Origin of the sequence: Gemmobacter lutimaris, assembly GCF_003570715.1 — a bacterium.
GTDB classification, from domain to species: Bacteria; Pseudomonadota; Alphaproteobacteria; order Rhodobacterales; family Rhodobacteraceae; genus Gemmobacter; species Gemmobacter lutimaris.
In genome coordinates this window covers 1-40,819 of sequence record NZ_QXXQ01000023.1, presented here as the reverse complement: position 1 = coordinate 40,819, position 40,819 = coordinate 1, and the positions used below count along the sequence as shown (strand labels likewise).

The window sequence follows — 40,819 nt, the reverse complement described above, 5'->3', positions numbered from 1 at the left end:
GCAGGCTCAAGGACTGGCGCCGCGTCGCCACCCGCTATGACAGATGCCCCAAGGTCTTCCTGTCAGCAGTCGCCCTCGCTGCAACCGTCATCTTCTGGCTTTGACGATCAATGGGTCCTGACCCTAGGCATTAAGAACTACAGATTGAAATGCTATTTATGTCCTTCGAAACGTATGGGTTATTATCGTGAACAAGAAGTTAACCCATCGGATTGAATTACCCACAAAATGTGGGGCGCAGTCCCGGGTGCTTTCGATCTGAAACGGGAACAGACCGACGCCGCAGTTTCGGCGTGAGACAGGGCGGCTGGTGTTCACCAGCAGCCGGAGGCTGCGGGGTATCCGGACATAGGGTTGCGCTGGAGGCTGTGCCAAGCAAGTGCGCCGCATGGGTTCTGCTTGTTGGCATCATTCTTGGGTCTGGATTTCCGGCCTCTTTCGGCGTGGGAAGGCCTCTGGCGCGCAAGAAGTGAGGGGCCCTGCATCCCCTGCATCCCCGGCATCACGCCATCCGCGCCATCATCTCCTCCACGCGATGGCAGGCGACGCGGCTGCCATCGGGCATCGTCGTCATTTCCGGCCGTTCAGCGGAACAGCGGCTGTCGGACTGTGGGCAGCGCGGATGGAAGGTGCAGCCCGAGGGTGGCTTCAGCGGGCTGGGCACCTCGCCTGCCTGCGGCTCGCGATCCCGGCGCGGGGCGGTGACATTGGGGATCGTTTCCAGCAGCAGCTGTGTATAGGGATGGCGCGGATGGGCGAACAGCACCTCGGTCGGCGCCTGTTCGACGATGCGGCCCAGATACATCACTGCAATCTGGTCAGACATGTGGCGCACCACGCTCATGTCATGGCTGATGAACAGATAGGTCAGGCCCATCTCGTCCTGAAGGCGGCGCATCAGGTTGAGGATCTGGGCCTGCACCGACACGTCCAGCGCCGAAGTCGGCTCGTCGCAGACGAGGAAGTCCGGCTCGGAGGCGAGGGCGCGGGCGATGGAAATGCGCTGCCGCTGCCCGCCGGAAAATTCATGCGGGAACTTGCGGCCGTCGCTGGCGGTCAGCCCCACGGTTTTCAGAAGTTCCGCCACACGGTCGGCGATTTCGACCTCGGTTTCGCGCAGTTTCAGCTCGCGCAGGGGTTCGGCGATGATGTCGAACACCCGCCAGCGCGGGTTGAGGCTGGCGTAGGGGTCCTGAAAGATCATCTGCACCGACAGCGGGCGGCCATCGGGACCGGGGGCGAAGGCGATGCTGCCTTCGGACGGGGCGTAAAGCCCGGTGACCAGCCGCGCTACGGTGGATTTGCCACAGCCGGATTCGCCCACAAGGCTGAGGCAGCCGCCCTTAGGCACCTCGAAGCTGACATCGTCGACGGCGCGGACGAAGAGGCGGGGCTTGCGTTCGATGACGCGGTTCAGCCAAGGGGCGGAGACGTCGAACCGCCGGGTCATGGCGCTGACGGTCAGGGCGGAGGGGGCGGTGTGGGGGATCATGCGGCGGTCTCCGTGGCGGCAGCGGCGGGGTCTATCCAGCAGGCGGCGAGGCCCGCGCCCATCGGGCGCAGGTCGGGGCGGTCGCGGCGGCAGCGGTCCTGCACCAGCGGGCAGCGCGGGTTGAAGGCGCAGCCGGTCGGGATGGCATCGAGGCGCGGCATGGCGCCGTCGATCTGCGCCAGACGCGGCACACGGGCGCCCAGCGTGGGGATCGAGCCCATCAGCCCGCGCGTGTAGGGATGTGAGGGGCGGGCCACGACCTCGGCCACCGGGCCGATCTCGACCAGACGGCCCGCATACATCACCGCCACCCGGTCCGCGGTTTCGGCGATGACGCCCATGTCATGTGTCACCAGCATCACCGCCGTGCCGTGATCCTTGCAGAGCTTGCGCAAGAGCGCGGTGATCTGCGCCTGGATCGAGACATCAAGTGCGGTGGTCGGTTCATCCGCGATGACCAGCCTGGGCCGCGCGGCGAGGGCGAGGGCGATGACCACCCGCTGCCGCATACCGCCGGAGAACTGGTGCGGGAAATGATCCACCCGTTCGGCAGGGGCGGGGATGCCGACCTCGGCCAGCAGGTCCACTGCACGGGCGCGGGCAGCGGGCTTTGACAGGTCGCTGTGCAGGCGGATGGTTTCGACCAGCTGCCGCCCGACCGAAAACAGCGGGTTGAGCGAGGTCAGCGGGTCCTGAAAGATCGCGCCGATCTCGCGGCCCCTGATCTTTTCCATCTGCGGTTCGGGCAACTGGTCGATGCGGCGGCCGTTCAGCCAGACCTCACCCCCCGCGATATGGCCCGGCGGCTCCAGCAGGCGCTGCACGGCGAGGCCGGTCATCGACTTGCCCGCACCGGATTCGCCCACGACCCCCAGAATCTCACCCGGACGGATGGTAAGGCTCACATCGTCCAGCGCGGTGACCGTGCCATGACGGCCCGGAAATTCCACCCGCAGATTGCGGACATCAAGCGTCGGCTGCTCGGTCATGGGATGGCTTCCTCGCGGATGGGGTAGCTGGGGGGGAAAAGGTCGGAGACGGGCGGATGCTGCCAGCTCCGTTCGGGGTATTTGGCGACCAGCCCGTCGAACTGGGCCTGCGCGCGGGATTGTGCGGCGGCAAGGTCGATGCCGGCCACGCGGCCCTCGCACATCGACAGCCGCCCGTCGACGAAGGTGGCCTGCGTGACGCGGCCGGTGCCGCCCGCGACCAGCGTAGTGATCGGGTCGATGGCCGGGGTCATCACCGCATCATCCAGCCGGAAGACTGCCATATCTGCGCACGCACCGGGGGCAAGCCGCCCCAGATCGTCGCGGTTCAGCGCGCGGGCACCGCCCAGCGTGGCCGCATCCCAGAAATCGGCGCTGGACTGGTGCGGCGCCCCCGGATCGGCTAGGCGCGCGGCCAGAAGGCCCGCCATCAGGTTCATCAGCATGTCGGCGGGGACGGTATCGGTCCCCATGCACAGGTTGATCCCCGCCGCCTTCAGCCGCCCGAAGCTGCGCAAGGCAGACCCGAAACGGGCCGAGACCAGCGGGCAATGCACGACGCTGACCCCATGGGCGGCGTAATGCGCAAGATCGGTTTCGGTGGCATTGGTGGCATGGGGCGCGATCAGCCGGTCGCTGAGCAGCCCGGCCCGCGCCAGCCAGTCGGGCGCGGTGGTGCCGTGCAGGCGGCGGACGGTCTGCACCTCCATCTCGCCCTGCGCCATATGCAGGCGCACCTTGCATCCCAGATCGGCGGCGGCGTCCATGGTTCGGCGCAGCAGCGGCAGGGTGCAGGTTTCCACCCGGTCGGGTGCCAGCATGCCGCGCACCAGACCGCCATGGCGGCCCTCCTGTGCGGTGATGAAGGCGATGGCGGCCTCCAGCCCTTCCATGCCGCGCGGCTCGTCAAACACCGGCTCCATCTGGCCGGGGCCTTCCAGAACCATGCCGCCCGAGCGATAGGCGGGCGACAGATAGACCCGCAGACCCATCTCGCCCGCCGCATCGGCGGCGGCGGTAAATTCGGCGGCCGTCTCGCCCCATTCGCGGTAGAACAGCGAGGCAATGGGCGCGGCGGTGGTGATGCCGTTCAGCAGCAGTTGCGCGAAGGCAAAGCGCTTCTGGAAGGCCAGTTCCTCGGGCGCATACATCTCGTAGGGGCCACGGTCGACATAGCTGCGCGGCCAGACCCGGCCCTTGGCCCAGCCGGGCTGGTGGTCGATGGCCAGCACGGTGGTGTCGAGGTCGGACAGCGCGTCAAGGTCGATCAGCCCCGGCGAGATCAGCGCGCGGCCCAGGTCGATGCGCCGTGCGACCTCACCCGGAAAGCGCGGCCCGACATGCAGGATGCGGCCCGCCTCGAACACCACCTCGCCACCGGGGATCAGGCAATGCTGCCCCCCGGCATGGCCCAGCACCCATTGCGCGGTCAGAGCGGTGCGGCCGGGCAGGGTGGTGCCAAGCGGCAGATCCGTCAGCCGGGTCATGGCATCACCACGCCGGGCAGGGCAATCCGGCCCGCCCGCGCCACGACCCGCCCGCGTTTCACCACCAGCGGGCGGGGCGCTTCCTCGACAACGGCATGGGCCAGCGTTTCGCCTGCGACCAGTGTCAGGTCGCCGGGGGCGCCGGGCACCAGCCCCGGAGCCTCCAGCCCCATCGCCTCGACTCCGCCGCGCGAGGCGGCGTCCAACAGCAGTTCCAGTTCATCATCGCGGCGCATGCGGTTCTTCATGCCGACGATGCGGGCGCGGTGCAGCATGTCGGGCTGGCCCCACGGCCCCCAGGTGTCACGGATACCGTCGCAGCCAAGCCCGACCTTGATCCCCGCCGCGCGCATGTCTTGCAGGCTGGGCACCTCTGCCGAAGGGTGGCCGGTGGTGAAGATGCGGATGTCGGCTTTTGCCACCTCCTCCATCAACGGGCCGACGCGCAGCGGATCGGGCATGCCCAGACAAAAGCAATGCGAGACGCCGACCAGACCCTGCATCCCGAGGGCATGGGTGCGGGCGATGATTTCCTCCAGCGTGAAGGCGCCCAGTTCGCCATATTCGTGCAGGTGGATGTCGATGGGCTTGCCGTGTTTTTCGGCCAGCCGGAAGATGGCATCCAGCGAGCCTTTCGGGTCGCGGTCCATCGAGGACGGGTCCAGCCCGCCGACCACATCCGCCCCCATGGCCAGCGCCTCGTCCATCAGCTCGTAGGTGCCGGGGCGTTTCATAAGGCCCGATTGTGGGAAGGCGACGATCTGCATGTCGACCGCGTCCGCCAGTGCCGTGCGGGTGGCGAGCTTGCCTTCCAGCAGGCTCAGCCCGTGATCAGTGTCGATGTCGACATGGCTGCGAATATGGCCGGTGCCGTTTTCGACAAGCTGGATGGCGTGACGCATCGACTGGCGGTGGACATCCAGGCCCAGCGGAATGCGGCTGTTCCTTTCGTTGTCGATCAGATCCTGAAGGCTGCCGCCCTTGCGGCCCGGATACCAGGGCATGCCCCAGGTGGTCTTGTCGAGATGGGTATGGGTGTCGGCCAGCGTCGGGATGGCGATGGCGCCCGCGCCATCCTCGATCGTCGCGCCTTCGGCGGCGAGGCCCTTGCCGATGGCGGCGATGCGGCCCGCGCGGATCAGGATGTCCTGTGCTTCGGCCCCCATCGGGCGGATGTTGCGGATCAGCAGATCTTGCATGGCTTACCTCAGTTTCGGGTTCAGGGCGTCCCGCAGCCAATCCCCGAGGATGTTGACGGCGACGACCAGCAGGCAGAGTTGCAGCACGGGGAAGACGGTGATCCACCACATGCCGGAGAACAGGAACTGATTGCCCAGCCGGATCAGCGTGCCGAGGCTGGGCTGGCTGGCGGGCATCCCGATGCCGAGGAAGGACAGTGTGGCCTCGGTCAGGATCGCCATTCCGAAGTTCAGCGTGGCGGCAACCAGGATCGGGGTCAGCGTATTGGGCAGGATGTGGCGGAACATGATGCGCCGCGCGGGCACCCTGAGCAGTTGCGCCGCCTGCACATATTCCTTGCTGCGTTCTACGGCTGTCTGCGCCCGTACGGTGCGGGCATATTGCACCCAGCCTGACAGCACGATGGCCAGCACCAGTACGCCGCCCGCGCCTACCTCGCGCAGCGAGGGCGGCAGCAGTTCGCGCACGATGGCGCTGACCAGAATGGCGATCAGGATGGTGGGGATCGACAGCAGGATGTCGCCAAAGCGCATCAGCAGGTTTTCGATCAGCCCGCCGTAATAGCCCGCCACCAGCCCGGTGCCGATGCCCACCACCAGGGCGAAGAACACCGAGGCGAGGCCGATCAGGATGGAAATGCGCGAACCGTAAAGGATGGCCGAAAGGATGTCGCGGCCTTGGGTATCGGTGCCCAGAAGGTAGGGCCATTGCCCGCCCTCTGTCCAGATCGGCGGGTATTCGGCATTCAGCAGGTCAAGCTGCGCGGGGTCGAACGGGTTCTGCGGCACATAAAGCGGCGCGGTGAAGGCGCTGAAGATCAGCACGAACAGCAGGGCGGCCGCGATCATGGCGCCGCGATGATGGGTGAAGGACCACCACAGGTCGCTCTGGCGCAGGCGGGACAGCCGCGAGGGGGGGAGGGGACGCGCGGTCATGGGCTCAGCCTCTTGCCATGCGCAGGCGCGGGTCGATCAGCGCATAGGTGATGTCGACCAGCGTGTTCAGCGCCACGAAGATGAAGGAAACGATGCAGAGATAGGCCGCCATGACCGGGATATCGACGAAGGTGACCGCCTGGATGAACAGCATCCCCATGCCCGGCCACTGGAACACCGTTTCCGTGATCAGGGCGAAGGCGATCAGCGAGCCGATGTTCATGGCGGTCATCGTCACCACCGGCATCAGGCAGTTGCGCAGGGCATGGACATAGTGGATGCGCCAGCGCGGGACGCCGCGGGCCCGCGCGAATTTCACGAAATCCGAGCGCAGAACCTCCATCATCTCGGCGCGGACCAGACGCATCACCAGCGTGATCTGGTACAGCGACAGTGCGACCGAGGGCAGGATCAGCGCGGCCCGGCCCGAAGGGGTCAGAAGACCCGTGGTCCACCAGCCGATGCTGACCACCTCGCCCCGCCCGAAGGCCGGTGCGATGTTGAGCATGACCGAAAAGACGAGGATCAGCAGGATGCCGATGACGAAACTTGGCAGCGAGACGCCGATGATCGACAGGAACTGCAAGCCCTCGCTGGCCCAGCTGCCGCGATGGATGGCGGTATAGACGCCGAGCGGCACGCCGACGACCAGCGAGATGATGGTGGCCAGCAGAACAAGCTCGATCGTGGCGGGGAAACGTTCGGCGATGAGGCTCATCACCTCTTGCTGGTTGCGGTAGGAGACACCGAAATCCCCCTGCACCGCATTGCCGACAAAGCGCAGGAACTGCACTGCGACGGGATCATTCAGGCCGAGGTTTTCGCGCAGCGCGTCCTTTTCGGCCTGCGTGGTCTGTTCGTTGACCATCAGCTGTACGGGATCGCCGACGAAGCGGAAGATCAGGAAGGCCATGAGCGCCACGGCCAGCATGACCAGCGCCGCATTGGCCAGACGTTTTATGAGAAATACGATCAAGGCGAGGCCCCCTTGTTGCGGATGCGCGTCACGGCACGGCCCCGCAGCGGGGGCCGTGCCGCAAGGGTCATTCCGCCATACGGGTCATCCAGTGACGGCCCTTGTTGTCGGAAAGCTGCACGACGCTTTCCACCTTGTCCGACGTGGCCCATGCCATCGGCTGCTGGTGGAAGGGCAGCATGATCAGCTCGTCCTTCACGATCTTCAGCGCCTCGGACTGCATGGCGAGGCGTTTGGCGCGGTCCAGTTCGGTCGAGGCGGCATCGACCAGCTTGTCGAGGTCAGGATAGACCCAGCCGCCCCAGTTGAACACGCCCGCATTGTCGGATTTCGAGTGGAACACCTGAAGCAGGATCGAATAGCTGTCGAGCATCGGCTCGTTGGCCCAGCCGAAGCTGAACATATCGGCTTCGCCATTGGTCTGCTTGATCTGCTGCACCGCATTCGGACCGATCGACAGCGTGGGCTTCAGCCCGGCGCGGGTCAGCATGGACACCAGCGCGTTGCAGATTTCCTCTTCGTTCAGCCAGACATCATTGGCGCAGACGATCTCGAATTCATAACCTTCGGCACCCAGTTCCTTGATCAGCGCGGCGGCCTTTTCGGGATCATAGGCATTGGGCGTATCCAGCGCCGCGTCATAGCCGGGGATCGCCGGGGCGACCACGGTGCCCGCGTTGCGCGACTTGCCGCGCATCACCTTCTTCTGGATCAGGTCAAGGTCGATGGCGGCGGCGACGGCCTCGCGCATCTTCTTGTCCTTGAACAGGTTGGGCTGGCCGTTGTGCAGCTTGTCGGCAAAGGTGAAGCCGAACATGATGGTGCGCAGCTCGCTGCCTTCCAGCACCTTGACGGTGGGTGTGGATTCGAGGCGGGGCAGATCCTGGATCGGGGCCTTTTCGGTAAAGTCGATCTCGCCCGACAGCAGTGCGGCGACGCGGGTGGCATCCGAGGCGATGGGGGTGAACTCGATGCGCTTGAGGTTGTGCTGCGGCGTATCCCACCAGCCTTCGTTCACGACGAGAACGGTCTTGCTGTCGGGCACGCGGCTTTCGACGCTGAACGGGCCGGTGCCATTGGCGTTGAAGGTCGGGTAACCCTCGACCTTCTTGGCGACGTCGGTCGGGACTTCGGCATTGTGGTCCTTCAGCCAGCCCGCATCGAACATATGGATGTTGGTCAGGTCGTTCAGCAGCAGCGGGTAGGTGCCGTTCACCGTGATGTCGACGGTATAATCATCGACCTTGGCGGAGGAGACATAGGCGGGCAGGTTGCCGCGCAGGGGCGAATCCGGGTGGCTGACGCGGGTCAGCGAGGCGACCACATCATCGGCGGTGAACTCGGCGCCATCATGGAATTTGACGCCCTGCCGCAGCTTGAAGCGCCAGACATTGCCGGGCAGCACTTCCCATTCGGTGGCCAGCGCCGGCTCGATTTCCAGCTTGTCGTTGTAGCGCACAAGCCCTTCGTAGACGTGGTTCAGGAAGCTGATGGTGAAGGTCGATCCGTAGGAATAGGGATCAAGCGAGTTGATATCGCGCGCCGCACCCCAGCGGAGCGTCTGGGCCGAGGCGTCGCCCGCGAAACAGGCAAGCGCGACGCAGGAAAGAAGCGAGGCTTTGAGGCTGGTCATGGTCTATCCCTGTCAAGGTGCCGGCCCGTCCGTCTGATGCGGGCTTCTCCGGCGGTTGCAAAGGTCTTCCGTCCGATTCCGGCGGTGGACCAGTCCAGAGTGCGGGGTGACGACTTTTCTGTCAATAATTTTGTCGACAATTTTGTCTGGTATATTTTCACGCCAGGTTTCACGGCGGAAATGCCCGAAATTCAGGCCCGGCGAAAATCATCGCTGCCCGCCGGGGCGGGGCAGTGCCTCGGAAAAGGCAGGGGAGGTCAGACCAGCGCGTCGCGCAAATCGCGCAGCACCGGGACATCCTCGGTCAGGTCAAGCTCGTCCTCGACATGGCGCAGGTGATCCTCCATCAACCTCAGCGCGCCGGGCAGGTCGCGGGCGCGGATGCGGGCAATCAGCCCGGCATGTTCGTCCGGCCCGCAGTTGTGATGCGAATGGCGGCGATACATGGTTGTGATCAGCGTCGAGCGCGAGATGAGGTCGCGCAGGGTGGAGGTGAGGAAGCCGGAGCCCGAAAGCTCTGCCAGCAGCAGGTGAAAGCCGCCCGACAGGCGGATGGTGGCGGTGGTATCGCCGCGGGCATCGGCCTCGCGCTCCAGCGCCAGATGCGCCTCAAGCTGCGGGATTGCCGTATCGGCGATATTGGCCATCAGCCGCTCCAGCACGCGCGCCTCGACCTGGCGGCGGAAGTGAAAGACATCGCGTGCCTCGTCGACGCCGGGTTCCGAGACGAAGGCCCCCCGATTCGGCAGGATCGTCACCAGCCCGTCGCTTTCCAGCATGGCCAGCGCCTGACGGACTCGTGCGCGGCTGACCTCGAACACCTCGGCCAGCTGTTCTTCCTTGAGGCGGGTGCCGGGGCGCAGCTTGCGTTCGGCGATGGAAAGCCAGATCCTTTCGCAGATTTCCGCTGCCGGGCCGGGCGTGGCTTCTTTGTTCTGATACATCAGAACCCCCTTTCACTACGGCATTCTTGCCGCCTTCAACCGAATGTCAATCGGCGGCAGGTTTTTATTGACAACAAAAATGTCGACAATCATGTTGAAGATAATAGCGGGTTCCCGGCCCGTAATCCAGAGGGACAGGACGACAATGCCACAGACCATGGAATTCGATTTCACGCGCCTGGACCCGCAGGACCGTTACCGTCTTCTGACCAACTTCATCGGGCCGCGCCCCATCGCGCTGGTATCCACCCGGTCGGAAGGCGGGCAGGACAATGCGGCGCCCATGAGCTTTTTCAACGTATTCTCGCATGACCCCGCGCTTGTGGTGCTGGGCATCCAGACCCGCCCTGACGGGCAGGAGAAAGACACCGTGCGCAATATCCGCCGTGAGGGGGAGTTTGTGGTGAACATGGTCGACATGGCGCTGTCGCAGGCCATGCTGGTCTGCGGGCTGGGCGTGGCCGAGGATGTGGACGAGGTGGCGCTGGCCGGGCTGACCTCGGCGCCCTGCGCCCATATCCGCGCGCGGCGCATCGTCGAAAGCCCCTGCGCCATGGAATGCCGGGTGGACCGGCTGCTGGAATACGGGCGGCGCCTTCTGGTCATCGGCGAGGTGGTGCAGATGCATGTACGGCGCGACTGTCTGGACGCGGCGGGGCGCTATGTGAACCCCGAGGTCTATCAGCCCATCGCGCGGCTTCATGCCGACAACTACATAACCTCTGACCGGCAATTCGTGATGCCGACGCCGTCGATGCCTGTAGATGCCCGCGTGGGCGCCGGGGCCAAATGATGCGCATTCTGGTCATCAACCCCAATTCCACCGTCACGATGACGGCGCAGATTGGCGAAAGCGCCCGACGCGCCGCCTTTCCCGGCACGGTAATCGAAACCGTGAATCCCAAAGGCACTCCGGCGAGCATCGAAGGTCATGCCGACGAGGCTCTGGCGGTGCCCGCGATGCTGGAACTGATCCGCGCGGGCGAGGCGCGGGGCTTTGACGCCCATGTCATCGCCTGTTTCGACGATCCGGGGCTGGCTGCGGCGCGCGAGGTGGCGCGCGGGCCGGTCATTGGCATCTGTCAGGCCGGGGTGCAGGTGGCCTCGACCATAGCAAGCCGCTTTTCCATCGTGACGACGCTGCCGCGTTCGGTGCCGATCATCGAGGATCTGGTGGCGGGTTACGGGGCGACGGGGCGCTGCCGAAACGTGCGGGCGGTGAACATGCCGGTTTTGGCGCTGGAGCAGGAGCCGGAAACCTGCGAACTGCGCCTGCTGCACGAGATCCGCGCCGCACGCGAACAGGACGGGGCAGAGGCGGTGCTGCTGGGCTGCGCCGGAATGTCTGACATGTGCGACCGGTTGCAGGCGCAGACCGGAATGCCGGTGATTGACGGGGTCAGCGCAGCGGTGAAGCTGGCCGAAGGTCTGGTGGGTGGGCGTTACCTGACCTCGAAGGTCGGGGCGTATGACTTTCCTCGCGTCAAGTTTCCGCAGGCGGCAGGCTGACCTTCGACGGCTCTGACGCGGACATTCCGGTTCACCTGTCGGGTGAACCGCACGGGGTTTGCCGGAGGCTGATTTTCGTTAGTTGCGCGGCCATGGGCTCAGTTTCCAGAGTTGCGCAGAAGTTGGCTCGGCGTCTGCGGGCGGGATGTTCCCGATGGGTTCAGGCAGGCGTCGGTTGTTGAACCAGTCGACCCATTCCTGCGCGGCGTATTAGACAACCTCGAAGCCGCGCCTGGGGCCACGGCGGTGGATGATCTCGGCCTTGAATAGGCCGTTGATCGTCTCGGCCAGTGCGCTGTCATAACTGTCACCGACGATACCGGCTGAAGGCTCGATGCCCGCTTAGGCAAGACGTTCATTGTAGCGGATGGACAAGTATTTGAGAGCCCCTGTCGCTGTGGTGGACCAGCCCCATGCCCTTGGCCGGACGGCGTTCATGAACTGCCTGTTCCAGAGCATCCAGAACCAAGCCAGCATGTGCTGAAGCGCCAGCCGACGATGCGGTGGGCATATCTCCCCTTTGCCCAATCCGGCGGGCAGCTCCTGTTCCACCTGATCAGCAAGTTCTACGAACAGACCTCGGCCATCGTCACCAGAAACCTTGTCTTCGGCGAATGGCCGACAGTGTTCGGCGACGCCAAGATGACCACCGCGCTGCTCAATCGCCTCACCCACCGCTGTTCCATCTTGGAAATCGCAAACAATAGCTTACGCTTCAACGCAAGTTCAGCCGCAGAATACCGAAAAAGAATAAGGTAAACAATGCCGTGACTCCAATATCACACAAAATCCATAGTCACAGGTGGCTTACTTCTCGATGGGAAATCCGCCTCAGTTCTGGGCGGAAATCAACACTCGGAAACCAGATGGAAATCAGCCGACGTGCCATGCCAGTTCAAGAGCCAGTTTCCTTTTGATCCCTTTTTGTTCTTGCTGAGGGTCCAGTGATGCAGAGTCGAGTCCGGCGCCGGGCTGGCCGTGGGCGCGCAGTGCCAGCGGGTTTCAGTGGCATTGCTGCCCGCGCCTTCGCGGATCAGCAGAAGCCCGGTGCTGCGCCCGGCCTCTGCCGCCAGTTGCAACCTGCGGCCTGCGGTCAGGGACAGTGGCTTTTCCGGCTCGGCAATCACCAGCCCGACCGGGGCAGTGCGCAGGGCCTCTTCGACACACCATAGAACATCGGCCCCGCCCACAGGCCGTAGCAGATGCAGCCTTTCGCCTACCCCCAGCGGCAAGCCGCGCAACATGGGCAGTTCCGGGGCATGGGCGGGGGTGATCCAGATCAGTGGGCCGGGGTGGCGCAGTGCCTGGAACAGCGCAAAGGCGCGGCGGCCACGGCCTGCGGCCTCATGCACGCGGGCAGGGCGCAAGCCGAAGGGATCGGTGGACGCTGTTTCAGGCCGCATCTTCCGGCGCCCCCTCTGCCACGATCTGCAATTCGCCATCCGGCAGCGGCCGCTGCAGATGGCGGGCACGGTCGAAGGGCGTCGTCAGCCACTGCCGCCATTCCTCCGGACGGGTCAGGATCACCGGCATTGCCTTGGGGTGAATGCTGGCCACCTCGCGGTTCGGATCGCAGGTCAGGAAGGCAAAGGCATCCACTGTCACCTCACCTTCTTTCAGTTTGCGGATTGAGGTCCATTCCGTGCAGATGCCTGCGAAGAAGGCCAACGGTCGGTCGGGGCCAAGCGCGAACCAGATGGGTTTGCCTTTCATCGGGCCGGAGCGGCTGTCGGGTTCGGCAAAGCTGGTGAAGGGCACGAGGCAGCGGTGCGGCACCCCAAACCAGCGCTGCCAGTGCGGCGAGGCCAGATTGCGGATATTGGTCACCCCAGGATCAGTGCGCCTGCCCGCCAGAAACTGCGGGGGCGTCGGCATCCCCCAGCGGGCCAGCGACAGCCGGAAGCCGGATGCCCCATTCCCTCCCGCAAGGTGCCGGATGATGGGCGCCGGATGATCCGGCCAGATGCCGGGCGTGGCGGGCAGGTTGCCGCTGGTGTCAATCAGCTCTTCGTCATCTTCCAGCACGTCATCAAAGACATGGCGCATCGCATCTTGGCTCTTGGTCTGCGAGTAGAGGTTGCACATAAGAAGGCCCTCGCCCTAAGTTGCAATGGAACATTACAGGAACACATGCTTGCTGGGTAGAGTGTCAGAGGTCTTGGTGGTGCGGTGCGCACCGACTGTCCGGGTGTGCTGGCATGGGCGTAGGCGGGGGCCTGCCGGGTTGACACGCGTGTCGCCTCTGGTTTGAAGCCGATTGAACTATAATGACGCGATCCCAGATGCCGCATCTGCGCTTGCATAGGGCGGGTGCGATACGGATGGCTGGCCGATGAACTTTCCTGTTTAGGATAGTTCATGTGATATTGAGGTTGGATTGAACGACACTTCCCTCCAGAGCGGGGCTGCGCGGCATAACCGGCGCCAGCAACAATGAGCCTCGCCTGACCAGCCCCAAAGGTGGAATGGGCGGGCTTCCTCGCTACACGGCCCCCTCGGCTATCAGACCCTGCCGGTCTCGCTCTGCCCCTGCTTGCTGGCGGGCGAAGGGGTTATCCGAGAAAGGTCTTTGCCACCTGGACTTCCTGCAACTGCATCAGGCGTGCCGCGGCCTCCATGTGGGTGCGCATCCGTTCGGCGGCCAATGCCGGATCGCCTGATTCAAGTGCATCCAGCAGAAGCGCATGGTGGCGGTGACCCTGTTCCCACAGGGCATGGTTATGCGGCGCATAAAGCCGACGGATCACGGTCAGATCCGACAGGATCTTGGCGATGAACCCCACGATGAACGACAGCAGCGGGTTGGGGCACAGCTCGGCCAGCTCGCGGTGAAAAGCCAGCGAGGCGACGTGCTGCGCCTGCTCCTCGACCAGATCGCGGGGCGGATGATCAAAGCGCGAGGTCTCGGCGCGAAAGCGGGCCAGCGTCTCGGCGGGGATCCTGCCGGCAACCATCGCCGCCACCTCCGGCTCCAGCCGGATGCGCAGCTGATAGAGATCCGCCAGAGAGAGGTCGCGGAAATAAAAGAAATTCGAAAGCATTGTCATCGCATGATCGCGCGACACGTCATCGACAAAGGCCCCACCCCCCGGCCCGGTGCGGGTGCGGATCAGGCCCTGCGCCGCAAGCATGCGCATCGCTTCGCGCACGGTGCCCTTGGATTTGCCAAGGGCGGCCATCAGATCGGCCTCGGACGGCAGCCGGTCGCCGGGACGCAGCCCCTGCGCGACGATATAGGCCTTCAGATGCTCGGCCACCTGTTCGGTGCGGGCACCATTACGTCTGGTCCGGGTGGTGGCAGGCGGCACGCTGGGTCTCTCCGGTTTCCTGCAATTGCGGCACTTTTGTCCGGCAAAGCTGCGATACCTTTGGACAACGCTGGGCAAAAGCGCAACCCGGAGGCGGGTTCAGCGGGTCGGGAAGCTCGGCCCCCGCTGTGTCCTGTGGCGCCAGAGGACGGCCGACGACCGGGGCGGAGCGGGCCAGAAGCCGGGTATAGGGGTGGCTTGGGCGGGCAAAGATCCGGTCGGCGGCACCGATCTCGACCAGCGTGCCGAAATACAATACGGCGATCCGGTCGGATACCGCCTCGATCACCGCAAGGTCATGGCTGATGAACAGATAGGTCAGCCCGTATTGCGTCTTGAGATCGGCGAGAAGGTTCAGCACCTGCGCCTGAACCGACACGTCCAGCGCCGAAACCGGCTCGTCCAGCACGATGATCTTCGGCCGCGCGAGCAGCGCGCGCGCAATGCCGATCCGCTGTGCCTGCCCGCCGGAAAATTCGTGCGGGTAGCGGTCAAGGAATTCGGGTCGCAGGTTTACCGCCTCGAACACCTCATGGATGCGGGCGGTGCGGGCGGCAGCATCCATGCCGAACAGGATGCGCAGCGGGGTTTCCATGGTCTGTCGGATGGTCTTGCGCGGGTTCAGCGAAGAGATCGGATCCTGAAACACATACTGGATCTGCTGGCTGGAGACCCGCCGGTCCGAGGTATCCAGTGGCTTGCCGTCGATCAGGATCGTGCCGGTGCTGGGCTGCGACAGCCCGACCAACATGCGCGCCAGGGTCGTCTTGCCGCAACCCGATTCCCCGACGATCCCCAGCGTTTCGCCCGGCCTGACCTCCAGCGACAGAGGTTGCAACGCATGCACCATGGTCGTTGCACCGCGCAACAGCCCACGGCCCACCGGAAAGGATTTCGACAGGCCATCCACTTGCAGCGCGGGTGTGGTCATGACAGGGCCTCCTCGGGGTATAGGCACCGTGCGGCGCGTGGGCCAGAGACGCGCAGGGCAATCGGGTCCCTCTGGCAATCGGGGCGGGCACGGTCGCAGCGCGGGGCGAAGGCACAGCCCGCGGGCAGCCGGTTCACCGCTGGCGGCAGGCCCGGAATGGCGGCAAGCTGACGCCGCCCCCCGCCGAGTTCCGGCACGCAGGCAATCAGCCGTCGGGTATAGGGATGGGCGGGCGCAGCCAGGATGCTGGCGGTTGGCCCTTCCTCGACGATCTGGCCAGCATACATCACCGCCACCCGGTCGCAAAGCTGGCCGACCACGCCGAAATCATGGGTGATGAACAGGATCGACAGCCCCCTTTCGCGCCGCAACCTGTCAAGCAGCGCCAGAACCTGCGCCTGCACCGTGACATCCAGCGCGGTCGTCGGTTCGTCGGCGATGATGACCTCGGGGTCGTTGACCAGCGCCATGGCGATGCCGACACGCTGGCGCATACCGCCTGACAATTCGTGCGGATAGGCGGAAAGACGGCTTTCGGCATTGGGGATCTGCACGGTGCGCAGCAGATCGAGGCAACGCGCCCGCGCCTCGGCCAACGGCATCTTGCGATGCACGCGGATCGCCTCGACCATCTGGTCACCAATGCGATAGAGCGGATGCAGAGTCGAAAGCGGATCCTGAAAGATATAGGCGATGCGGCGCCCGCGCAGGCCACGCAGATCCCGATAGGGCAGCGACAGCAGGTCCACCCCGTCGAGCCGCGCGGCGCCCCCGGCGATCACACCGGGGGGCGAGGCGACAAGGCCGGTGACGGAAAGTGCGGTGACCGATTTGCCGCTGCCGGATTCCCCGATCAGCCCGAGGCACTCGCCCTTGCCAAGGGTCAGTGACACGTCGCTGACCGCCTTGTAGACCTGCGCGCCGACCTCGAACCGCGTCGTCAGCCCATCCAGATCCAGCACCCCGCGCGCGGGGGTCTCCGCCGGGGGCGGGGCGGGGCGGGCGATCCGTGTCACCGGGCTGGGCCGCGCCAGCGCGCCGGAACGCAGCCGGGGGTCCAGCGCATCGCGCAGGCCATCGCCCAGCAGGTTGATCGACATGACGATGACGAAGATCATCGCCCCCGGCACGATGAGCGTATGCGGCGCCGCGATCAGCGCTGCCCGCGCCTCGCCCAGCATCGAGCCGAGATCGGCCTGCGGCGGCTGGCTGCCCAGACCGAGGAAGGACAGGCCGGCGGTCTCCAGCACCATCCAGCCGATCGTGGTCGAGATTGCGACGATGATGACCGGCAGCACGTTCGGCAAAAGCTCGGTCACGATGATGCGGGCGTGGCCCTGACCGGACAGGCGGGCGGCGTCGATGAACTCGCGCGCCGTCAGCCCGACGCTGATGCCACGGATGTTGCGGGCAAAGAACGGCACGTTGACCGCCGCCACCGCGATCAGCGCGTTCAGCATGCCGGGGCCAAGCGCGGCCACGATGGCCAGTGCCAGCAGGATATAGGGAAAGGCCATGATCATGTCGATCAGGCGCATCAGGCCGTTGTCGATCCAGCCGCCGAAATAGCCGGCGCAGATGCCAATCAGTGTGCCGAAGAAAGCGGCCGCCGCCGCCGCGGCGACCCCCACGGCCAGTGAAAGCCGTGTGCCCCACAGCAGGCGCGACAGCAGATCCCGGCCAAGGTGATCGGTGCCCAGAAGATGCCCTTCGCTGAACGGGCGCAGGAACTTGTTGGGCGTGTCGGTCACATTCGGGTCGGCCAGCGGCAGAAGCGGCACCACGAGGCACAGAAGCACCAGCGCCAGCAACAGCACGGCGCCAAGCGCGGCCAGACGATTGCGAAACAGGAGCGTAAGGAAAAGCCGCATCTGTCAGGCCTTGATCCGAGGGTCGATCAGCGATTGCGCCACATCGACGATGATGTTGAACAGCACATAGCAGGCCGCGACAAAGGTCACGCCGCCCTGCACCAGAAGAAGGTCGCGCTTGAGGATGGCATCGACCAGCATCCGGCCCACACCGGGCCATTGGAACACCACCTCGATATAGACCGCGCCCGACAGCACGAAGCCTGCCTGAATGCCCAGAACGGGGATGATCGACACCATGGCCGCGCGCAGGGCATGGCGCCAGATCACGCCGGTTTCGCTGACCCCCTTGGCCCGGGCGGTGCGGATGTAATCCTGCCGCAGCACCTCCAGCATGGCGCCGCGCGACAGCCGGGCCACAACGCCGGTCGCCACGGCGGCCAGCGCGGTTGCGGGCAGGATGATGTGGCGCAGCAGATCTACCAGCGTCCGCCCGCCATAGACCTCATACATGCCCGAAACCGGCAGCCAGCGCAGTTGCACTGCGAAGATCAGGATCAGCAGCATGCCCAGAAAGAAAGACGGGATCGAAATCCCCACCAGCACCGCCAGCGTGATCGCCTTGTCCGCCAGCCCGTATTGCCGCGCCGCCGAAACCACGCCTGCCACGATGCCCAGAACCGCACAGATCAGCAGCGACACCCCGGCGAGGATCAGCGTGGCCGAGAACCGTTCAAGAATCTCGTCCAGCACCGGCCGGTTCAACGAGAAGGACCGCCCGAAATCCCCTGTCAGCATGTTGCCCAGCCAGATGAAGTAACGCTGCACCATGGGCTTGTCCAAGCCCAGATCGGCATTCAGCCGCGCCACATTCTCTGGCGAGGCATAGGCGCCAAGGATGGCTGTCGCCGGATCGCCGGGGATCAGCGACATGATGAAAAACACGATGACCGTGATGCCAAGGACGACCGGAACAGCCGACAGCAGACGGTAAAGGATATAGCGCCCCATTCTGGCCTCCTTCTGGCAAAAAAGGGGGGCACGAACGCCCCCCGATACTCGTTACAAAACTCAGGCCTTGGACACGTTCTTCAGCGTCAGCAGAAACGAGGGTTGCAGGACCAGCCCCTTGACCGCCGCCGTGGCCACCGCGTTCTGTTTCCAGTTCGCAACGAACAGCCAGGGTGCATCGTCATGCACGATGACCTGCATCTTCTTGTAAAGCTCGGCCCGCTCCGCCTGATCGGTTGAAACGCGGGCGCGGTTCAGCAGTTCGTCCACCTCGGGATTGGCGTAATAGCCCGAGTTGAAGCCACCCTTGTCGGGAAAGGCCTCGGCCCGCAGCGCCAGATAGGGCAGGGTATCGGGATCATTGGTCATCCATGCCATTTCGGCCATGTCGGCCTTGCCCGAAAGGCCGGGGTTCACCTGATCGAGGAAGGTGTTCCATTCATAGGTCTGGATCGTGACGTCAAAGCCTACCGCCGCCAGATCGGCCTGAATGGCGGTGCCCATGGCCACCGGGTCCAGCATCCCCGAGCCGCCCTCGGTGACGAAGAAGGTGATCTTCGGATTTGGCGTGCCCGCCTCGGCCAGCAGGGCGCGGGCCTTCTCCGGGTCATAAGGATAGGGGGTGACATCGGGATTCACCGCCCAGTTGAAGGCAGCGGGGGTCGGGCCGGCGGCGACGGTCGCGGTGCCCTCCAGCACGTTGTTCACCAGCGCCTCCTTGTTGACCGCGTAATTCGCAGCCTGACGCACCCGCTTGTCTGCAAAGGCGCCATCCTTGCAGTTCAGGATCAGGAACCACAGATGCGCGCCAGCGGCCTCGACTATGGTGTATTGGTCGTTGCGGAACTGCGACAGCGTGACCGGCGGCACCTCGACCATGATGTCGAGCCCGCCTGCCAGCATCTCGGCGGTTCGGGTATTGGCATCGGTGATCGGGCGGAACACGATGGCCTCCGACGCCGGGGCGCCATCCCAGTAATCGGGGTTCTTCTCGATCGCCACCATTTCATTCGCGCGCCATTCGGCGAATTTGAACGGCCCGGTGCCCGAGGGATTGCGCCCGAAATCGGCGCCATGCTGCGCCACGGCGGCGGGCGAGACGATATAGCCGGTGGGCGTCGCCAGATTGGCAAGGAAGGGCGCGTAGGGTTCGGTCAGTGTAAAGACGGCGGTCAGCGCATCCGGCGCCTCGACCGAAGCGACCGACGAGAAGAAGAAGGCGAGCGGGAACGGCCCGGTATCTGCATAGGGGTGATCCTTCTTCAGCATCCGCTCGAAGGTGAATTTCACCGCCTCGGCGTTGAAATCGCTGCCATCATGGAACTTGATCCCTTCGCGCAGGTGGAAGGTATAGGTCTTTCCGTCCCCGGAAATGTCGTAGGAATGCGCTAGCGCCGGCTCAACCTCAAGCGTGCCATCCCTGAAACGCACCAGCCCGTCAAACACGTTCACCGAGATGCGGAAGTCGTTCGCGGCGGTGGCGGCCTGCGGGTCGAGCGTTTTGGGTTCTGCGACCTGACCGAGGATCAGCACGCCGGGCGGTGTCTGCGCCAACACGGGCGCGCGCAGTCCGGTGGCTGCGACGATCAGGGCGGTGGCACTGGAAAGCAGAACCGCGCGGCGGGTCAGGCGTTGGGGGCGCATCAGGTCTCTCCTGTTGAGTGTTTGTTTCCCGCAAATTTATCATGATAAATTGATAGTGATAGTATTTTTGCTAAACTCGGCTTCAGAGATTGCGCCTCTTGCGACCGTAAGAACCCTAACTATCGAGGAAACAATGACCTTTTCTCTACTTGCCCGAGATGAAAAATCCGGCGCTCTGGCCGGGGCGGCCGCAACAGGGTCACTTTGTGTCGGTGGATGGGTGTTGCGGGGGCGATGGAATGCGGGCCTGTCCGCCTCACAGGGCGCCGCGCCCAGCACGTTGTGGGGAGAATCGGTGCTGGACCGCATGGCGGCCGGGGCGGCGGCGGCGGCGGCGCTGGCCGGGACGGTTGCACCGGATCCGAACCGTGACTGGCGGCAGCTTTCGACGCTGGACCGGCAGGGCGGCACCGCCGGGCATAGTGGCGCGCAGAATTCGGCCCTGTGCAGCCATATCGCGCGTCCGGGCGCGGTGGCGGCGGGCAATATCCTGTCGGGGGAGGAGGTGCTGCATGCGTTGCTGGACGCTTGGGACAATGCCGGCGGCCCCCCGGCCCTCCGGCTTCTGGCCGCACTGGAGGCTGCGCAGGCGGCGGGTGGTGACACGCGCGGGTTGAAATCGGCGGCGCTACTGGTCTTGCAGGCGGATCGTCCGCCACTGACCCTGCGCATTGACCTGTCGGAAGATCCGTTGCGTGATCTCCGCGCGTTGCACATGGCCAGCGCCAGCGGCAGTTACGAAAGATGGACCCATGCCGTTCCGGTAGAGATCGACCCCACACGCGCCGACGCGGCCCTGATCAGGGCGGATGGCTAGATGTGTCCGTCCCCGGCCCGTGCAATCCGACAGCACAGCCGACAGGCCGCAGAAATAATCCCGCGCCCGGCCAGGCCGGACTGCCGGTGCCGAACTGCTTGGCCACTGTGAAATGACCGTTTGAACCGTAATCCACCGTTGCGGTCGCCGACGCCTGCTGTTCAAGACGACGGCAGGCGCGCTGGTCGGGGCGATCTTGATCAAATGCCTCCGCTGCGCATCCTTCAATCATCCGAGGCCGCAGCGGCCAGACCGCGCAGAAAAGGACGCCTCGTGTGATCCTTTGTTCAGCCAGAAGACATGACGCCCTTCGCGGCATCAGCCCTTGCGCTGTTGCCGCAACCGCTTTGCCCCTGTGCTCTTTGCTGGTCGAATCCGATATGACGGATATAAGAGTGTCACGATGGATGATCCGACCGAAGACTTGACCGAACAACTGGAACGCGCGCGCGTAGCGTGGTTCTATTTTCTGGGTGGGCTGACGCAGCAGGAAATCGCGGCACGCATGAACATGACGCGGCTGCGGGTGAACAAGATCATCGGGCAGGTGCGCGAAGATGGTGCGGTGCGCATTGACGTGACCCTGCCATTGACCGACTGCATCGCGCTGGCCGAGGCAGTGGCGGCGCGCTATGGCCTTATCGAGGCAGTCGTTGTGCCCGATGTGCCTGACTATCTGGAACAGAAGCGTGTCATCGGCGAAGCAGCAGGCACAATGGCCGCCGCTCTTGTCGAGGGGCGCGATCTGGGGATCGGCGTGGCAACGGGCCGCACGCTCAGCTTCGCGGTCCGGCGTCTGAATGCGCGGCCACACCCGGACAGTTGGGTGGTCGGGCTGACCGGAGGGGTCACGCGATCTTCCGGCACCAATACGTTCGAGGTGGCCACCAGTTTTGCGCGCAGTCTGGGCGTCGAATGCCACTACCTGACCGCGCCACTTTACTGCGCCTCGCCGGAAAGCCGTGAAACGCTTTTGCTGATCGACGAACTGACCGATGTTCTGGCCCGCACCGAAATCGCCGATCTGGGCATCACCTCTTGCGGATCGCTTGCGGGCGACGCGACGCTGACGCAAATCCGTGTGGTGAAGGATCATCTTGACGATGTGCTGAAGCGCGGTGCGGTGGGCGAGTTTCTGGGCTGTTTTCTGGATGCGCAGGGTCGTCCTGTCGATCATTTCCTGAACGAGTCGATCATTGCGCTGAGCCCCGACAAGTTGAAGCTGAAACCGATGTCCATGCTGGTCTCGGGCGGGATCGAGAAGGTGCAGATCATCCGCGCCATTCTGCGTGGCGGCTATGTGAACCGGCTGGTCACCAACGAGGCCGTGGCCCGCGCACTGATGGCGGGGCCACGGTAAGCGGGTCGGCCTGTTGTCCTGTGCCGCGGTGCTGCCCAGCCCGTCAGCAGGTGACCGGCCATCCGCCCCTCGATGGTGAGGGGCAGGTGGCGCGAAGCTGCGCAGGGCAGGTTTCATGCCCGCTGGTAGCGTAGGGCGGTTGGGTCTCGCCCCGCTCAGAGTTTCAGGGAGAGGAGCAAGTGATCGACAAAACGGGCAACGCTGGGGCGCTGGAGGGATGATCGCTGGCAGCGCAGGAAATTGCCGCGCCCTGCCGTGATCTGCGCCGGATGGGCGGTCACCAGTCGGCCATCCCGAAGCGGCCCCTGCACCATATGCAGCCAGCCAAGCATCACCCCTTCCCCGGCCAGAACTGCGTCGATCAGCAGCGACACCTTGTTCGTCGACAGGCTGGAGGCCCCGCGGTCCCAGCGCGCGCCCTGAGAGCGGAACCATTCCTCCCAGCCAAGGGGCTGCCAGCCGATCGCATCCGCGCTCCAGTGTCGGTCATGCAGGTGCAGCAGGTTTGCGCGATTAAGGCTCTGGGCATCTTCGAAAGGGCCATGCGCCGCAAGATAACCGGGTGTGCAGACAGGTTGCGCCACCTCGGGAAACAGGAAATGCAACTCCTCGCCGGTCTCGCTCCGTTCATTGCCACACAAAACGGCAATGTCCACGCCCGAATAATTGCGCAGGGCGTCATCTTCGTCCGAGGCAAGAAGCACAAACCCGACCGAAGGATGTTCGGCACGGAACCTGTCGATCAGAGGTTTCAGCCACCAGGCCGCCATGCCGTCAGTGGAGGATATGGTAATGGTTTCCGGCTGGCCGTCCGGCTGCAACAGCCCGACGCCCGCACTGATCATGTCCAGTCCGGCGGCAACGGCGGCAGAAAGGTCGCCGCCGGCGGGGGTAAGCTCCAGCGCGTTGTGTTTGCGGATGAAAAGCGCAGTATCGAGCGCCCGTTCCAGCAGCCGGATCTGTTGGCTGACCGCTCCTTGGGTGATATTCAGTTCCTTCGCGGCCAGCGTAAAGCTCAGATGCTTGGCCGCGACCTCGAAAGTCGCAAGCGCGCCGAGCGATGGAAGATGCCTGCGGCGCACTGGTCGCATCATTCAGCCCTTGCCTGCCATTCCTTCCAGCGAAGATAGACATTCGCCCCGATCGTGTCGAATGGATGCGGTGGAAGGCGGGCCGGTTTCATTTCGTCCAGAAAGAAGCGCGTGATGTCGCTGGACTGGCCAAGCGCAAGCGTCGCGGCGGCGATCCCGCCCAGTGTGCCGCGTGTGGTGCCAAGGCCATTCTGGACACAGGCCGCAAACAGGCCGGGCTCCAGTTCGTGCGTCACCGACACGGCGTTTCTGGTCAGGCACAGATGACCCGACCACGAATGCTCGAAGCTGACGCCCTTCAGGGTTGGGAAGCGGGCATCGAATTTCTCCCGCATCCCGCGGACGACCCGCGCCAGATCGGCACGGCTGGTCTGCATTCTGGGCCGGTAATAGCCACCCTGACGGATGATGATGCGGTTGCCACCCTGCGCGGTCGAGATGCGGCGCACGGTCGATCCCATCGGGTCTGACGGGGTCAGGCCCCAGGTTTCCTGCCCGCCGAGACCGCGCAGAAGATCGGTGGGGATTTCTTCGGTCATGCAGGCATTCAGCATGATGTGCATGAGCTGGCCACGCCCGAAGCCAAAGCTTTCCAGATGGCCATTGTTGGCAAGGATGACCCGTGACGCGCGCACCCGTCCCTGCGGCGTTGTCAGCAACCAGCCCGCGCCGGTGCTTTCAAACGCCGTCACCGGCGAGGTTTCGAAGATGCGCACATTCCGGGCCACCAACCCGGAAGCCAGGCCGCGAATATATCCGGCGGGTTGGATCAGTGCTGTGCCCGGTGTGTAAAGGCCACTGGAGTAATAGGTGCTTCCGGTCACCTCGCGCATCGTCTGTGCGTCATAAAGGGCATGCGGCTCGTTCAGGGCCGCCAGATGGGCCGCATAGGTCCGGTTCGCCTTCTCGCCCACCGCGGAGACCGCACCGTTGATCTTGCCCCAGCGTTGAAAATACCCGGCTGGAAGGCCGTATTCGCGTTGCACATCCGCGGCAAAGTCGATGGCCAAACGGTTCAGCTTCGTCAGCACGCGGTCGCGTGCCGCCCCGGAACCGGCATAATCCGCACTCGTCAGATCATGCGGAAGGTCGATCATGAAGCCGGAGTTCCGCCCGGCCGAGCTTTCTGCCACACGCCCTGCATCCAGAACCACGACCGACAGGGCGGGATCGGTCAGCCGCAGATGCCGTGCCGCCGAGAGCCCGGCAAAGCCAGCGCCGACAATGGCGATGTCGCAGCCCACCTCTGCGTGCAGCACGGGGAGGGGCGCGGCCGGCGGCAGGATGGAATTCCATCCTGCAGCGCCGGTGTGGAGGGGAAGGCCGCTTACCTTGCGCGGGGCCATGTCGATTTCAGCCGATCATGCTGTCACTGGTGTCGGTCAGATCAAGCCAGATGGTCTTGAGCTGGGTATACTGGTCATGCGCGTGGATGGAGTTGTCGCGCCCGCCAAAGCCCGACTGCTTGTAGCCGCCAAAGGGCGTCGTGATGTCACCCTCGCCAAAGCTGTTTACCGTGACGGTCCCCGCACGAAGCATCCGCGCCCCGCGCAGGGCGCGCTTGCCATTCGCGGTAAAGATGGAGGCCGCCAGACCGTAATCCGTTTCATTGGCGACGGCGATCGCCTCTTCGAAGCTTCCAACGGGTATCACCGTCAGGATCGGTCCGAAGATTTCTTCGGTCGCAAGGGGCGACAGGCGGTCGGTCACCTCCACCACAGTCGGCTCGATAAAGCCCTGCGCCACGATCTTGCCACCCAGAAGGACGGTTTCCGTGGCACAGGCCGCTATGTAGCCCGACACCTTGCCGAAATGCGCGCCGGATACCAGCGCCCCGACCCGGACCTCGGGGTTGAGTGGATCGCCCACGATCCATTCGCGGGCATGCGCACGGATCTTCTCGATCAACCTGTCCTTGATGCCGCGCTGCACGATCAGGCGGGATGCGGCGGAACAATTCTGGCCCATGTTCCAGAAAGCCCCGCTCACGACATGCGCGGCGACGGCATCCAGATCCTCGGCATCGTCCAGCACGATGCAGGGGTTCTTGCCGCCCAGTTCAAGAACGATCTCCTTCAGGTTGCTGTCCGCAGAGTAGTGCAGGAAATGCCGCCCTGTCGCGGTCGAGCCGGTGAAGGACACCATGTCCACATCGGGGTGACGGCCCAATGGCTCGCCCGCTTCGGCACCGCCTCCCGTCACCACATTCAGCACGCCGCGCGGCACGCCTGCCTCGGCGGCCAGTTCCGCCAGCCGCAGCGCGCTGAGCGAGGTTTCAGCCGCAGGCTTGACCACGACCGAACATCCCGCCGCCAATGCGGGGCCGATCTTCCATGCCAGCATGAGCAGCGGAAAGTTCCACGGCAGCACCAGCCCCACGACCCCGACGGGCTCGCGCACGACCAAGGCGATATGATCGTTCGAGGCAGGCGCGACCTGATCATAGATCTTGTCGATCAATTCGCCATGCCACCGGATGACATGGATGGATTCGGGGATGTCCACGCTTTCGCAATCAAGGATGGTCTTGCCGCTGTCGAGGCTTTCCAGAACCGCGAGTTCGCGGGCGTTGCGCTCCATCAGTTTCGCCAGCCGCACCAGAACCTGCTTCCGGGCGCCGGGATGCAGGCGTGACCACCGCCCGTCCTCGAAAGCTTCACGCGCCTTGGTGACGGCGAAGTTCACATCTTCGGCCCCGCAGGCCGCAACCCGGCCGAGCGGCGTGCCCGTAGCAGGGTTCACCGTTTCGAAAGTCTTGCCAGAAATGGCGGGGCGGTAGGCGCCGTCGATCCAGGCGTTCTGCGGCAGATCCAGACTGGCGGCGATGGCCTTGTATTCTTCATGGGTCAGCAGATCGGTCATGGCTCAGTTCCCTTTCAGGATCGCTTGAACAGTGGTCCTGAGCGTGCGGATCACCTGCTCAAGCTCGCGTTTTTCTTCCTTGTTCAGCCCCTTCAGCGGCGGGCGCATCGGGCCAGACTTCAGGCCAGACAGCTCGACTCCATGCTTGATGCACTGGATGAATTTGCCGCCCTGTTCCAGCACGGCCATCAGCGGAAGCATCGCCGACATGATCCGGCGGCCTGTGACGAAATCGCCCTTCAGCACGCAGGTTTCGTAAAGCGCGACATGTTCTTCCGGCAGGAAATTCGATCCGCCGCAAATCCAGCTTCGGGCCCCCCAGGCAAAGAATTCCAGTGCCTGATCGTCCATCCCGCAGGACATCTGGATATGCGGGTAGTCGCGTGCCAGAAGGTGCACACGGTTGATGTCACCGCTGCTTTCCTTGATGCCGATGACGTTCCGCGAGCGCCCGACCCGATCAAGGAACGCGCGCCCCATCGAAACCCCCATCCGGCCCGGATAGTTGTAAAGGATGATCGGCAGGTCCGCTGCGCGGTCAATGGCCAGCGCGTTCAGCGCGTTCTCGTGTTCGGTCGGCACCGAATAGGGTGGCGTGGCCAGCAGGATCGCATCTGCGCCCATCTCGCGTGCGCCTTTGGCAAGGGCAAGGGACTCCGGTGTCCGCATCGCGCCGGTGCCGACAACGACAGGAATACGGCCTTTGACCCGATCCACGATGAAACGGGCGATGGTCAGCCGTTCGTCAATCGTTTCGGCATAGTTTTCGCCGGTCGAGCCGCCAGAGACAAGGCCGTGCACCCCTGCCGCGACAAGACGGTCCACAAGGTCGGCCAGGCTATCGAAATCCACTTCCCAATCTGAATGGAATGGCGTGATGACGGGGGTATAGATGCCCTCCAGCTTGAAACGGACGCTCATCCGCGGCCCTCCTTTGCGACCCAGCCATGACCTGACCGAACGAGGGGGTTCCTTCATCGGCAGGGGTGTGCCGCAATGGCTAGACCCCCGGTGGAAGTCGCGCAAAGGAGAATGTTCTGCGGCTGAGCATTAGATGAACTAATGCCACAAGCCGGGCGCCGCCGGAACGCAGCGCCCTTGCCACCGCAGTCATGGCGGTGGCTGTGCGTTACAGCGGAATGCGCATTCCGTCATGCCCCAGATAAAACGGCCCCGACCAGTCGGCGGCTATGCTGGCCTGCCATTCGGCCTCGCCAAAGGCCGGGTCGTCCGAAGGGATCAGGTGATTGAGCGCAAGCGCCTTCACACCTGCCGCCGCGGCGATTCTGGCCGCATCGGCGGCAAGCGTATGGGCGCGCAGCCAGTGATGCATCAGGCGGTCATCACCATTGCCGATCCGTGCCATAAGCGCGGGCAGCGCCTCGCCCAGCATTGCCTCGTGAATCAGCAGATCGGCCCCGGCGGCGAAAGCCGCCATTTCGGGCATATAGGAGGTATCGCCCGAGAACACGACCGACTTGCCCGCACTTTCAAAGCGATAGGCGTAACAGGTCACAGGCGGGTGCAGTGTGGCCATGGCCCGCACGGTCAGCGGCCCGATGGTGAAACCGCGCGTCGGGTCCACCACCTTGAAGTGCACGAGACCGGCCAGATCTGGGCGGCCCTCGTCTTCGATACGGATGGCGATGTCATTCTGCATCGAGGCAAGGAAATGCGTCCAATACTCGGCCAGCCCCTCGGGGCCATGCACGGTGACCGGGGTTTTCAGGCCAGCCACCCAGGCCGTGTGCAGCAACGGCCCGAGTTCGAGGTAGTGATCGGAATGCAGGTGGGTGATGACGATCTGGTCAAGATCCTTCAGCGCCATGCCCTGATCGACCAGCCCGCGCGTCACCCCCAGCCCGCAATCGACGACGACCCGCTGCCCCGACAGGCACAGCAGGTTCGAAGTGGGGTTGGTGGAGCCGGTGCGGATGGCCGGCCCCCCTTTCGTGCCCAGCAGGGCGACATGATCGGTCATCGCACCCTCACAAAGCCCGGAAGCCCGCATCGAGCGCATCAAGGATTCCCTGCGCATCGGCCTCGCTCAGCACCAACGATGGCGACAGGATGATGTTCGGCCCGGAGACCCGCACCATCGCGCCCGCCTCATAAGCCGCCTGTTGCACTTTACCGGGCACCGGCTTGTCAGCCGGTTGTCTGGTGGTGCGATCAGCCACCAGTTCCAGCGCCAGCATCAGCCCGTGACCACCACGCACATCGCCGATCACATCGTATTTCGTCTGCAAATCCTTCAGACCTGCGAACAGTTGTGCGCCACGCGCGGCGGCGTTTTCGATGACATTCAGCCGCCGTGTTTCGGCAAGGCAGGCAAGCGCCGCCGCCGCGCCGACCGGATGGCCGGAATAGGTATAGCCATGCCCGATGGCGGCTTTCGCACTGGCGTCGCTTTCGAACACCTCGGCCACCGCTTCCGCGATCATCACCGCGCCGAAAGGGAAGTAACCGTTGGTGATGGCCTTGGCGGTGCACATGAAATCGGGCTTCACCCCCCAAAGGCGGCTGCCCGACCATGCGCCGGTGCGGCCGAAGGCGGTAATCACCTCATCCGCGATCAGCAGGATGCCATGGCGGCGGCAGATCGCCTCGACGCCGGGCATGAAGCTGGCATCGGGCACGATCACCCCACCCGCGCCAAGGATCGGTTCCATGATGAAGGCGGCGATGGTGTCGGCGCCCTGAAAGGCGATTTCATCCTCGATCTGCGCGAGGATAAGCTGGGCCAGTCGCGCGGGGTCTGTCTCGTTGAACGGGTTGCGATAGGGATAGGGCGCGGTGATGTGGTGGCAGCCGGGCAGAAGCGGCTCGTAATTGCTGCGGAAATTCGCGTTTCCGTTCACCGAGGCGCCGCCCATATGCGTGCCGTGGTAGCCCTTCTTGAGGCTGAGGAATTTCACCCGCCCGGCCTGACCGCGCAGCTTGTGGTATTGCCGCGCAAGGCGCAGCGCGGTTTCCACGCTGTCTGACCCGCCCGAGGTGAAAAAGGCGCGCGTCAGCCCGTCGGGCTCGAAAAAGGCCCGCAGTTCCTCGGCCAGTTCGATGACGCAATCGTTGGATGTGCCACGGAAGATCGAATAATAGGGCAGGCGGTCAAGCTGCGCGGAGATGGCGTCTTTCACCGGCTGGCAGGAATAGCCGAGATTGACATTCCACAGCCCGCCGACGCCATCAATCACCTCGTGCCCGTCCACATCGCGGATGCGCACACCCGACGCTTCGGTCACGATGGTCGGGGCATTGGAAAGGCTGTCGGCAGGCGAGGTCATCGGGTGCCACAGGCTGCGTGCGTTATTGGCCTTGAGGAAATTCTGGTCTTTCATGGCGGTCTCTTCTGTCAGGGCGGTGATGGGATGGAAGGGGGCGCGCCAAGGGCAAAGCCCTCGGGCGGGATGCCGCCGCGCAACTGCATGATCTGCAGCGCGGCTGTGATGATCTCGGCCTTGATCCTGGCGCGCAACGCATCGCTCATGCGGGCGGAGGGCGCAGCAACGGCCACCGCGCCCATACAGGTAGACCGGGCATTGAACAGCGGCACGGCAACCGAATGCACGTCTTCCTCGAAACTGCCGGCGGATTCGGCGATGCCGCTGCGGCGGATCTCGTCCAGACGGGCGCGGATGATTGCGGGGTCGGTTTGGGTCTGCGGCGTGAATTTCGGTAGTTTGCGCGCCAGAATCCGTTCGCGCAGCGCTTCAGGCGCATGGGCCAGAATCGCCAGCCCCGAGGATGAGGCGTGAAACGGCAGGTGATCGGCGTCATGCATCATCACGCGTGTGCCGTGCTGCGTGGAATAGACGAAATGCACCAGTTCCACCCGGTCGCCCGCAAGAACCGAAACATGGGTTGATTCGCCCGTCGATTCTGCAAGCGCGGTCAGAATCGGCACGACGACCGACTTGAACGGGGCAACTTCTTCGCGCAGCGCGGCAAGGCGCAGCACGGCAGGGCCGATGCGATATTCCCGTGCGGCACCGATTTGTTCAATCAGGCCATAGGTTTGCAGTTCGGTCATCAGCCGAAAGCATGTGGCTTTGTTGACGCCGGAAAGGCGTGCCAGATCGGACAGGCCGATTTGCGGCCGATCCCGGCGAAACAGGTCCAGAAGCTCGAGCGCCTTTGAAACGGTGCCCATGTCCACATCCTTTCGTTGCAGTTGCGGCGAATTCGGGCGCGGCTGCACCCTTTTTTGTTGACAGGTTGACGCAGGGTCTGTCAATCTAAATTTGAACCAATGGTTTGAATAATGAACCAGATAAACAGGGAGACTGCAATGACGAAATTGGCTCTGCTTGCGGGAGTCGCTGCTGTGGCGCTGGGGGCCATGGCCGCGCCGGTGCTGGCTGACTATCCGCAAAAGCCGGTCACATTCATCGTGCCGTGGCCGCCCGGCGATCTGGAAGATCTGCTGACGCGGATGATCGCCGAAGAGTTCCAGAAAGAGCTGGGCGCACCCGCGGCGGTGGTGAACATGCCCGGCGGCGGGGGCGTTGTGGGCGGGGTGAAGGTGGCGACCGCAGCCCCCGACGGCTATACCGTAGGGTCTTTTGTGCTCGACATTCCCACCATCAAGACGATGGGCGCCGAGGCCGCGATTGCCCCCGACGCGCTGGAGCCGGTGGGCATCTTTCTGACCTATCCGTTCCTGATCGCCACAAGCAAGGATGCCCCCTATAAAACGATGCAGGAACTGGCCGATTATTCGAAGGCGAACAATGTGCGCCTTGGCCATTTCGGCTATGGCCTGCCGCCGACGCTGCTGACCTTCTCGGCGATGAAGGAACTGGGTGGCGCCTTCGCTGCGGAAGCGGCCTTTGATGCGGTTGATTGCTCGACCCTGGCCAATGGCGATGCCGATGTCATCAACACCACTGCGCAACTCGTTCTGTCCTGCATGAATGAAATCACGGTTCTGGCCACCGTGACAGGCGCGCGCACCGCGATCACCCCCGATGCGCCGACGCTGGCCGAAATCTCGCCCGATCTCGACCTGTCGCTTTGGAACGGTCTGTTCGTTCCGAAGGGCACACCGCAGGAGGTGAAGGACAAGATCGCTTCGGTCGCGCAGAAAGTGATCGCCTCGGATGCGGCGCAGGAGATCGCCAAGACCACGGGCGCGCTGGTCTACTGGGAGCCGCAGGACAAGGCCGTGGCACAGGTGGCCACTGACAAGGACAAGCTTGTCGCCATTCGCAAGGCCATGGGGGTCGAATGACCTTGGACAGGCGCGCGGACCGATCCGCGCGCCGTTTTCTTTCGGGATAACGATATGTCAGACGAAACGCCCGAGGCGAACAGGCTGGAAAGCCTGCTGTTGAATGGCATCTTCGCGCTGGTGGCGGTGGGGCTTCTTGCGCTGATCGGCAAGGCAACCGGGCGCGGCGTCGCTTCTGGCGGCTGGTGGACGCGCCCGGCCCTGGCCCCCGGTTTTGCGCTGGTCCTTCTGGTGGGGGCGAATATCTTCACGCTGGGCCGCGCGATTGTCGATCTGCGCGCCCGGCCGCCATCAGCGGAGGAATGGCGCGATGCCCGGACCAGGGTTCTGGGCTGGCTGCGCCCGCTGGAGCTTCTGGCCTATTTCGGCCTCTATCTCTGGCTGACCATCCATATTGGTTATTTCCTGGCCACGTTCGCCTTTGTCATGTGGCTGATGCTGCGGACCGGGCTGAACAGCCCGCGCTGGCTGCTGGCCGGAGCGGCACTGACGGTGGCGCTGGTTCTGATCTTCCGCGTCGGTCTGGGGGTCTGGATGCCCAGTCCCGGCTATTACGACGCCGCACCCGAAGCGGTGCGCTCCTATCTGATCCGCTGGTTCTGAGGCCCGATCATGGAATTCATCTTTGCCGGCCTTGCCCAGCTTTCCGATCCGTGGCTGATCGCCGTCATGGCCTTCGGCGCCATTCTCGGGGTGATTGTCGGCGCCATTCCCGGTGCCGGTGCCGCGGTCACCATTTCCATCCTGCTGCCCTCGACCTTCGGGATGGAGCCGCTGTTGGGCATGACGCTGCTTCTGGGGGTCTATTGCGGGTCCGCCTACGGCTCGGCCATTCCTGCCGTCCTGCTCAATACGCCCGGCTCGCCGGTGGCGGTGCTGACCGCGATGGAGGCCAAACCCTTCGCGGACCGGGGCGAGGCGCGGCGCGCCATGTCTCTGGCCTATTCCGCCTCTTTCGTGGGTGGGGTGATGGCGGTGCTGGCGCTGATGGTGCTGACCAAACCGCTTGCCCTGATCGCACGGAACTTCGGTTCTGCCGAATTTGCCATGCTGGCCATCTCGGCGCTGGTTCTGGTGGTCGTGGGCCATGGTGGCCGCCGCATCGAGGCGCTGGCGGCGCTGGCCTTCGGGCTTTTCCTTGCCACGATCGGGCTGGAAACGGCCTATGCGACGCAGCGCTATACCTTTGGCGAAACATGGCTGATGCAAGGCATCCCGCTGGTGCCACTGGTAATCGGCCTGTTCGCGGTTTCCGAGGCGCTGGTGCAGCTTGGCGGCAAAGGTGCGCGGGCCCGCGAGGTGAAGCTGTCGGGAGGTTTCTTCGATGGCTTCCTTGAGGTGCTGCGTTATCCGCGCACGCTGTTCGGGTCGTCGATTGTGGGCATCATCATCGGCATCATGCCCGGTGTGGGCGAGTTTCTGGCCCAGCAGGTTAATTATGTCTGGGCACGCAAGCTTTCGCCGCAGGGGCATCTTTTTGGCAAGGGCGCGCCCGAGGGCATCATCGTGTCAGAGGCGACGAACAACGCGGTGCCACCCGCGGCGCTGATCCCGATGCTCGCGCTGGGCATTCCGGGGGAAGAACTGACCTCGATGATGCTGGCGGTGTTTCTGGTGCATAACGTGGTGCCGGGGCCGGAACTGTTCCTGAAGCATGGTGATTTCGTCGCCGGGCTTTACTGGACGCTGCTTCTGATGAATTTCGTCATCATCGCCTTCCTGCTGTTCGCAACCAAATGGATCGCCCGCGCAGCGCTGGTGGACAAGCGGTTCCTTGGCGTGGCGATCCTGACGCTTTCACTGATCGGCACTTATGCCGCGAACTACAATTTCTCGGATGTGGGGCTGTCGATGTTCTTCGGCCTGCTTGGCTACATCCTGCGCGCGCATCGCTGGCCGCTGACGCCCATTCTGCTGGGGCTGGTGATGGGTCCGATCGTGGAATCGCGTGTGCGGCAGGCGCTGGGCGGGGCCGGTGGCGACTTCACCGTGTTTGTCACCCGGCCGATCTCGGCGGTTCTGGTGGCGGCGCTGACCGCGCTGATCCTGTTGTCAATCCGGGACAGCCTGCGCAACCGCAAGCGCCGCGCCGACTGGCAAATCAACGATAGCTGAAAGGCAAGACGATGCTCGATAAATCCCGGATCGAGGCGCTGCGAAATGCGCCCGTGGCCCCCGCCCTGCACCTGATCGACGGGGTGGCCCGCCCCGCATCGGATGGTGGCATTATGGAGGTCCTTTCGCCGCTGGACGGCAAGCCCTTAACCACCATGGCCCGTGGCACCGCCGCCGATGCCCATGCGGCCATTGCCGCCGCCCGCCGTGCCTTCGAGGACGGGTGCTGGTCGGGGCTGGCGCCAGCCGCGCGCAAGGCGGTGTTGCTGCGCTGGGCCACGCTGATAGAGCGGGACGCGCTGGAGCTTGCCGTGCTGGGCGTGCGCAACAACGGCACCGAGATCGGCATGGCATTGAAGGCCGAACCGCTGAGCGCGGCCGCGACGATCCGCTACTACGCCGAGGCGACCGACAAGATCTATGGCGAGATCGCCCCCACGGGCGACGATGTTCTGGGTCTTGTGCACCGCGCGCCCGTGGGGGTGGTGGGGGCCATCGTGCCATGGAATTTCCCGCTGATGATCGGCACCTGGAAGCTTGGTCCGGCGCTGGCCGCAGGCAACACCGTGGTGCTGAAACCCGCCGAGACTGCGTCGCTCACCCTGCTGCGGCTGGCGGAACTTGCGCTGGAGGCGGGAATGCCGCCGGGTGTGTTCAATGTCGTGCTGGGCGAGGGTGCGGTGGTGGGCGAGGCGATGTCGCTGTCGCCTGAGATTGACGTGATCGTGTTCACCGGCTCGGGTGGCGTCGGACGTCGGCTTCTGGAAAATGCCGCGCGGTCGAACCTGAAGCGGGTCTATCTGGAGCTTGGGGGCAAATCGCCCAATATCGTCTTTGCCGATGCGCCCTCACTGGACGAAGCGGTGAAAGTGTCCGCCAACGGGATCTTCCGCAATGCCGGGCAGGTCTGTGTGGCGGGGTCGCGCCTGTTGGTGGAACGCAGCATCCATGATGCGTTCGTGGAAAAACTGGCGGCCTTCAGCGCCACGATGAAGGTTGGCGATCCGCTGGATCCGGCCAGCGCGGCGGGGGCGGTGAACAGCCTGCGCCAGCTTGAACAGAACCTGCGCTTCGTTGATGAGGCGCGCGCGCAGGGACGTAAGGTCGTGCTGGGCGGTCGGCGCATTCTGGAGGAAACCGGCGGCTATTTCATGGAGCCGACGATCATCACCGGGGTCGGGCCGGACGATCCCATTGCACAGCGCGAGGTGTTCGGCCCGGTGTTGGCGGTCATCCCCTTCGATACTGAAGAAGAGGTGCTGCGTATCGCCAACGGCACAGATTACGGTCTGGCAGCCGCGGTCTGGACGGGCTCGCTTTCACGCGCGCATCGCATGGTGCGGGCGATCCGGGCGGGGGTTGTGCATGTGAATACCTATGGCGGGTCCGATCTGACGGTGCCGTTGGGTGGCGTCAAGCAATCGGGGAACGGGCATGACAAATCTCTGCATGCCTTCGACAAATACCTCGATCTGAAAACGGCCTGGATCAAGCTGTGAGGACCAGATGACGGATCGCACCATTCTGGTCGTCGGCACTTACGATACCAAGGACGACGAGCTGACCTATATCGCCGACGTGCTGTGCGCGCAGGGCGGTGCTGTGCTGAGCATGGATGTCAGTGTGCTGGGCGATCCGTCACGGCCCACGGACATTTCCAAACATGATGTGGCAGAGGCGGCGGGCGGTTCGATTGCCGGGGCCATCGCGGCAGGTGACGAAAACTATGCCATGCAGATGATGGCGCGCGGGGCCTCGGCACTGGCGGCGCGGCTTCATGCCGAAGGGCGTTTTGACGGGGTGCTGGTGCTGGGCGGAACGATGGGCACCGATCTGGCGCTGGATGTCTGCGCCGCGCTGCCCATCGGGGTGCCGAAATATGTGGTGTCCACAGTTGCTTTCTCGCCCCTTATCCCGGCCGACCGGCTGCCTGCCGACATCCAGATGATCCTTTGGGCGGGGGGACTTTACGGACTCAATTCTGTCTGCAAGGCCTCGCTCAGTCAGGCGGCGGGGGCGGTGCTGGGCGCCGCGCGCGCGGTGGAACGCCCTGCTGCAAAGCGCCCCCTTGTCGGCATGACCTCGTTCGGCAAATCCTTCCTGCGCTATATGGTGACACTGAAACCCGCGCTGGAAGAACGCGGCTTCGAGGTGGCGGTGTTTCACGCCACCGGCATGGGTGGCAGGGCCTTTGAAAGCCTTGCCGCGCAAGGTGCCTTTGCCTGCGTGTTCGATTTCGCCACGCAGGAAGTGGGCAATCACATCAACGGGTCAGCGATCTCCGCAGGCGAGGATCGGCTGACCGCAGCGGGCCTTCATGGCACGCCGCAACTTGTGGCACCGGGCTGTTATGATCTGGTCGATCTGGCGGGCTGGCAGCCCTTGCCCCCCGCGCTGGAGGGGCTGCCGAGTCACGCGCATAACCGGCTGCTGACCTCGGTCGTGCTGGATGCGCCGCGTCGCCGCATCGTGGCGCGGGCGCTGGCCGGGCGTCTGGCGCAGGCGCGGGGCGAGACGGCGTTCCTGTTGCCGCTTGGTGGTTGCCATGCGCTTGATGCCGAAGGCGAGGAACTGCGCGACGCCGACGGTCTTTCGGCTTTCGCTGCGGAACTGCGCGCAAGCTGCCCGCCGAATGTGGCGCTGCACGAAACGCCGGCGCATATCAATGACCCCGCATTCTGCGCACTTGCGCTTGCGATCTTCGACGACTGGTGCGCGCGGGGTGTGGTGCGCCACGACTAGGCAACATTGACCAGACCGACGCCTGATGTGAGGGCGCAGGACATGATGCACGGCGGCAGGCATTCCTGCCGCCGTTTGGTCATGTCGTTTCGCTGCCTCCCTCAAGATGTAGTTTCATTTGCAACGATTTGATCCAGATCAAATCATGTTCAGGTAGAATCGGCCAATCATTGCAAATGCTACGAAATTGGAGGAATTTCCCATGGCCACCCCGGAACTGAAGATCCAGCAGGTTCACCACGTCGCCTATCGCTGCAAGGACGCGAAAGAGACGGTCGAATGGTATAAGACCAACCTCAACATGGATTTCACACTGGCTTTCGCGGAAAACCATGTGCCTTCGACCCATGAACCCGATCCCTACATGCACATCTTCCTTGATGCCGGAAACGGCAATGTGCTGGCCTTCTTCGAACTGCCGACCAAGCCGGAAATGGGGCGCGACGAGAATACCCCGAAATGGGTGCAGCACCTTGCGCTGAAGGTGGCCGACCGCGAGACGCTGGTGGCCTACAAGGATCGCCTGGAAGCGAACGGGGTCGAGGTTCTGGGCGTGACCGATCATTCGGTCTTTCATTCGATCTATTGCTTCGATCCCAACGGCCACCGGATCGAGTTGGCCTATGACGATCCGAAGGCGGCGGCCCTGGCGGCGCGTGCGGCCGAGGTCAAGGACGAGATGCTGGAGGAATGGACCAAGACGAAACGCGCACCGCGTCAGGCAGCCTGGCTCCACTCCAAGGAATTGAGCGAGATCTGATATGCTGAACACCTATCAGTTTCCGCAATTCGATTACCGGCAATCGCCGGAACAGGCTGCCGGAACGGTGCTGCGCCACCCTGTTGTGGTGGTAGGTGCGGGGCCGGTCGGCCTGACCGCTGCACTGGACCTTGCCGCGCGCGGCCTGCGGGTCGTCATTCTTGACGACAACAATACTGTCTCGGTCGGGTCGCGCGCAGTCTGTTATGCCAAGCGCCCGCTGGAAATCTGGGACAGGCTGGGGGTGGCCCGCCCCATGCTGGACAAGGGGATAGAGTGGAAACTGGGCCGCGTCTTCCTGCGGGACAAGGAAGTCTATTCCTTCGATCTGCTGCCCGAGGATGGTCACAAGATCCCGGCGTTCATCAACCTTCAGCAATATTATCTGGAGGAATACATGGTCGCCGCCGCCATGGCGAACCCGCTGATCGACCTGCGCTGGAAGCACAAGGTCGTGTCGATGCGTCAGGGCGAGGATCATGTCTCGCTGGCCGTTGAAACGCCGGATGGCATTTTCCAGATGGAGGCCGACTGGCTGCTGGCCTGTGACGGGGCCAATTCCGACATCCGCCGCATGGTGGGCGCAGAATTCACCGGCCAGTTCTTTCAGGACCGCTTCCTGATCGCCGACATCGTGATGAAGGCAGGCTTCCCGACCGAACGCTGGTTCTGGTTCGATCCGGATTTCCACCGGGGCCAGTCAGCTTTGCTGCACAAGCAGGCCGATGATGTCTGGCGGCTGGATTTCCAGCTTGGCTGGGAGGCTGACCCCGAAAGGGAAAAGCGGCCCGAGAACATCATTCCGCGTGTGCGCGAAATGCTTGGTCCCGATGCCGAGTTCGAACTGGAATGGGCCAGCGTCTATCAGTTTGCCTGCCGTCGGGTCGATAATTTCCGCCACGGACGGGTGCTGTTCGCGGGCGATGCGGCGCATCAGGTTTCCCCCTTCGGGGCGCGCGGGGCAAATACCGGCGTGCAGGATATCGACAACCTGTCATGGAAGCTCGCGGCTGTGGTCAAGGGGCAGGCCCCCGAGGCGCTGATCGACAGCTATCATGCAGAACGCGCCTTCGCGGCGGATGACAACATCCTGAACTCGACCCGTTCGACCGATTTCATCACGCCCAAGAACGCGGCGTCACGCCGCTACCGCGATGCGGTTCTGGCCCTCTCGGGCAAGTATCCCTTCGCGCGGCCGCTGGTGAATTCGGGTCGGCTTTCGACGCCGACCCCCTATGTCGAAAGCCCGCTGAACACCCCGGATGCAGAGGAATGGTCCGGGCGTATGGCGCCGGGCACCTGTGCGGCGGATGCCCCGGTCCGCAGCGGCGGGCAGGCTGGCTGGCTGCTGGAGCATCTGGGCGAAGGGTTCACGCTGCTGGTTTCCGGTCCGGAGGCCGAGCCTGTCACCTGTGGCGCCTTCACCGCATCGGTGCTGCGGGTCGGGCAGGATATCGAGGATTCCGAGGGGAAGATCGCCACACGTTACGATCTGTGCGACGGGGCTGTTTACCTCATCCGCCCGGATCAGCACATCGCCGCCCGCTGGCGGTCGTTCGACCCCGAAGCCATCCGCGCGGCAATTCTGCGCGCAACCGCAGGAACCGAGGCATGACCCTGAATCTTCTTCCCAATATCGAAGCGCCGGATGCCTTCTACGAGGCGCTGACCGAAGCGCAACGTGACATGTCGGAGGACGAGGCCAATGACATGAATGCGCGGCTGGTGCTGATACTCGCCAACCAGATCGGTCGTCTGGCCGACCTGAAAGAGGCGATCCGCCTCGCCAGAGATTGAACACAGGCATGACGGGTTGCGGCGTGATTACCGCCGCAGCCCGTCATGTTCGAACCAGTGCAATCCGCTGGCAGGGCAGGTGCGCCGCAGGTTTCACGATTTCCGCATTTGCGCTGCGGCCAGTGCCTTTTCCAGAATCTCGGCATTGCCGATCTGATTGGCCAGAACAAGGATCAGACGGGCATTCAGTGCCGCGCTTTCCTCGTCGCTCAGCCCTTCATGCGCGGCGATCAGCCGGGCATAGAATCCGTCGGGATCGGTAATATTCGGCGTCAGGTTCAGATCCATTCTTTCACTCCTTGCCGCAGGCATGACCAACGGCCCGCCGCACGGCGGATTCGTCAAAAGCGGCCCAGCGGGCGGCGACATGTTGGTCGGGGCGGATCAAAAGCACGGCTGACGTGGCCCCGCCCAGATACCGCTCTGCCAGTGCGCCGGTCGTATCATCGTTGACCGACAGCTTGACGCGCCGCAGCGCAATGCCCCCCACATCCAGATGTTCCGGCGCATCGGCATCGACCGTCAACAGCACGAAGTCCCCGCCCAGCCTGTCCAGCAGGAAACCATCTGCCAGCGGTGCATCGGGGCAGGGCGCACCCGGCCGGGTGCGCGCGGGGGCCTCGGGCAGGGCATCCTCGCCATTCAGCGGCCCGTTGTCATAGACACAGGGCAGTGACAGCCGCCCCGAATTTACCAGCGGGCGGGCGAAGGCATGCTTTTCCGCCAGTTGCAAAACCGCGTTGCGGAATGTGTGGCTGATCTTGGACTTCGGCGTAATGAAATCGGTGGAACGGCTGGAGTTCAGGATGTTCTCGTCCGCCGCGAAGCAGCGTTCCACATCGTAACTGTCCATCAGGCTTTCAGGCGCCTGACCCTTCAGCACCAGCCCCAGCTTCCAGCCCAGATTGTCCACATCCTGTATGCCGGAATTGGCCCCACGCGCGCCGAAGGGTGAAACCTGATGCGCGGAATCTCCGGCAAACAGGATACGCCCGTGCCGGAACTGCTTCATGCGGCGGCACTGGAAAGTGTAGATGGATGACCAGACAATATCGTAGCCCAACCCCTCACCCAGAAAGGCGTCAAGGCGGCGGCGGATATTGGCTTCCTTCATCTCCTCCTTGCGATCGACATTCCAGCCAATCTGGAAATCGACCCGCCACACATCATCGGGCTGCTTGTGCAGCAGGGTCGAGGCCCCGGCGCCGTGCGTGGGTTCGAACCAGAACCAGCGTTCGGTCGGGAAATCGTCATTGTGCATGCGGATGTCGGCGATCAGGAAACTGTCCTGAAACACCCGGCCCTCGAAATCCAGCCCCAGCATGCCGCGCAAGGGGGACGAGGCGCCATCACAGCCGATCAGCCAGTCGGCCTCGATCCGGTACGGTCCTTCCGGCGTCATGATGTCCAGAACGACGTGATCGTCCTTCACTTCGATGGCGTCCAGCCTGTTCTTGCCGCGAATTTCAATCGGTGTGCCGGTGGCCTGCAATTCGCGCACGCGCTCCACCATGAAACGCTCGAAATAGGGCTGTTGCAGGTTGATGAAGGCCGGATACTTGTGCCCGGCCTCGGGCAGCAGGTTGAAGTCATAGATCTGGCGATCCTCATGGAACACCTTGCCAAGGTTCCAGACCACGCCCTTTTCCACCATCGGCGTGCCACAGCCATAGCGGTCGGCGATTTCAAGGGTGCGCTTGGCAAAGCAGATGGCGCGGCTGCCCATGCCGATGCCCTCGTGATCGTCCAGCACCAGCACGGGGATGCCCTGCTGGCCCAGATCCAGCGCCGTGGCGATGCCGATCGGGCCGCCACCGACAACCACCACAGGGTGACGAACCGGCTGTGCGGCATCCTGATCGGCCGAGCGTTCGTAGGGGTAGAGTTTGAAAGCAAGGCTGTAACGGTCGTCCAGCACGGTGGAGTCCTCCCGAGATGTTCGGTTTCGCGGTCAAACCCTCGGGTTGACCGATGAATTTCAATGGCTTCAGGCCTGGAGTTCTTGCCACATTTGTTGATCTCGGATTGCGGTCCAGATGCGTGGGGTGTCGATGCCTTTTGCTTCGTCGTATGCGCGAGCGACGTTGAAGGGGAGGCAGTGTTCGTAGATGGCGTAGTTTGCGAATTTGGGGTCGCAGGCGGCGCGGACGGCGTCCCATGCTTCTTTGAGGG

The 40,819-nt window shown here is 64.0% G+C and carries 36 protein-coding genes and 4 pseudogenes; 14 read left to right on the top strand and 26 right to left on the bottom strand.

The window, feature by feature from the left end:
- A pseudogene (locus D2N39_RS21320) lies at positions 1 to 104 on the top strand (IS5/IS1182 family transposase); the annotation flags it as partial.
- A 398-nt stretch (positions 105 to 502) separates the two neighbouring features.
- Here D2N39_RS21320 and D2N39_RS21315 read toward each other — a convergent pair.
- From D2N39_RS21315 to D2N39_RS21280, 8 genes are all read right to left on the bottom strand, one after another.
- On the bottom strand, positions 503 to 1,492 hold the full coding sequence (locus tag D2N39_RS21315; RefSeq protein ID WP_119136769.1) for an ABC transporter ATP-binding protein: 990 nt from the start codon (positions 1,490 to 1,492) through the stop codon (positions 503 to 505).
- A complete protein-coding gene (locus D2N39_RS21310; protein WP_054304382.1) occupies positions 1,489 to 2,481 on the bottom strand; it encodes an ABC transporter ATP-binding protein in 993 nt (330 codons plus the stop codon). The genes D2N39_RS21315 and D2N39_RS21310 overlap by 4 nt, the downstream gene beginning before the upstream one ends.
- Positions 2,478 to 3,968, bottom strand: a complete 1,491-nt coding sequence (locus tag D2N39_RS21305; protein ID WP_119136768.1) for an amidohydrolase family protein — start codon at positions 3,966 to 3,968, stop codon at positions 2,478 to 2,480. The genes D2N39_RS21310 and D2N39_RS21305 overlap by 4 nt, the downstream gene beginning before the upstream one ends.
- Positions 3,965 to 5,167 carry an amidohydrolase family protein gene (locus tag D2N39_RS21300; protein WP_119136767.1) on the bottom strand — a complete coding sequence of 401 codons (1,203 nt, stop codon included), beginning with the start codon at positions 5,165 to 5,167 and terminating at the stop codon, positions 3,965 to 3,967. The genes D2N39_RS21305 and D2N39_RS21300 overlap by 4 nt, the downstream gene beginning before the upstream one ends.
- 3 nt (positions 5,168 to 5,170) lie before the next feature.
- The gene (locus D2N39_RS21295) at positions 5,171 to 6,103 is read right to left on the bottom strand and encodes an ABC transporter permease (RefSeq protein ID WP_119136766.1); all 933 of its coding nucleotides are present in this window, start codon (positions 6,101 to 6,103) and stop codon (positions 5,171 to 5,173) included.
- A 4-nt stretch (positions 6,104 to 6,107) separates the two neighbouring features.
- Positions 6,108 to 7,079, bottom strand: coding sequence for an ABC transporter permease (locus D2N39_RS21290; RefSeq protein ID WP_054304386.1), 972 nt, complete (start codon positions 7,077 to 7,079; stop codon positions 6,108 to 6,110).
- A gap of 67 nt (positions 7,080 to 7,146) precedes the next feature.
- Entirely contained in the window at positions 7,147 to 8,712 is a 1,566-nt protein-coding gene (locus D2N39_RS21285) for an ABC transporter substrate-binding protein (protein ID WP_119136765.1), read from the bottom strand.
- Positions 8,713 to 8,969: 257 nt separating this feature from the next.
- Positions 8,970 to 9,656 carry a GntR family transcriptional regulator gene (locus D2N39_RS21280; protein ID WP_119136764.1) on the bottom strand — a complete coding sequence of 229 codons (687 nt, stop codon included), beginning with the start codon at positions 9,654 to 9,656 and terminating at the stop codon, positions 8,970 to 8,972.
- Positions 9,657 to 9,801: 145 nt separating this feature from the next.
- On the opposite strand from D2N39_RS21280, the gene D2N39_RS21275 reads away from it, so the two are divergent.
- Together D2N39_RS21275 and D2N39_RS21270 are read left to right on the top strand one after the other, a co-directional pair.
- The gene (locus D2N39_RS21275; RefSeq protein WP_233557356.1) at positions 9,802 to 10,449 is read left to right on the top strand and encodes a flavin reductase family protein; all 648 of its coding nucleotides are present in this window, start codon (positions 9,802 to 9,804) and stop codon (positions 10,447 to 10,449) included.
- On the top strand, positions 10,449 to 11,165 hold the full coding sequence (locus D2N39_RS21270; protein WP_119136762.1) for an aspartate/glutamate racemase family protein: 717 nt from the start codon (positions 10,449 to 10,451) through the stop codon (positions 11,163 to 11,165). The genes D2N39_RS21275 and D2N39_RS21270 overlap by 1 nt, the downstream gene beginning before the upstream one ends.
- Before the next feature lie 31 nt (positions 11,166 to 11,196).
- Here the strand turns inward: D2N39_RS21270 and D2N39_RS21265 are convergent.
- Positions 11,197 to 11,677, bottom strand: a pseudogene (locus D2N39_RS21265) (DDE-type integrase/transposase/recombinase); the annotation flags it as partial.
- On the opposite strand from D2N39_RS21265, the pseudogene D2N39_RS21260 reads away from it, so the two are divergent.
- A pseudogene (locus tag D2N39_RS21260) lies at positions 11,676 to 11,924 on the top strand (ATP-binding protein); the annotation flags it as partial. The pseudogenes D2N39_RS21265 and D2N39_RS21260 sit on opposite strands and share 2 nt — an antisense overlap.
- An 89-nt stretch (positions 11,925 to 12,013) precedes the next feature.
- Here the strand turns inward: D2N39_RS21260 and D2N39_RS21255 are convergent.
- From D2N39_RS21255 to D2N39_RS21225, 7 genes are all read right to left on the bottom strand, one after another.
- Positions 12,014 to 12,568, bottom strand: coding sequence for an ImuA family protein (locus D2N39_RS21255; RefSeq protein ID WP_119136761.1), 555 nt, complete (start codon positions 12,566 to 12,568; stop codon positions 12,014 to 12,016).
- Complete coding sequence (locus D2N39_RS21250) at positions 12,558 to 13,250, bottom strand: SOS response-associated peptidase (RefSeq protein WP_119136760.1); 693 nt, start codon at positions 13,248 to 13,250, stop codon at positions 12,558 to 12,560. Before D2N39_RS21250 ends, D2N39_RS21255 begins: the two co-directional genes overlap by 11 nt.
- Positions 13,251 to 13,717: 467 nt before the next feature.
- Entirely contained in the window at positions 13,718 to 14,473 is a 756-nt protein-coding gene (locus tag D2N39_RS21245) for a FadR/GntR family transcriptional regulator (protein ID WP_119136759.1), read from the bottom strand.
- Positions 14,442 to 15,404, bottom strand: coding sequence for an ABC transporter ATP-binding protein (locus tag D2N39_RS21240; RefSeq protein ID WP_119136758.1), 963 nt, complete (start codon positions 15,402 to 15,404; stop codon positions 14,442 to 14,444). The genes D2N39_RS21245 and D2N39_RS21240 overlap by 32 nt, the downstream gene beginning before the upstream one ends.
- The gene (locus D2N39_RS21235; protein WP_119136757.1) at positions 15,401 to 17,275 is read right to left on the bottom strand and encodes a dipeptide/oligopeptide/nickel ABC transporter permease/ATP-binding protein; all 1,875 of its coding nucleotides are present in this window, start codon (positions 17,273 to 17,275) and stop codon (positions 15,401 to 15,403) included. The genes D2N39_RS21240 and D2N39_RS21235 overlap by 4 nt, the downstream gene beginning before the upstream one ends.
- A gap of 3 nt (positions 17,276 to 17,278) precedes the next feature.
- Positions 17,279 to 18,226 carry an ABC transporter permease gene (locus D2N39_RS21230; protein WP_119136756.1) on the bottom strand — a complete coding sequence of 316 codons (948 nt, stop codon included), beginning with the start codon at positions 18,224 to 18,226 and terminating at the stop codon, positions 17,279 to 17,281.
- Between the two features lie 60 nt (positions 18,227 to 18,286).
- Positions 18,287 to 19,870: an ABC transporter substrate-binding protein gene (locus D2N39_RS21225; RefSeq protein ID WP_119136755.1), complete on the bottom strand. Its 1,584-nt coding sequence runs from the start codon at positions 19,868 to 19,870 to the stop codon at positions 18,287 to 18,289.
- Between the two features lie 133 nt (positions 19,871 to 20,003).
- Here D2N39_RS21225 and D2N39_RS21220 point away from each other — a divergent pair, with 133 nt between their 5' ends.
- Positions 20,004 to 20,687, top strand: a complete 684-nt coding sequence (locus tag D2N39_RS21220) for a DUF1028 domain-containing protein (protein WP_119136754.1) — start codon at positions 20,004 to 20,006, stop codon at positions 20,685 to 20,687.
- 403 nt (positions 20,688 to 21,090) lie between these two features.
- Positions 21,091 to 22,047 carry a sugar-binding transcriptional regulator gene (locus D2N39_RS21215; RefSeq protein ID WP_119136753.1) on the top strand — a complete coding sequence of 319 codons (957 nt, stop codon included), beginning with the start codon at positions 21,091 to 21,093 and terminating at the stop codon, positions 22,045 to 22,047.
- A 155-nt stretch (positions 22,048 to 22,202) separates the two neighbouring features.
- Here D2N39_RS21215 and D2N39_RS21210 read toward each other — a convergent pair whose 3' ends face one another.
- From D2N39_RS21210 to D2N39_RS21180, 7 genes are all read right to left on the bottom strand, one after another.
- Positions 22,203 to 23,141 carry a LysR substrate-binding domain-containing protein gene (locus D2N39_RS21210; RefSeq protein WP_233557354.1) on the bottom strand — a complete coding sequence of 313 codons (939 nt, stop codon included), beginning with the start codon at positions 23,139 to 23,141 and terminating at the stop codon, positions 22,203 to 22,205.
- Positions 23,138 to 24,484 (bottom strand): NAD(P)/FAD-dependent oxidoreductase, encoded by a 1,347-nt coding sequence (locus D2N39_RS21205; protein WP_119136752.1) that lies wholly within the window; start codon positions 24,482 to 24,484, stop codon positions 23,138 to 23,140. The genes D2N39_RS21210 and D2N39_RS21205 overlap by 4 nt, the downstream gene beginning before the upstream one ends.
- Before the next feature lie 7 nt (positions 24,485 to 24,491).
- Positions 24,492 to 26,000 carry an aldehyde dehydrogenase gene (locus D2N39_RS21200; protein WP_119136751.1) on the bottom strand — a complete coding sequence of 503 codons (1,509 nt, stop codon included), beginning with the start codon at positions 25,998 to 26,000 and terminating at the stop codon, positions 24,492 to 24,494.
- 3 nt (positions 26,001 to 26,003) lie between these two features.
- Complete coding sequence (locus D2N39_RS21195; protein ID WP_119136750.1) at positions 26,004 to 26,921, bottom strand: dihydrodipicolinate synthase family protein; 918 nt, start codon at positions 26,919 to 26,921, stop codon at positions 26,004 to 26,006.
- 208 nt (positions 26,922 to 27,129) lie between these two features.
- Positions 27,130 to 27,981 (bottom strand): MBL fold metallo-hydrolase, encoded by an 852-nt coding sequence (locus D2N39_RS21190; protein WP_119136771.1) that lies wholly within the window; start codon positions 27,979 to 27,981, stop codon positions 27,130 to 27,132.
- Between the two features lie 7 nt (positions 27,982 to 27,988).
- Complete coding sequence (locus D2N39_RS21185) at positions 27,989 to 29,341, bottom strand: aminotransferase class III-fold pyridoxal phosphate-dependent enzyme (protein WP_119136749.1); 1,353 nt, start codon at positions 29,339 to 29,341, stop codon at positions 27,989 to 27,991.
- A gap of 14 nt (positions 29,342 to 29,355) precedes the next feature.
- A complete protein-coding gene (locus tag D2N39_RS21180; RefSeq protein WP_119136748.1) occupies positions 29,356 to 30,153 on the bottom strand; it encodes an IclR family transcriptional regulator in 798 nt (265 codons plus the stop codon).
- A 138-nt stretch (positions 30,154 to 30,291) separates the two neighbouring features.
- Between D2N39_RS21180 and D2N39_RS21175 the strand changes: the two genes are divergently transcribed.
- From D2N39_RS21175 to D2N39_RS21140, 8 genes are all read left to right on the top strand, one after another.
- Positions 30,292 to 31,233 carry a tripartite tricarboxylate transporter substrate-binding protein gene (locus tag D2N39_RS21175; RefSeq protein ID WP_119136747.1) on the top strand — a complete coding sequence of 314 codons (942 nt, stop codon included), beginning with the start codon at positions 30,292 to 30,294 and terminating at the stop codon, positions 31,231 to 31,233.
- Positions 31,234 to 31,287: 54 nt separating this feature from the next.
- Positions 31,288 to 31,836 (top strand): tripartite tricarboxylate transporter TctB family protein, encoded by a 549-nt coding sequence (locus D2N39_RS21170; protein ID WP_119136746.1) that lies wholly within the window; start codon positions 31,288 to 31,290, stop codon positions 31,834 to 31,836.
- A 9-nt stretch (positions 31,837 to 31,845) separates the two neighbouring features.
- Positions 31,846 to 33,348: a tripartite tricarboxylate transporter permease gene (locus D2N39_RS21165; RefSeq protein WP_119136745.1), complete on the top strand. Its 1,503-nt coding sequence runs from the start codon at positions 31,846 to 31,848 to the stop codon at positions 33,346 to 33,348.
- A gap of 11 nt (positions 33,349 to 33,359) precedes the next feature.
- The gene (locus D2N39_RS21160; protein WP_119136744.1) at positions 33,360 to 34,847 is read left to right on the top strand and encodes an aldehyde dehydrogenase family protein; all 1,488 of its coding nucleotides are present in this window, start codon (positions 33,360 to 33,362) and stop codon (positions 34,845 to 34,847) included.
- A gap of 7 nt (positions 34,848 to 34,854) precedes the next feature.
- Complete coding sequence (locus D2N39_RS21155; RefSeq protein ID WP_119136743.1) at positions 34,855 to 36,090, top strand: Tm-1-like ATP-binding domain-containing protein; 1,236 nt, start codon at positions 34,855 to 34,857, stop codon at positions 36,088 to 36,090.
- A gap of 217 nt (positions 36,091 to 36,307) precedes the next feature.
- Positions 36,308 to 36,850, top strand: coding sequence for a VOC family protein (locus tag D2N39_RS21150; protein ID WP_119136770.1), 543 nt, complete (start codon positions 36,308 to 36,310; stop codon positions 36,848 to 36,850).
- A gap of 1 nt (position 36,851) precedes the next feature.
- Positions 36,852 to 38,465: an FAD-dependent oxidoreductase gene (locus D2N39_RS21145; RefSeq protein WP_119136742.1), complete on the top strand. Its 1,614-nt coding sequence runs from the start codon at positions 36,852 to 36,854 to the stop codon at positions 38,463 to 38,465.
- A complete protein-coding gene (locus tag D2N39_RS21140) occupies positions 38,462 to 38,647 on the top strand; it encodes a DUF2783 domain-containing protein (protein ID WP_119136741.1) in 186 nt (61 codons plus the stop codon). The genes D2N39_RS21145 and D2N39_RS21140 overlap by 4 nt, the downstream gene beginning before the upstream one ends.
- A 93-nt stretch (positions 38,648 to 38,740) precedes the next feature.
- On the opposite strand, the gene D2N39_RS21135 is transcribed toward D2N39_RS21140, so the two are convergent.
- From D2N39_RS21135 to D2N39_RS21125, 3 genes and pseudogenes are all read right to left on the bottom strand, one after another.
- Positions 38,741 to 38,935: a DUF2783 domain-containing protein gene (locus D2N39_RS21135; RefSeq protein ID WP_119136740.1), complete on the bottom strand. Its 195-nt coding sequence runs from the start codon at positions 38,933 to 38,935 to the stop codon at positions 38,741 to 38,743.
- A 4-nt stretch (positions 38,936 to 38,939) separates the two neighbouring features.
- Entirely contained in the window at positions 38,940 to 40,565 is a 1,626-nt protein-coding gene (locus D2N39_RS21130) for an FAD-dependent oxidoreductase (RefSeq protein ID WP_119136739.1), read from the bottom strand.
- A 69-nt stretch (positions 40,566 to 40,634) separates the two neighbouring features.
- Positions 40,635 to 40,819, bottom strand: a pseudogene (locus tag D2N39_RS21125) (MBL fold metallo-hydrolase); the annotation flags it as partial.

Excerpts from the sequence above, each read along its gene's own strand:
- D2N39_RS21315 (WP_119136769.1), bottom strand. The coding sequence starts at position 1,492 with ATGATCCCCCACACCGCCCCCTCCGCCCTGACCGTCAGCGCCATGACC.
- D2N39_RS21310 (WP_054304382.1), bottom strand. The coding sequence starts at position 2,481 with ATGACCGAGCAGCCGACGCTTGATGTCCGCAATCTGCGGGTGGAATTT.
- D2N39_RS21305 (WP_119136768.1), bottom strand. The coding sequence starts at position 3,968 with ATGACCCGGCTGACGGATCTGCCGCTTGGCACCACCCTGCCCGGCCGC.
- D2N39_RS21300 (WP_119136767.1), bottom strand. The coding sequence starts at position 5,167 with ATGCAAGATCTGCTGATCCGCAACATCCGCCCGATGGGGGCCGAAGCA.
- D2N39_RS21295 (WP_119136766.1), bottom strand. The coding sequence starts at position 6,103 with ATGACCGCGCGTCCCCTCCCCCCCTCGCGGCTGTCCCGCCTGCGCCAG.
- D2N39_RS21285 (WP_119136765.1), bottom strand. The coding sequence starts at position 8,712 with ATGACCAGCCTCAAAGCCTCGCTTCTTTCCTGCGTCGCGCTTGCCTGT.
- D2N39_RS21280 (WP_119136764.1), bottom strand. The coding sequence starts at position 9,656 with ATGTATCAGAACAAAGAAGCCACGCCCGGCCCGGCAGCGGAAATCTGC.
- D2N39_RS21275 (WP_233557356.1), top strand. The coding sequence starts at position 9,802 with ATGCCACAGACCATGGAATTCGATTTCACGCGCCTGGACCCGCAGGAC.
- D2N39_RS21270 (WP_119136762.1), top strand. The coding sequence starts at position 10,449 with ATGCGCATTCTGGTCATCAACCCCAATTCCACCGTCACGATGACGGCG.
- D2N39_RS21255 (WP_119136761.1), bottom strand. The coding sequence starts at position 12,568 with ATGCGGCCTGAAACAGCGTCCACCGATCCCTTCGGCTTGCGCCCTGCC.
- D2N39_RS21250 (WP_119136760.1), bottom strand. The coding sequence starts at position 13,250 with ATGTGCAACCTCTACTCGCAGACCAAGAGCCAAGATGCGATGCGCCAT.
- D2N39_RS21240 (WP_119136758.1), bottom strand. The coding sequence starts at position 15,404 with ATGACCACACCCGCGCTGCAAGTGGATGGCCTGTCGAAATCCTTTCCG.
- D2N39_RS21235 (WP_119136757.1), bottom strand. The coding sequence starts at position 17,275 with ATGCGGCTTTTCCTTACGCTCCTGTTTCGCAATCGTCTGGCCGCGCTT.
- D2N39_RS21230 (WP_119136756.1), bottom strand. The coding sequence starts at position 18,226 with ATGGGGCGCTATATCCTTTACCGTCTGCTGTCGGCTGTTCCGGTCGTC.
- D2N39_RS21225 (WP_119136755.1), bottom strand. The coding sequence starts at position 19,870 with ATGCGCCCCCAACGCCTGACCCGCCGCGCGGTTCTGCTTTCCAGTGCC.
- D2N39_RS21220 (WP_119136754.1), top strand. The coding sequence starts at position 20,004 with ATGACCTTTTCTCTACTTGCCCGAGATGAAAAATCCGGCGCTCTGGCC.
- D2N39_RS21215 (WP_119136753.1), top strand. The coding sequence starts at position 21,091 with ATGGATGATCCGACCGAAGACTTGACCGAACAACTGGAACGCGCGCGC.
- D2N39_RS21210 (WP_233557354.1), bottom strand. The coding sequence starts at position 23,141 with ATGATGCGACCAGTGCGCCGCAGGCATCTTCCATCGCTCGGCGCGCTT.
- D2N39_RS21205 (WP_119136752.1), bottom strand. The coding sequence starts at position 24,484 with ATGGCCCCGCGCAAGGTAAGCGGCCTTCCCCTCCACACCGGCGCTGCA.
- D2N39_RS21200 (WP_119136751.1), bottom strand. The coding sequence starts at position 26,000 with ATGACCGATCTGCTGACCCATGAAGAATACAAGGCCATCGCCGCCAGT.
- D2N39_RS21195 (WP_119136750.1), bottom strand. The coding sequence starts at position 26,921 with ATGAGCGTCCGTTTCAAGCTGGAGGGCATCTATACCCCCGTCATCACG.
- D2N39_RS21190 (WP_119136771.1), bottom strand. The coding sequence starts at position 27,981 with ATGACCGATCATGTCGCCCTGCTGGGCACGAAAGGGGGGCCGGCCATC.
- D2N39_RS21185 (WP_119136749.1), bottom strand. The coding sequence starts at position 29,341 with ATGAAAGACCAGAATTTCCTCAAGGCCAATAACGCACGCAGCCTGTGG.
- D2N39_RS21180 (WP_119136748.1), bottom strand. The coding sequence starts at position 30,153 with ATGGGCACCGTTTCAAAGGCGCTCGAGCTTCTGGACCTGTTTCGCCGG.
- D2N39_RS21175 (WP_119136747.1), top strand. The coding sequence starts at position 30,292 with ATGACGAAATTGGCTCTGCTTGCGGGAGTCGCTGCTGTGGCGCTGGGG.
- D2N39_RS21170 (WP_119136746.1), top strand. The coding sequence starts at position 31,288 with ATGTCAGACGAAACGCCCGAGGCGAACAGGCTGGAAAGCCTGCTGTTG.
- D2N39_RS21165 (WP_119136745.1), top strand. The coding sequence starts at position 31,846 with ATGGAATTCATCTTTGCCGGCCTTGCCCAGCTTTCCGATCCGTGGCTG.
- D2N39_RS21160 (WP_119136744.1), top strand. The coding sequence starts at position 33,360 with ATGCTCGATAAATCCCGGATCGAGGCGCTGCGAAATGCGCCCGTGGCC.
- D2N39_RS21155 (WP_119136743.1), top strand. The coding sequence starts at position 34,855 with ATGACGGATCGCACCATTCTGGTCGTCGGCACTTACGATACCAAGGAC.
- D2N39_RS21145 (WP_119136742.1), top strand. The coding sequence starts at position 36,852 with ATGCTGAACACCTATCAGTTTCCGCAATTCGATTACCGGCAATCGCCG.
- D2N39_RS21140 (WP_119136741.1), top strand. The coding sequence starts at position 38,462 with ATGACCCTGAATCTTCTTCCCAATATCGAAGCGCCGGATGCCTTCTAC.
- D2N39_RS21135 (WP_119136740.1), bottom strand. The coding sequence starts at position 38,935 with ATGGATCTGAACCTGACGCCGAATATTACCGATCCCGACGGATTCTAT.